This window comes from Rhizobium sp. BK418, from assembly GCF_004341105.1.
GTDB lineage: Bacteria > Pseudomonadota > Alphaproteobacteria > Rhizobiales > Rhizobiaceae > Rhizobium.
The window spans coordinates 55,905-113,575 of record NZ_SLZK01000009.1; the positions used below are offsets into that span (position 1 = coordinate 55,905).

The 57,671-nt window shown below is 55.9% G+C and carries 55 protein-coding genes (2 of these 55 cut by a window edge); 36 read left to right on the forward strand and 19 right to left on the reverse strand.

Annotated elements, in window-relative coordinates:
- Positions 1-498 carry the 5' end (the start) of a phosphomannomutase gene (locus EV281_RS27615; protein ID WP_132657673.1) on the reverse strand. The gene continues 927 nt to the left of window position 1, outside the view, so only the first 498 of its 1,425 coding nucleotides appear in the window; the start codon lies at positions 496-498; its stop codon lies beyond the left edge, outside the window.
- Positions 499-784: 286 nt separating this feature from the next.
- Here EV281_RS27615 and ung point away from each other — a divergent pair, with 286 nt between their 5' ends.
- From ung to EV281_RS27630, 3 genes are all read left to right on the forward strand, one after another.
- A complete protein-coding gene (ung, locus tag EV281_RS27620; protein WP_132657675.1) occupies positions 785-1,477 on the forward strand; it encodes a uracil-DNA glycosylase in 693 nt (230 codons plus the stop codon).
- A gap of 129 nt (positions 1,478-1,606) precedes the next feature.
- On the forward strand, positions 1,607-2,539 hold the full coding sequence (locus EV281_RS27625; protein WP_132657677.1) for a VOC family protein: 933 nt from the start codon (positions 1,607-1,609) through the stop codon (positions 2,537-2,539).
- A 14-nt stretch (positions 2,540-2,553) separates the two neighbouring features.
- Positions 2,554-3,162, forward strand: a complete 609-nt coding sequence (locus EV281_RS27630) for an alpha/beta hydrolase (RefSeq protein ID WP_132657678.1) — start codon at positions 2,554-2,556, stop codon at positions 3,160-3,162.
- A 61-nt stretch (positions 3,163-3,223) separates the two neighbouring features.
- Here the strand turns inward: EV281_RS27630 and EV281_RS27635 are convergent, their stop codons facing one another.
- Complete coding sequence (locus EV281_RS27635) at positions 3,224-5,530, reverse strand: polysaccharide biosynthesis tyrosine autokinase (protein ID WP_245508378.1); 2,307 nt, start codon at positions 5,528-5,530, stop codon at positions 3,224-3,226.
- Between the two features lie 451 nt (positions 5,531-5,981).
- On the opposite strand from EV281_RS27635, the gene EV281_RS27640 reads away from it, so the two are divergent.
- The 17 genes from EV281_RS27640 to EV281_RS27720 all read left to right on the forward strand — a co-directional run bounded on the left by EV281_RS27640 (position 5,982) and on the right by EV281_RS27720 (position 23,968).
- Entirely contained in the window at positions 5,982-6,587 is a 606-nt protein-coding gene (locus EV281_RS27640; protein WP_245508385.1) for an SGNH/GDSL hydrolase family protein, read from the forward strand.
- 33 nt (positions 6,588-6,620) lie between these two features.
- The gene (locus EV281_RS27645; protein WP_245508379.1) at positions 6,621-7,751 is read left to right on the forward strand and encodes an endo-1,4-beta-xylanase; all 1,131 of its coding nucleotides are present in this window, start codon (positions 6,621-6,623) and stop codon (positions 7,749-7,751) included.
- Between the two features lie 32 nt (positions 7,752-7,783).
- The gene (locus tag EV281_RS27650) at positions 7,784-8,935 is read left to right on the forward strand and encodes a glycosyltransferase (protein ID WP_132657681.1); all 1,152 of its coding nucleotides are present in this window, start codon (positions 7,784-7,786) and stop codon (positions 8,933-8,935) included.
- The gene (locus EV281_RS27655; protein ID WP_132657683.1) at positions 8,935-9,402 is read left to right on the forward strand and encodes an acyltransferase; all 468 of its coding nucleotides are present in this window, start codon (positions 8,935-8,937) and stop codon (positions 9,400-9,402) included. The genes EV281_RS27650 and EV281_RS27655 overlap by 1 nt, the downstream gene beginning before the upstream one ends.
- Before the next feature lie 57 nt (positions 9,403-9,459).
- A complete protein-coding gene (locus EV281_RS27660; RefSeq protein ID WP_132657685.1) occupies positions 9,460-10,746 on the forward strand; it encodes a glycosyltransferase in 1,287 nt (428 codons plus the stop codon).
- Between the two features lie 8 nt (positions 10,747-10,754).
- Positions 10,755-12,086: a polysaccharide pyruvyl transferase family protein gene (locus EV281_RS27665; RefSeq protein ID WP_132657687.1), complete on the forward strand. Its 1,332-nt coding sequence runs from the start codon at positions 10,755-10,757 to the stop codon at positions 12,084-12,086.
- A complete protein-coding gene (locus tag EV281_RS27670; RefSeq protein ID WP_132657689.1) occupies positions 12,083-13,630 on the forward strand; it encodes a lipopolysaccharide biosynthesis protein in 1,548 nt (515 codons plus the stop codon). The genes EV281_RS27665 and EV281_RS27670 overlap by 4 nt, the downstream gene beginning before the upstream one ends.
- The gene (locus EV281_RS27675; RefSeq protein WP_165911972.1) at positions 13,620-14,600 is read left to right on the forward strand and encodes a glycosyltransferase family 2 protein; all 981 of its coding nucleotides are present in this window, start codon (positions 13,620-13,622) and stop codon (positions 14,598-14,600) included. Before EV281_RS27670 ends, EV281_RS27675 begins: the two co-directional genes overlap by 11 nt.
- A 15-nt stretch (positions 14,601-14,615) precedes the next feature.
- Positions 14,616-15,521, forward strand: coding sequence for a glycosyltransferase family 2 protein (locus EV281_RS27680; RefSeq protein ID WP_165911973.1), 906 nt, complete (start codon positions 14,616-14,618; stop codon positions 15,519-15,521).
- Positions 15,522-15,531: 10 nt separating this feature from the next.
- Positions 15,532-16,431 carry a glycosyltransferase family 2 protein gene (locus tag EV281_RS27685; RefSeq protein ID WP_132657820.1) on the forward strand — a complete coding sequence of 300 codons (900 nt, stop codon included), beginning with the start codon at positions 15,532-15,534 and terminating at the stop codon, positions 16,429-16,431.
- Positions 16,415-17,431, forward strand: coding sequence for a glycosyltransferase family 2 protein (locus tag EV281_RS27690; protein WP_132657694.1), 1,017 nt, complete (start codon positions 16,415-16,417; stop codon positions 17,429-17,431). The genes EV281_RS27685 and EV281_RS27690 overlap by 17 nt, the downstream gene beginning before the upstream one ends.
- Before the next feature lie 14 nt (positions 17,432-17,445).
- Positions 17,446-18,777 (forward strand): O-antigen ligase family protein, encoded by a 1,332-nt coding sequence (locus EV281_RS27695; protein WP_245508380.1) that lies wholly within the window; start codon positions 17,446-17,448, stop codon positions 18,775-18,777.
- 2 nt (positions 18,778-18,779) lie between these two features.
- Entirely contained in the window at positions 18,780-19,256 is a 477-nt protein-coding gene (locus tag EV281_RS27700) for a glucuronosyltransferase (protein WP_132657696.1), read from the forward strand.
- Positions 19,253-19,723, forward strand: a complete 471-nt coding sequence (locus tag EV281_RS27705) for a glycosyltransferase (protein WP_132657698.1) — start codon at positions 19,253-19,255, stop codon at positions 19,721-19,723. Before EV281_RS27700 ends, EV281_RS27705 begins: the two co-directional genes overlap by 4 nt.
- Before the next feature lie 148 nt (positions 19,724-19,871).
- Positions 19,872-22,124 (forward strand): polysaccharide biosynthesis tyrosine autokinase, encoded by a 2,253-nt coding sequence (locus EV281_RS27710; protein ID WP_132657700.1) that lies wholly within the window; start codon positions 19,872-19,874, stop codon positions 22,122-22,124.
- Between the two features lie 397 nt (positions 22,125-22,521).
- A complete protein-coding gene (locus tag EV281_RS27715) occupies positions 22,522-22,722 on the forward strand; it encodes a hypothetical protein (RefSeq protein ID WP_132657702.1) in 201 nt (66 codons plus the stop codon).
- Positions 22,723-23,179: 457 nt separating this feature from the next.
- Positions 23,180-23,968: a metallophosphoesterase gene (locus EV281_RS27720; protein ID WP_132657704.1), complete on the forward strand. Its 789-nt coding sequence runs from the start codon at positions 23,180-23,182 to the stop codon at positions 23,966-23,968.
- A 20-nt stretch (positions 23,969-23,988) separates the two neighbouring features.
- Here the strand turns inward: EV281_RS27720 and EV281_RS27725 are convergent, their stop codons facing one another.
- Both EV281_RS27725 and EV281_RS27730 read right to left on the reverse strand, forming a co-directional pair.
- Positions 23,989-24,777, reverse strand: coding sequence for a hypothetical protein (locus EV281_RS27725; protein ID WP_132657706.1), 789 nt, complete (start codon positions 24,775-24,777; stop codon positions 23,989-23,991).
- 38 nt (positions 24,778-24,815) lie between these two features.
- The gene (locus EV281_RS27730) at positions 24,816-25,193 is read right to left on the reverse strand and encodes a hypothetical protein (protein WP_132657708.1); all 378 of its coding nucleotides are present in this window, start codon (positions 25,191-25,193) and stop codon (positions 24,816-24,818) included.
- A 94-nt stretch (positions 25,194-25,287) separates the two neighbouring features.
- On the opposite strand from EV281_RS27730, the gene EV281_RS27735 reads away from it, so the two are divergent.
- Entirely contained in the window at positions 25,288-25,512 is a 225-nt protein-coding gene (locus EV281_RS27735; RefSeq protein ID WP_132657710.1) for a hypothetical protein, read from the forward strand.
- 22 nt (positions 25,513-25,534) lie between these two features.
- Here EV281_RS27735 and EV281_RS27740 read toward each other — a convergent pair whose 3' ends face one another.
- Positions 25,535-26,734 carry a polysaccharide biosynthesis/export family protein gene (locus EV281_RS27740; RefSeq protein ID WP_132657712.1) on the reverse strand — a complete coding sequence of 400 codons (1,200 nt, stop codon included), beginning with the start codon at positions 26,732-26,734 and terminating at the stop codon, positions 25,535-25,537.
- 243 nt (positions 26,735-26,977) lie between these two features.
- Positions 26,978-28,420, reverse strand: coding sequence for an O-antigen ligase family protein (locus EV281_RS27745; protein WP_132657714.1), 1,443 nt, complete (start codon positions 28,418-28,420; stop codon positions 26,978-26,980).
- A 259-nt stretch (positions 28,421-28,679) separates the two neighbouring features.
- On the opposite strand from EV281_RS27745, the gene EV281_RS27750 reads away from it, so the two are divergent.
- From EV281_RS27750 to minE, 4 genes are all read left to right on the forward strand, one after another.
- Positions 28,680-29,279 carry a transglutaminase-like cysteine peptidase gene (locus EV281_RS27750; protein ID WP_132657716.1) on the forward strand — a complete coding sequence of 200 codons (600 nt, stop codon included), beginning with the start codon at positions 28,680-28,682 and terminating at the stop codon, positions 29,277-29,279.
- Between the two features lie 509 nt (positions 29,280-29,788).
- Positions 29,789-30,532, forward strand: coding sequence for a septum site-determining protein MinC (gene minC, locus EV281_RS27755; protein WP_132657718.1), 744 nt, complete (start codon positions 29,789-29,791; stop codon positions 30,530-30,532).
- A gap of 29 nt (positions 30,533-30,561) precedes the next feature.
- A complete protein-coding gene (minD, locus tag EV281_RS27760) occupies positions 30,562-31,377 on the forward strand; it encodes a septum site-determining protein MinD (protein WP_132657720.1) in 816 nt (271 codons plus the stop codon).
- Positions 31,374-31,631, forward strand: coding sequence for a cell division topological specificity factor MinE (gene minE, locus EV281_RS27765; RefSeq protein ID WP_132657722.1), 258 nt, complete (start codon positions 31,374-31,376; stop codon positions 31,629-31,631). The genes minD and minE overlap by 4 nt, the downstream gene beginning before the upstream one ends.
- A 126-nt stretch (positions 31,632-31,757) precedes the next feature.
- Here minE and EV281_RS27770 read toward each other — a convergent pair whose 3' ends face one another.
- From EV281_RS27770 to EV281_RS27800, 7 genes are all read right to left on the reverse strand, one after another.
- A complete protein-coding gene (locus EV281_RS27770; protein ID WP_132657724.1) occupies positions 31,758-32,390 on the reverse strand; it encodes a class I SAM-dependent methyltransferase in 633 nt (210 codons plus the stop codon).
- Positions 32,391-32,613: 223 nt separating this feature from the next.
- Complete coding sequence (locus tag EV281_RS27775) at positions 32,614-33,501, reverse strand: MurR/RpiR family transcriptional regulator (RefSeq protein ID WP_132657726.1); 888 nt, start codon at positions 33,499-33,501, stop codon at positions 32,614-32,616.
- A 48-nt stretch (positions 33,502-33,549) separates the two neighbouring features.
- Positions 33,550-34,596, reverse strand: a complete 1,047-nt coding sequence (locus tag EV281_RS27780; RefSeq protein ID WP_132657727.1) for an ATP-binding cassette domain-containing protein — start codon at positions 34,594-34,596, stop codon at positions 33,550-33,552.
- Positions 34,593-35,342, reverse strand: coding sequence for a glycerophosphodiester phosphodiesterase family protein (locus tag EV281_RS27785; protein ID WP_132657729.1), 750 nt, complete (start codon positions 35,340-35,342; stop codon positions 34,593-34,595). Before EV281_RS27785 ends, EV281_RS27780 begins: the two co-directional genes overlap by 4 nt.
- Positions 35,343-35,365: 23 nt before the next feature.
- Positions 35,366-36,175 (reverse strand): carbohydrate ABC transporter permease, encoded by an 810-nt coding sequence (locus tag EV281_RS27790; protein ID WP_132657731.1) that lies wholly within the window; start codon positions 36,173-36,175, stop codon positions 35,366-35,368.
- Entirely contained in the window at positions 36,165-37,034 is an 870-nt protein-coding gene (locus tag EV281_RS27795; protein ID WP_132657824.1) for a sugar ABC transporter permease, read from the reverse strand. Before EV281_RS27795 ends, EV281_RS27790 begins: the two co-directional genes overlap by 11 nt.
- A 61-nt stretch (positions 37,035-37,095) precedes the next feature.
- On the reverse strand, positions 37,096-38,355 hold the full coding sequence (locus EV281_RS27800; protein ID WP_132657733.1) for an ABC transporter substrate-binding protein: 1,260 nt from the start codon (positions 38,353-38,355) through the stop codon (positions 37,096-37,098).
- Positions 38,356-38,706: 351 nt separating this feature from the next.
- On the opposite strand from EV281_RS27800, the gene EV281_RS27805 reads away from it, so the two are divergent.
- The 3 genes from EV281_RS27805 (at position 38,707) to EV281_RS27815 (ending at position 42,926) form a co-directional block, all read left to right on the forward strand.
- A complete protein-coding gene (locus EV281_RS27805) occupies positions 38,707-40,473 on the forward strand; it encodes a type I secretion system permease/ATPase (protein ID WP_132657825.1) in 1,767 nt (588 codons plus the stop codon).
- 10 nt (positions 40,474-40,483) lie between these two features.
- Positions 40,484-41,788 carry an HlyD family type I secretion periplasmic adaptor subunit gene (locus EV281_RS27810; protein WP_132657735.1) on the forward strand — a complete coding sequence of 435 codons (1,305 nt, stop codon included), beginning with the start codon at positions 40,484-40,486 and terminating at the stop codon, positions 41,786-41,788.
- A 175-nt stretch (positions 41,789-41,963) separates the two neighbouring features.
- Complete coding sequence (locus EV281_RS27815; protein ID WP_132657737.1) at positions 41,964-42,926, forward strand: rhizobiocin; 963 nt, start codon at positions 41,964-41,966, stop codon at positions 42,924-42,926.
- Positions 42,927-43,074: 148 nt separating this feature from the next.
- Here the strand turns inward: EV281_RS27815 and EV281_RS27820 are convergent, their stop codons facing one another.
- Both EV281_RS27820 and EV281_RS27825 read right to left on the reverse strand, forming a co-directional pair.
- Positions 43,075-44,445, reverse strand: coding sequence for an IS1182 family transposase (locus EV281_RS27820; RefSeq protein ID WP_132657739.1), 1,371 nt, complete (start codon positions 44,443-44,445; stop codon positions 43,075-43,077).
- 100 nt (positions 44,446-44,545) lie between these two features.
- Positions 44,546-45,586, reverse strand: coding sequence for a substrate-binding domain-containing protein (locus tag EV281_RS27825; protein ID WP_132657741.1), 1,041 nt, complete (start codon positions 45,584-45,586; stop codon positions 44,546-44,548).
- Between the two features lie 290 nt (positions 45,587-45,876).
- Between EV281_RS27825 and EV281_RS27830 the strand changes: the two genes are divergently transcribed.
- The 6 genes from EV281_RS27830 (at position 45,877) to EV281_RS27855 (ending at position 52,021) form a co-directional block, all read left to right on the forward strand.
- The gene (locus EV281_RS27830) at positions 45,877-46,911 is read left to right on the forward strand and encodes a Gfo/Idh/MocA family oxidoreductase (RefSeq protein ID WP_132657743.1); all 1,035 of its coding nucleotides are present in this window, start codon (positions 45,877-45,879) and stop codon (positions 46,909-46,911) included.
- 11 nt (positions 46,912-46,922) lie between these two features.
- Positions 46,923-47,825: a sugar phosphate isomerase/epimerase gene (locus EV281_RS27835; RefSeq protein WP_132657745.1), complete on the forward strand. Its 903-nt coding sequence runs from the start codon at positions 46,923-46,925 to the stop codon at positions 47,823-47,825.
- Between the two features lie 65 nt (positions 47,826-47,890).
- The gene (locus tag EV281_RS27840; RefSeq protein ID WP_132657746.1) at positions 47,891-49,123 is read left to right on the forward strand and encodes a sugar ABC transporter substrate-binding protein; all 1,233 of its coding nucleotides are present in this window, start codon (positions 47,891-47,893) and stop codon (positions 49,121-49,123) included.
- 104 nt (positions 49,124-49,227) lie between these two features.
- On the forward strand, positions 49,228-50,130 hold the full coding sequence (locus EV281_RS27845) for a sugar ABC transporter permease (protein WP_132657748.1): 903 nt from the start codon (positions 49,228-49,230) through the stop codon (positions 50,128-50,130).
- Positions 50,127-50,954, forward strand: coding sequence for a carbohydrate ABC transporter permease (locus EV281_RS27850; protein ID WP_132657750.1), 828 nt, complete (start codon positions 50,127-50,129; stop codon positions 50,952-50,954). Before EV281_RS27845 ends, EV281_RS27850 begins: the two co-directional genes overlap by 4 nt.
- Positions 50,951-52,021: an ABC transporter ATP-binding protein gene (locus EV281_RS27855; protein ID WP_132657751.1), complete on the forward strand. Its 1,071-nt coding sequence runs from the start codon at positions 50,951-50,953 to the stop codon at positions 52,019-52,021. The genes EV281_RS27850 and EV281_RS27855 overlap by 4 nt, the downstream gene beginning before the upstream one ends.
- Before the next feature lie 48 nt (positions 52,022-52,069).
- Here EV281_RS27855 and EV281_RS27860 read toward each other — a convergent pair whose 3' ends face one another.
- From EV281_RS27860 to EV281_RS27870, 3 genes are all read right to left on the reverse strand, one after another.
- Positions 52,070-52,261 carry a hypothetical protein gene (locus EV281_RS27860; protein ID WP_132657753.1) on the reverse strand — a complete coding sequence of 64 codons (192 nt, stop codon included), beginning with the start codon at positions 52,259-52,261 and terminating at the stop codon, positions 52,070-52,072.
- A gap of 106 nt (positions 52,262-52,367) precedes the next feature.
- Positions 52,368-53,978, reverse strand: a complete 1,611-nt coding sequence (locus tag EV281_RS27865) for a DHA2 family efflux MFS transporter permease subunit (RefSeq protein WP_245508381.1) — start codon at positions 53,976-53,978, stop codon at positions 52,368-52,370.
- A complete protein-coding gene (locus EV281_RS27870; RefSeq protein ID WP_245508382.1) occupies positions 53,971-55,242 on the reverse strand; it encodes an HlyD family secretion protein in 1,272 nt (423 codons plus the stop codon). Before EV281_RS27870 ends, EV281_RS27865 begins: the two co-directional genes overlap by 8 nt.
- A 64-nt stretch (positions 55,243-55,306) precedes the next feature.
- Between EV281_RS27870 and EV281_RS27875 the strand changes: the two genes are divergently transcribed.
- Both EV281_RS27875 and EV281_RS27880 read left to right on the forward strand, forming a co-directional pair.
- The gene (locus EV281_RS27875) at positions 55,307-55,753 is read left to right on the forward strand and encodes a DUF2231 domain-containing protein (protein WP_132657755.1); all 447 of its coding nucleotides are present in this window, start codon (positions 55,307-55,309) and stop codon (positions 55,751-55,753) included.
- The gene (locus EV281_RS27880) at positions 55,750-57,096 is read left to right on the forward strand and encodes a sorbosone dehydrogenase family protein (RefSeq protein ID WP_132657757.1); all 1,347 of its coding nucleotides are present in this window, start codon (positions 55,750-55,752) and stop codon (positions 57,094-57,096) included. Before EV281_RS27875 ends, EV281_RS27880 begins: the two co-directional genes overlap by 4 nt.
- Before the next feature lie 71 nt (positions 57,097-57,167).
- On the opposite strand, the gene EV281_RS27885 is transcribed toward EV281_RS27880, so the two are convergent.
- On the reverse strand, positions 57,168-57,671 hold the final stretch of the coding sequence (locus EV281_RS27885; protein ID WP_132657759.1) for an alpha-amylase family protein. Its footprint extends 1,158 nt past the window's final position; only the last 504 of its 1,662 coding nucleotides appear in the window; the start codon falls outside the window, past its right edge — the gene reads right to left on this strand; its stop codon occupies positions 57,168-57,170.

A 57,671-nucleotide genomic window follows, 5' to 3' on the forward strand; every position in this document is an offset into this window, starting at 1 on the left:
GGGCAAGAGGCCCGTATTGCGCTCGAAGAAGAGCTGCAGACAGGGCGCAGAGTGATCCTCGGAGGCGGCCGGCGTGCTGACGACAGCCTCGCCGGAGGCTTCGATTTCGGCGGCGAGCCGGGTAATTGCGGCTTCGTCCGTTTTGTCGATCTCGCCGTCAGGGCGATAGAACTTGATGCCGTTGCGGTCAGCAGGAATATGCGAACCCGTTATCATCAGGCACGCGGCCTTTCTCTCGAGGCCATAAAGTGCAAGTGCTGGAGTCGGAACGGCGCCGCAGTCGAGAACTTCGAATCCGAGGCTTGCCAGCGCACCGGCGCAATTGCCCGCGATCCCCGGGCTGGAGTCGCGGTAGTCACGCCCGATCAGAACGGGATCGCCCGGTTCTGCTCTCTTGCTTTGCAGCAAGTATTTGCCGAAGGCAGTGGCATATAGCGCCGAAGAGCGTCCTTTGAGATCCGCCGACAGACCGCGAAGGCCGCTAGTCCCAAACTTCATGCGAAACACCCTCGCGCTGTGAACGACCGTTTCTACTGTGCTGATTTGCTTGGGTAAACAGCAAAATCAGGACATAGTTAAATCGGCAGGCGACATAACCGAAGTATTGCCATCATTTACGTATCGTTGCCAGAGCTTTTGCTAATATTAATGAATTTCCGATTTATGACAGTTGTTCGCTTTTGCGAGACAGAGGGTATGCGCTGCATCTGTTGTGTATTGCGGGCATAGACATTTTTGTTAGAACGGCTGTCCTACATCAACCGCGTTGATCCGGAGGTGCGTCGTGAGCGAGACGTCAGTCACTCTAGAGGAGAGCTGGAAGGCGGCTCTCGAAGGCGAGTTTGCTAGTCCTTACATGCAGCAACTCAAGACCTTCCTGCTGGAGCAGAAGGAACTCGGCCGGCGGATTTTTCCCAAGGGGAGCGAATATTTCCGCGCCCTCGACCTCACTCCGCTTGCGAAGGTTAAGGTGGTAATCCTCGGACAGGATCCTTACCACGGCGTGGGGCAAGCGCATGGCCTATGTTTCAGCGTGCGGCCGGGCGTGCGTATTCCGCCTTCGCTTGTCAACATCTACAAGGAGATGGAGACGGATCTCGGCATCGCGCCGGCTCGGCACGGCTTCCTGGAACATTGGGCTCAGCAGGGAGTGCTGCTGCTCAACAGCGTACTGACCGTGGAAGAAGCGCAGGCTGCCTCGCATCAGGGCAAGGGCTGGGAGCGCTTCACCGACGCCGTCATTCGCAAGGTGAACGATGAGTGCGAAGCTGCCGTTTTCATGCTCTGGGGCTCTTATGCCCAAAAGAAGGCGGCTTTTGTCGATGCGCGACGACATTTAGTGCTTAAGGCGCCGCATCCATCGCCGCTCTCGGCCCATAACGGCTTTTTCGGATCGCGTCATTTCTCCAAGGCGAACGCCTTCCTGCAATCGCATGGTCGCGTACCGATAGACTGGCAGCTTCCTGTCAATCCTTGAACGCCTTCCTGTTGTCGTTCACAAAATGAAGACAATGCGTGTCGGCTTGCCGGGCTATGAGAAACGGACGGAAGCGCTCATCTATGACCCATCGAAAGCCCGCCTGACGCGGGCAGAAAGGGGTCTCAAATGCTCGATCAAATCAAGGGTCTGCACCACGTCACATCGATGGCGGAGGACGCCCGCACCAACAACCAGTTCTTCACCAACGCGCTGGGCTTGCGCCGCGTCAAGAAGACCGTCAATTTCGACGCTCCTGACGTCTATCACCTCTATTACGGTGATGAGACCGGCACGCCGGGCACGATCATGACCTATTTCCCGTTCCCGAAGATGCCGCAAGGGCGTCCGGGTACCGGTGAGGTCGGCACCACAGTCTACTCGGTTCCGCAGGGCTCGCTTGGGTTCTGGAGCGATCGGCTGACGAAGCTCAACGTCGGCGGTTTGAAAGCTGAGGAAAGCTTCGGCGAGAAGCGCCTGAATTTTGCTGGTCCTGACGGCGACGGTTTCTCGCTCGTCGAGGTCAAGGATGATACCCGCGCTCCCTGGACACATGGCGGCATCAGCGAGGATCAGGCTATCAGAGGGTTCCACTCCGTCGCCATGCGGCTGAGGGATGATGGCGCCACCGCCGAGCTTCTGAAATTCATGGGGTATGAGGTTCAGGAAGAACGAGATGGCGTCAAGCGGTTCATCATGCCCGGCGGTAACGGGGCGCATCTCGTCGACCTCGAGACCATGCCGAATATTGCCCGCGCGCTTCCAGGTGCCGGCTCCGTCCATCATGTCGCTTTCGCAGTCGAAAACCGCGAGAAGCAGCTTGAAGTGCGCAAGGCGCTGATGGACACGGGTTATCAGGTTACCCCGGTCATCGATCGCGATTACTTCTGGGCGATCTATTTCCGCACGCCCGGCGGTGTGTTGTTTGAGATCGCAACCAACGAGCCCGGTTTCGACCGCGACGAGGACACCGCCCATCTCGGCGAAGCGTTGAAGCTGCCGCAGCAGCACGCTCATTTGCGTGCTCTCATCGAACAGCACCTGCAGCCGCTCGAAGCCTAAAGGGAGATAGGACAATGACCGATAGTGGTTATATGCACCGGCTGCATGCCGGTGCACCCGGCAAACCCATCCTTTTCGTGCTTCACGGAACCGGTGGTGACGAGAACCAGTTCTTCGATTTCGGCAGACGGTTGCTCCCGGAAGCGACAATCGTTTCACCGCGCGGAGATGTCTCCGAATATGGCGCAGCCCGCTTCTTCAAGCGCACGGGGGAAGGGGTCTATGACATGGCCGATCTCGAGCGGGCGACTGCGAAGATGGCCGACTATGTCCAGGATCTGACGGCGACACACCGGGCCTCCAAGATCCTCGGTCTCGGCTTCTCGAACGGCGCCAACATTCTGGCGAACGTACTCATCGAAAAGGGTCTGTTCGATGCGGCGGCACTGCTCCATCCGCTCATTCCCTTTCGTCCGCACGCCAATCCCGATCTCAACGGGCGCAGGGTCCTGATCACGGCAGGTCGGCGCGACCCGATCTCGCCGGCCGCGCTGACTGAAGCGCTTTCCGGCTATTTCGAGGCTCAGAAGGCCGATGTGCAGTTGGAATGGCATTCAGGCGGTCACGATATCCGCCCGAACGAAATCGAGGCGATCGGCAAATTCTTTGCGAGGTACGCTTGAGCAAAATTGTGCGGCGAACTTCGCCGCACAATGCATTTCATGTTCCACTAGGGAAGGCGTTTTAGGATTCGTGGTAATAGGCCGAATAACGGCTATAATAGTACTCGCCCGAGCCATACGAATGATAGAGTTTCAATTTGGCCGTATCGACTTTGTTCAGTATCACGCCAAGGCATTTCTGTATCAATTCCGGGTGGCTGCTAAACGTCGATCGAACGACTCGTCTGGACGTATGGCCCCATTCGATGACGGCGAGCGAGGCGTCGAGCATCGGCCCGACGGCCTTGGCATCCACCACGGGGCCAAGCGGGGGCAGGTCAATCACGATATAATCGAAAAAGCCGCTCATCTCTTCCAGGAGGTTTGCCATCAGCGGCGACGACAGCAAGTCAGATGAGTGAGGCATGCGGCGTTTGACGACCGCTGCAACGAAGGCGAGTTTCGTCTTGCTGTCGACGAGGACAGAATCTCTGACCGGTCTTTTATCGAGGAGCGTCTCGATAATCCCGTTTTCGGCGTGCCTGCCTATTGCGCGGGTTGCCCCGGGATTGCGCAGGTCGCCATCCAGCAGAAGAGTCCGAGAGCCCTGCATTGCCAAGAGTTGCGCGAAATTGATCGAAACTGTCGATTTTCCCTCGCCAGGCAAGCTCGAAATGATGCCGATGATTTTGCACCGCTTTCCAGGGTTGGCCATATCGACAGCAAGCTTGGCGCTTCTGAGCGTTTCGGCAAAGGCCGAAAGCGGGTGATTAACCACATACCGCGTCGCCAAACTCACATCGCTCAAGTCACGTGGAGAGCCGGAGGAAGTGGCGGGTGGAGGGGCGAGTTCCGCCTCGGACATGAGTGGAACATGGCCTATGTACTCCATGCCCAGCTCATCTCTGACCTGTTCACCCGTTCGGAAGAACCTGTCGCGGAATTCGCGATAGGCTCCGATACTGCCCCCAAACATTGCTCCGGCGAAAATCGCCAGCGCTAGTATCAAAGGTTTCTTCGGGGTGCTTGGGCGCGTCGGAACCTGCGCCTTCGTAATGATGCGAGATTCGGTGATCGGAAATGACTGCTGTTGGCTCGCCTCCTGAAAACGCGTCAGGAAGGTCTGGTAGAGGTTCTTGTATGTATCTGCATTGCGCTCGAGCTCGCGAAGCTGCACCTGCGTTTCGTTCGCCGCGCTGGAAATGCCGGTCGCATGCGCCACGCTATCTGCCAACGACTTCTCGCGTGTTTGAGCCACTTCCAGTTCACTCTGGTAGCTCTCGGCAATGCGATTCAGCTCTTCGAACATGAGCCGTTTATATTCGGCCATCTCACCGCGCAGTTTTACCGCCTGTATATGGTCCGCTCCAACGCGCGCCTCCAGTTCCGATTCGAACTTGGAAGCTTCGAGGTACTTCTTGCGCAAGTCGTTCGAGATGGAGCTATCAAGCACGTCGTTGACGATCGCATCCGTTTTGCCGGAATCGATGATTGCTTTCACGCGATCATATTTTGCCTGCGCCTTGGCCGTATCGGACTGCGCCGTTATGAGGGCGCTGTTGAGCTCGGACAGTTGTTGATCGCTGAGCAGCAATGAGCTGCCGTTCGTCGACACGGCCACAAGCCCATGCTCAGATCGGAATTTCTGAACAGCCAGATCCGAATCAAGCGCTTTCTGTCGAAGCTCGTCAATTCGCTTCTGCAGCCAGTCGCTGGCTCTTCTGGTTGCATCGTACTTTGAGTTAAGCTTATCCAGAAGATATGCATTCGCAATCGAATCAGCGATGCTGGCTGCGAGTTCCGGTGAAGTCGATGTATAGCTGATCGACAGGGCATAGGATTTACCCGTCCTCTCAACATCCATGTTGTTTGCCACGTTCGTGGCAGCCTTCATGCGTCGCACATCTTGATCAACCACCCCATCGCTGCTGTCGGAAAACCATTTCCGAACATTAAACGCGGACCGTATCATACTTGACAGTGACGGCGGGGCCGACATGAAAACCGGGTTGTCGAGCAGATTGAGCTTGTCAACGACGGCCAGTCCGACCGTGTCGGATTTGAAAAGCTCGACTTCACTCAAGATGGCGCCATCGTCATCAACCTGAACGCCCATATTTGCCAGTTGATTCAGAATTTCGCTGTTACCGCGATCGATCAGCACACTCGTTGTCGCAGTAAACTGCGGGACGGCGGTGAGAAGATAGGCAATGCCCAGCAGCAAGAAGACGAATATCGAAACGGCTACGACCATCCATTGCCGTCTCGCTATCGAGAACAGTTTCTCAAAATCGATAAACTCTTCCTGGTCGTCGCCGACCGACTCGTAGTCGCTGTTCGGAATCGCTTTTTCGGGTGAGAGCAAACCTACCTCCATCTGAGCAACCATGGCGCTATTTCACCGTATCGCCCCTTTGAGGAAAAAATTCGTCGTGCAGCGCAACAGCTACACGACACACTTTGCATTTTCAATATACCACTGGAACCCGCCGATTCCGAAGAATCTCTTAGAGTTGAGCTCTTTTGCTGATCTCAAGCCCAGCGTGCTCTTGTTGAATTTCTTAAAAATTCAAATAGTTGATCGCAGAGACCATCATCTGTGATAGTTTCGAAATATGGCGCTACCAATGGCAAGTTGTTTGTGTGCAGTGCAAAAAAATCAGGCGCTGCCATTGTTTCGTGTTTCTGACGCGTTAACCTATTGACCTGTGAAAATGGCATCCGCAGCCGCTTGGCTGATGAAACAATTCGTAGCTCGTCGGGTCTGGTCGCAGACGAAACCGATGATCGGCAACAAGGTGGCGAGTCGGATGCGCGGCGTATTATTAGGTGTCGCAATTATGTTCGGTGCTCATGACGTGATGGCGTCCGCGTCGGAACTGAAGATCGTGAGCTTCGGCACGTCGTTGACGGATGTCGGCGGCTGGCAGCCCTCCTTGCAGAGGCAGCTGTCGTCCTGTCTCGGGCGCGAGGTCAAGGTGACAAAAGTCGCGATGAGCGGTGCCACCTCATATTGGGCGAAAACGCATCTGGATAGGGTCGTAGCGGAGAGGCCGGACATCGTTTTGGTCGAGTTTTACGCGAACGATGCCACCCTCCACCGTTTTGTCTCTGTGGCCGCCAGCCGAACCAACATGGCCTACATTCTCGATGAATTGCGCAAGAGACTTCCCGACGCTCGGATCATCGTTATGGCAATGAATCCCTTTTCCGGGATTCGCGGAGCCATCCGGCCATTCGTTGATGATTATATCGAGGCACACAAGCAGGAGGCGCAAAATAGACACCTGGAGTTTGTAGATTTTCGGGGTCTCTGGATGCAGCTTGCGCCGGCGGAACGTGAGCGGGCAATACCGGATGGCGCGCATCCAAAGCCCGAGGCGGCATCGCAGATCATCGTTCCCGAACTCGTCAATCGCATTTCAGGGTCAGCGTGCAAACAATAGCCGTCATTGTCCGGACTATCACCTGCCGGAGACGTGAACTCCTTCATTCAACGGCAATTTGAAGCAGAATTGCAGTCATTGGAGATCTTGCAAATGCATAGACGTGAGTTTCTGAAAGCTGCTGCTGGCGCAGCTACAGGCCTGATGAGCTATGGATATCTCAGTGAGGCATCCGCGCAAATTGAAGATTCTCTGAGAAGCCTGGCGGACAGGAAAGGCTTTCGATTCGGCAGTGCCATCGACTACCAGAACCTAAAGGACGAATGGCTAAGGAATCTCTACAGGACACATTGCAACTCATTGACTGCCCGTAATGCGATGAAATGGGTGGGTACTGAACGGTCACCCGGCAAATTTGCCTTCGGTGAAGCAGATGCGATCGTTGCATTCGCCGAAGCTGAAGGCATGAAAAGCTACGGCCATACGCTCGTGTGGAAAAACGTCCCGACCTGGGTGTCTCGGATTAAAGATGCGGAGGAGGCCCGCAACGTCATGCTGCGTCATGTCCGCACGGTCGTCGATCATTTCAAGGGTAGGGTCGATGCCTGGGACGTCGTCAATGAACCGATGGAGTACGATGTCGCGGAGATGCGATCCTGGGCAATTCAAAATTTGCTGGGAGACGACTATGTGACGGAAAGCTTTCTAGCCGCCCACGAGGCTGACCCGGACGCGACTCTTGTTCTCAATGAAGCTCATTTGGAAAAGGCGGGCTCGAATTTCGAACAACGACGAATTTTGCTCCTGAAACTGATAGAGGCCCAGCTCGCAAAGGGTGCGCCGATCCACGCGGTTGGACTTCAGGGGCACTTTCGCCCAGGCCTCGACAAGCTTGATGAGGCCGGCGTTTCACGGTTCTGTGGAGAGCTGAAGGGTATGGGCCTTTCCGTATTTATCACGGAACTCGATGCTTCGTGCCGCTTCACCTACGCAGACAAGAAATTTACTGAGGCCGATTACGGCAAAATCTTCGGGTCTTTCGTTACGACTGTCGCAGAAAGCGCCAATTTAAAGGGCGTAACGGTCTGGGGGCTGGCCGAAAAATACGGAGAGCTGGAGCCGAAGCCCGTCGGCGCTTGCCGCAAATACATTAATCTCTACGACGACAATAACGAGCCAAGAAGTACAGTCGAAGGTCTCACGGCTGCCCTTAACAGCCTATAAGTCCGCCGAACATCAAGATCCGGAAGTTTATCGTGAAAAATGTCGCCATCTACGTCGAAACTTTTTTACCCCCAAGTCAGTCGTTCATTATCAATCAAGCGCAATCTTTCCGGAATTACAAAGCGACAATCCTCGCAGGAACCCGGGTTAATTCCGCCCATACTCAACAAGAGAAGATAGAGGTCGAAAACATAAGAAGTTCGCCTCGCATGCGTGCGGGGGAACTACTTTTGAAGATTCCCCGGATCGGCATTCCGGCACTCTTTCCGGTCACTAAAAAAGCACACCTCATACATGCCCATTTCGGTAAGAACGGTTACGTGATCGGACCGCTTGCACAGTCTGCCAAACTGCCACTCATCACGACTTTTCATGGCTTCGACGCGACATATAGCGGCGACCCAAAAGGTCCGGGCGGCTTCAATCAGGTGCGTTTCTTCTCGCACGGTCGCAAACAGATGGCAGGTTGGAACGGCTGGAGTATCGCGGTATCCGATTTCATTCGCGAACGGCTGCTGGAAATCGGTTTTCCGGAACAACGGATACTGCGCCACTACATCGGTTTGGACCTCACGATGTTCAAAGGGTCGTCGGCGAAGCGGCGCAAGGGGTTGGTCGTTTCTGTCGCCCGCTTCATCGAGTACAAGGGGCATCGCTACATGATCGAGGCATTGTCTCATGCTGCAGCGCAAGGTAATCCGATCGAGTTTGTCATGGTCGGAGATGGCCCTTTAAGGGGAGAAATCGAGGCTTTGGCGCGCAAAAGCTTGCCAAAGGTAACGATTTATGAAAACCTTTCGCAGGTGCACATAAAAAACCTGCTTGCCGAAGCCGAGCTCTATCTACATGGGAGTGTGACTTTGGAAAATGGTCATGCAGAGGCTTTCGGTCTCGCAAATTTGGAAGCTCAGGCTGTGGGGACGCCGGTCGTCGCTTTTCGTTCAGGCGGAGTCGGTGAGGCTGTCGAAGATGGGGCAACAGGTTTTCTGGTTGCCGAACGAGACACCGCTGGCATGTCAAATGCGATAGGGCGTCTCTTGAACGATACGGATATGTGGGCTGCTTTCAGCGCCCGGGCGGCAGCGATGGTCTCGGAGAAATTCGATATCCTCCATCAGACCCGGCTGCTCGAAGACTATTACGACGCGGTTCTGGGTGAGTTTGCGGCAGCGAGGCGCGCGTGATGGCTAAGAATGGAAACCAGCCCAAATGGGGTCTCTACTCATTTCGTCGATGGCGCAATGCGATCGTCAAACTGAAGTGGCTCTACTACACGAAATTCTGGGGCATGGACATCCATCCAACCGCCAGCTTTTCCTTAAGTGTGCGTTTCGACAAGACGAATCCCAAGGGCATGCATATTGGAGAAGAGACTTATGTTGCATTCGAAGCCGCAATACTGACCCACGATCTTACACGTGGTCTTTTTCTTGACACACGGATCGGCAAAAGGTGCTTCATCGGTGCGAGAAGCATTATTTTGCCGGGAGTTGAGATCGGTGACGAATGTGTCATCGGCTCCGGCGCTGTTGTAACGAAGAGTGTGCCTTCGCGCTCGCTTGTGGTCGGCAATCCTGCCAAAATTATTAGAAGCGATATCAAGATTATTTCACGTTACGGACGCATGGCTGTCGACGAACCCGCGGAATGATTTCGTCCAAAAACTTCTGGCAATTGGCGTCGGAGACGAAGCAGGGTGAGCGTAAACATGAATTATTCTCAGAGAATTAATGTGGAAGAGGCGACGAGGGAATTTGAACCTTTTCCCGTTGTTTATTTCTCGTTGTCATTTCCTGAACTCAGCCAGACATTCGTATTTAATGAAATCCGCAGCATTGCCGAACTCGGCGGTGATATCAGGGTGCTCTCTTGCAAGGCACCTTCGGGTAATCGCTCGAATCTTCCGAAAGTCTATGGTTACGAAGATCGAGTTGATACGATCTTCAATGGAGCGGAGAGTTCCGGTCGGGCGCGACGGTTGATGGCGGCGGTGAGAGCTGCGTCAAAGCTGCTGATCAGGAATCCTGCATTGCTTCCGAATATTCTGTCGGCAGCACGTAGTGGCGATTCCGTGGTGCCGTTTTCCACGAAGCTTGCCATTGCAGACAGACTGCAGTCTCAGCCCGACAGCATCGTTCATTGCCATTTCGGGCCTGCCGGCAAAGTTATTGCCGACCTGAAAAAACATGGTCTGGTGAGGTCGCCCATAACGACCGTGTTTCATGGTTATGACATCACGCAATATCTCGTCGAATCGACCGACGCGTATGACACGTTGTTCGCTGAGGCAGACCTGCTGATTCCGATCAGCGATTTCTGGCATCGCCGCCTTGTGGAGCTCGGGGCGCCCTCCGACAAGATTCGCACCATCCGTCTTGGTGTCGATTCCAATGCCTTCAAATACAAGCAGCGCGCTGCAGCCCCTGGCGAAGCGACGCGGTTCATCACGATCGGTCGAATGACGGAGAAAAAGGGCCACCGTTACACGGTTGAGGCGTTCAAAGCTTTGGCAGCGCGTCGGCCTGACCTGAACATTTGCCTCGACGTCATTGGAGACGGTCCGGATCTTCAAGAGATTCAAGCAATCTCCCAATCCAACGCCAGGATCACCTTGCATGGAGCGCTTGCGCATCAGGATGTCAGGGCAATGCTGGACCAATCGCATATCTTTGTTTTGCCCAGTGTGGTCGCGGCCAATGGGGATATGGAAGGTATTCCTGTTTCGATCATGGAGGCAATGGCCATGGGATTGCCCGTGATCAGCACGCACCATAGCGGCATCCCGGAACTTGTAGCGGACGGCTCTTCAGGCATCCTCGTCGGCGAGCGCGATGTTGGTGCTCTGTCAGCGGCAATGGAAAAGCTTGGATCGCAGCCGGAACTTCTATTGGCAATGGGTAAGGCAGGCCGCGCGATCATAGAGCGCGAATATAATGAGCGGACACAAGCTCGCGTTCTGATGAACGAGCTTTCAAAGATCTCATCAAAACAATAGGTCGATTGATGCATGTGGTTATAGAAAATACCGTATGTCTGAATGCAGGCGACGCTGCCATCCTGATCGCGATTATGAAAATAATACGCGAAACCTTTGGAGATGATGTTCAGTTTTCGGTGTTTGACAGCGATCCCGAGATCGCGCGCCGGTACTATTCGGGTATCGATTTCTATCCCTTGACGACATCTCTTCTGGCAACGAAGCCGGTACTGACCTTTCTCGGCCAGCAGTGGAGCATCAGGCTTCGCCGCAATATCGACCGGATCAAGCGTCGTGAGTTTCGACGTATGCTTTCTGTTATGTCCAGTGGGCGCAAAGCGGGTGGAAGCCTTCTGTTGGATCCACAAGTCGCTCGCAACATCGAGATTTATTCGAAAGCCGATATGGTGATTTCGACAGGCGGCACATATCTTGTTGAGCGCTATGGCCTCGATGAGCGCATCGAGGAGTTTGAAAAGGACTTAGCCCTCAAGAAGCCGCTTGTGTTGTTCACACAATCGCTCGGTCCGTTTAACCAGCCGAAGAACAGGATTGCCGTCAAAAAGATTCTGGACCAGGCACACCTGGTCCTTCTCCGGGACGCTCGGTCGCAGCAATATTTGCGCGACATCGATATCACGCACGACCGGCTAGAGGTTGTCGCCGACAGTGTTTTTGCGCTCGCGGATATTGAGCGCCTCTCCGCGCCATCGCGTGCGCGGGCCGGTGAGAGGTTGCGAGTGGCGGTCTCTGTTCGGGACTGGGCACATTTTGAAGGGCGAAGCCCGGCAGAGGGTATGGAGCGTTATCTTGACGCGGTAGCCGGGGCTGTGACCGCGCTGGTGCGTGAAGATAATGCCGAAATCGTATTTCTTTCGACGTGCCAGGGCATCCCTGAGTATCGATACGATGACTCCGCCGTCGGCCAGCGCATTTTCGAACGGCTGGATGATGAAACGCGCAAATCCGTCAGCGTTGACCACGCTTTCCACGAGCCTGAGGATTTGCTCGCTCAACTGCAGGGCTTCGATTTCGTTATCTCAACCCGAATGCATATGGCGATCCTGTCGCTTTGCGCTGGGGTTCCCGTTCTGCCGATCGCCTACGAATTTAAGACCACCGAGCTTTATAACTCGCTCTCGCAGGGCGAGTGGGTGACGGATATATCCCACATTGACCGGGAATCTTTCGCGGCCCTTGCACGTCGCTTCAGCAATAGTCTGACAGATTTTTACGCCAAGGTAGCACCCTACATTATCGAGCAATCCCGTTCTGCCCGGTCGGCCGGCGGTCTGATTGCCGCTAGTATCAGTGCATTGCCAAACCCGACTGAAAATAAAAGGTCAGCGATGCGATGAGCGAGCCATTGCCGAAATCAGAAACGGGTTCAGTAGGAGGCAAGACGCTATTGGCATCCATATGGTTGCTGACGGGCGTCTTCTATAGTCGCGTCGCCAACCTTGCGATGATCATCATTCTCGCGCGTATTCTTGTGCCGGCGGACTTTGGCCTTGTGGCGCTTGGCACGACATTGCTGACGATCCTTACCACAGTCACCGACCTTTCCCTCGCCAATGCGCTTATTCACCATAAGGATGCGAACAAGGAGGATTTTGATACTGCTTTCACGCTAAGTGCCATCCGCGGTCTGGCGCTGTCGGCTGTCATGATCGGCAGCGGTTTTGTGATGGCGCACATCTATAATGATTCGCGCCTCATTGGTGTCTGCCTTGGTCTGTCGTCGCGACCTCTGTTGAACGGTTTGAAGAGCCCGCATTTCATCCGATACTCCAAGGATCTCGACTTCAAAACGGTCGCTTTTTCAGAGGCGATGGAATACACGGCGCAATTGGTGGTTTCGGTTGCCCTGGCCTTGGCGACCAACAGCTATTGGGCAATTGTCGCCGGCGCCGTCGCAGCCTCCTGCTCGGGAATTGTCGTTTCGTATATCTACGCACCCTATCGTCCGAGCATCTCATTTGGATCATGGCGAAAGATCCTGGATTTCTCGATTTGGCTGACGTTCAATCAGTTCGTATCCGTTATCGGCAGCCGGTTTGATAATTTTCTCGCCGGTGGCCTGCTCGGGATATCTGCTTTTGGTGCCTACAACGTCGGCAACAACATTTCCGCAATGATCACGCAATCTGCTGCGCAGCCGCTGGAACGTGTCCTATTTCCAAGCTTTGCGAAAATGACTCATGACAATGCGCGGCTAAAACAGGCTTATCAGAAAAGTCAGGCGTCGTTTTTTGCGATAGGAATGCCGCTTGGCGTAGGCCTCGCTCTCGTCGCAGAGCCGTTTGTCTATCTGATGCTTGGGCCGAACTGGTCCATAGCCGCGAAAGTTATCCAGTTCATTGCGCCAGTTTTGGGCATTCAGATTGTATTCGGCCCGGCAAATGCACTTGCATATGCCGTCGGCGCTACCCGAAATCTCTTCAATCGCGGCATCGTTCTCCTTGTTCTGCGCGTCCCGATTGTTTTTATCGGCCTATATTTCTTTGGAATGACGGGGCTGCTCATAGCGCGTGTCGTCTCAGGCGGCGTGTTGGTGTCCGTCGTCAATTTCTATCTCGTGCGCTCGTTGACCGGGTTGAGAATTTGGGACCAGCTTTTCGTTACCTGGCGCAGCTGGGTCAGCGGCGTTGCAATGGTGTTAAGCGTTCTGGTGACAGGGGCAGCGCTCCCGCCGGTCGATAGCAGCCACACTGCCACGCTGGCGCTGTTCGTCATGTCAGTTGTGGGTGCGGCGGTCTATTGTTCTTCACATGCGCTTTTGTGGGTTCTCGCGGGACGGCCAAGTTTGGCCGTCGAGGCGGAGATCGCAGGCGTCATTAAGAAATTTCTCGGGAGGCGGTCTTTGGTCATGTCAAATAACAGGAGCGGAAATGTCGGCTGATGCTCTTCCTGAAGTTGATATCATTATTCTATCCTGGGATAGAATAGATGATACTATCGAGGCGATACAGAGTGCGCTTGAGCAAGTTGATGTCTCAGTCCACGTCCAGATTGTTGATCAGGGCTCCCAGGCCGATGGCCTGAAAAAACTTACGGCATTCTGTGCGCAGTACCCCAATGTGAAGCTGGTAACGAACGAACGTAACAATGGGGTGCCTGGCGGTCGCAATCAGGCGTCGAGGCTCGGATCTGCGCCGTACATCATTGCCTTGGACAATGATGCGGTCTTTATGGACGATAAGCAGGCCGCGAGAGCCGTGGAGTTGATGGAGCGTGACCAAGGCGTCGCCGCCATGGCTTTCAAAATCGTCACATATGATGAAGGCGTTGACGACAGAAGCAGTTGGCCCTTTCCCCATCCCATTCAAACTTGGTCAGATCGCTCTTTCGAAACGGCCCGTTTTGTTGGCGCTGGCCATATTCTGCGTCGGTCGACTTTCGAGAAGGCTGGGGAATACGATGACGTGTTGTTCTTCTTGCATGAGGAGGTTGACCTTGCCTATCGCCTTATGAACCAGGGGCAGAGGATCATTTATCAGCCGGCCATTTGTATCAGGCATAAAGTATCCGCCGAACGGAGAGTTTCCTGGTCTGATGGCAGAATATACTATCATGTCAGAAACGTCGTTTATTTGGCGTTCAAGTATAATTTCAAAGTATCTGGCGCATTCCTCAACGTTTTTCTCGCGGTCTTGGTCGGCGTGAAACGGGGGTTCTATCTCGGCACATTCAAAGGCCTGGGGGCAGGGTTGCTTCTTTCGGCGAAAGGCTTGCGCCAACGCTGGAGCGATTCACGGGTGCGTCTGACTGATGCCACCAAGCTGGCAATCCGTCTATCCGTGCCCGGCGGCGAGCTACCACAGTCTCGCCGTGCACTCATGCGCCTGAAAAGCGTACTGACCAACAAATAAGAGGTGGGTTGGCACGTGACAGAGCAAGCGCTTATCTCAGTGGTCATTCCGACCTACAATCGTGCTGCCAGGACTTTGGCGGCAGTAAAATCGGTCCTGTCCCAAACTTATAAGAATATCGAGATAGTCGTCGTCGACGACGCGTCTGCTGATAATACTCTGGAAGTCCTGAAACAGGTCGAAGATCCGCGGTTGCGCGTGATAGCACTTGGTCAAAATCGCGGGGGAGGGGTCGCGCGCAATACTGGTATCGACAATGCAAAAGGTGAGTTTGTTGCTTTTTTGGATTCAGATGACGAGTGGTCCAAGAGCAAGCTTGAAATTCAGCTAAGCGCATTGTTGACCAGTTCGGACGATAGAACGATCTCGTTTACGAACCTCATCATAGACGACGGCCGGACGCAAACCCTGCTCAACAACATGCCGCTTCAGCCCGATCAGAAAATAGGTGATTACATATTTCTGAATTGGTCTCAGGCGCATGTTCAGACCAGCTCCTGGTTGATGCCGACAGGTATTGCGAGAGCTGTACGCTTTCGGGACGATCTCAGGATCCATCAAGACTGGGATTTCCTGATCAGAGCTCAGCGGCGCGGATATCGTTTCCTGCACGTGCCTCAACATTTGACGATCTGGCGCGTGGATGATCGTCCTGACAGAGTTAGCCTGTCGCCTGAACGCCTCGACAGGTCACTTGCGTGGCTAGACACCGTGCGGGGAGACATCGGAAATAATGCTTATCGCGCATTTCTGGCACGACAGGCGCCTGCTTTTGCGCGTTTGGGCGCTTATAGGTCGATCAAATGGATAACGATCGCTGCCATATCCGGAGCAGTCTCTCCGCGTACCGCATTGCGCTTGTTTAACCAGGTTCGAGGCGCCATCGCGAAGGCTTCGACCAAGCCCGTCATTAGCAAATGAGAGGCTGATGATGAAAATCTCGGTGCTTATCAACAACTATAATTATGGACGCTATCTGCGTGCGTGCATCGATAGCGTTCTCGCGCAGGATTACGCTGAACTCGAAATCGTCGTGGTTGATGATGGGTCGACGGATGACTCGCGTGACATCATCTCGTCATACGGCTCGCAAATTGTGCCGGTATTCAAAGAGAATGGCGGCCAGGCCTCAAGCTTCAACGCAGGCTTTGCCGTTGCGAGTGGTGAAATCATTTTTTTGCTCGATTCCGATGATGCATTTCTCCCCGGAAAGCTCCGTCAGATTGCTCGGTTGTATGATCGTGATTCTCTGGACTGGTGTTTCGATCGGGTGACGACAACAGAGGCTGAGGGGCCGTCAGAGAAGCTGGAGGTCCAGATGTACGATCAGCGTGACGCGATCCGTCGAGGGCATTATCCGTCAATCCCGGTGCCGACATCCGGCTTGAGCTTTCGGCGTAGCCTTATTGAACAGATCTTGCCGATGAAGACGGCCAAGGATGTTGTGCTGAGCGATAATTATCTGAAATTTGCGGCGGTCTATCTTGGCCGGGGTGCCATCGTCTCGACGCCGCTCACCTTTCAAAGAATTCACCAGGCAAATCGGTACACTGGCACATCCAGAGCGAGCAGCCTGCGTCCTAAGATCATGATTGCCACGGGTCTGGAGTTGGCCCGTCGTTACAGCGGGCTTCATGCGCTCGGCAAAGGCTTGATAGCCGGAGGTATCGCCGAGGCCGGCACGCCATTCACGCAGCTCCGAATGGAGGCCGAGCGTGCCTTGGCAGATAGTCCGTTTGGGCAGACCGCAGTATCGCAGATCGTCATCGCTGCGGCCCGCAAACGTCTGATCAGAAAACTGAAAGGCTACCGCAATGACAACCGGACATGAGATGGACGCCGTGCAGTCAGCTGACAATAAGATCTGGCGCATAACCGTTGCTGTACTGACCTATCGGCGGCCGGAAGGTATCAAAAAGCTCCTGGATTCGCTGATAAACCAGACGAGACATCCCGCTCGACCCTATCATATGACAGTTTTGGTCGTTGACAACGACGCGACCGAAAGCAGCCGCGGTATCGTAGAAGGTTTCGATACGAAAGGGGCCTTCGATCTCGTTTATTCAGTCGAGCCCCGTCAAGGTATTCCTGTTGCACGCAATCACGCTCTGGATAAGGCGCCGCAACCGGCGCCGGATACGGGCGAGTTGGTGGATCCCGACTATTTTTGTTTTCTCGATGATGACGAATGGGCAACCGAGGGCTGGATGGATGCGATGCTTGACACATGCATCAAGCAGCAAGCCGATTGTGTCTACGGCTACGTGGTGCCGGTCTATCCGCAGAACCCGCCGGAATACTGGGTCAAGGCGCGCGTATTTGAAAGCGCCCGGAACCAGGAAGGTGCACGCATCGACTATGCGGCGTCCAACAATGTGATGTTCGACTACAAACTGGTAAAATCTTGGAAGCTTCGCTTTGAAGAAAAAATGCTGAATACCGGTGGAACAGATTACCTTTTCTTCAATCAGGCAGTCAAACTGGGGATGAAAATCGTTTGGACCGAGCGCGCAATGGTCTATGATATCATCCCACTGAAGCGGATGACGTGGAAGTGGGTGCTGCAGCGACAGTACCGCCTCGGCAATACTTTTGCGGTGAGCGAAGTTCTACACGGAAATCGCAAGCAGCGGCTTTACCGGCTGATATACGGCATAATGCGGACGGGCTTGGGTGTGGCCATGTTGCCGACACTGGCGGTGTCACCTTATCTCGGAATGCGAGCGCTCACGCATCTGTTGCGGGGTGCCGGGGTCGTAACCGGTCTATTTGGTCATTTCTATCAAGAATATCAGCCGCCGAAAGAAATGCCATCTACAGCTACGAAGTAGGCCATATCAGCGCCATGAGCATCAGCAGCCCCTATCAGCACAGTCTAAGGATCTCGCCGCAAAAGAGGCTAGGAAGGTCGAGGCTCGCCATTCGGAAAGAGGTCTTTATCCACGGCCTTTTGTCGATAATGTTTTATATCGCACTCTGGCGCGGAACGGGGATGTGGTATGGTTTGCCGGCGAACTTTGATGACGGCTCGGACCTTAGTGTTTTGCCGCAGCAGTTCATTCTTTACAGCCTGATCCCGCTGACAGCTATTTACGCTTTTCTTGAGCCGAACCGGTTTGTTGCTTATTTCCGGCGTACTCCCCCGTTGCTGATGATAATCGCTGTTCTATGCATTGCATCAGCAGCTCAGTCTGTCCAGCTGTCGGCCTCTTTGAGGGGACTGGTGGCCATAGTCGTCATCACCCTGCCACCTCTGTTGTTTCGTTTACGATACGGCAGCGTAGAAACCCTCCGATTGGCCAGAAATTTTTGCATCGTCGCGATATTCGCCAACGTCCTTTACACCTTTGCGTTTCCCCAGTTTGCGGTCATGCAGGGAAATGACTACGACGGGATGGTCAAAGGACTTTTTTATCACAAGAACGGCTTGGGCCAGTTCTGCGCTATCGCCTTCATAATCATATTGGACATGAAATCGCCGCTTAGGCGGCTGAGTTACGAGATGCTCATTCGTAACTTAGCTCTTCTGCTGACGCTCCTACTCGTTGTTTTGGCGCGATCCTCGACGGCAGTTGTGATGATTGGCGTGGGTACATCGATGCTCTTTGGTTTGAGAGTGATCAGCGCGGTTGGAAACATCACGGTAAAATCTCTTTTCGTCCTTCTTTTTTGTATTTTGCTGGGCTTGCTGGGATCTCTGGCCTACCTCGGCGTCGCCGAAGCTATTGCAAGTGCCTTTGGTAAGGACCTGACATTCTCCGGCCGTTCGAATATCTGGGATCAGCTTTTGCCGCTTGTCTACGAGCGACCTCTTCTGGGTTATGGATTTTCGACGTTTAAGCAGCCGGATATAATAAAGGAATATGTCCATGTTACTTTTGAGGCGAAGTCCACCCATAATTCTTATCTGGAACTTGCTTTGAGTATTGGTGTTCCTGCAACGGTATTGTGGACACTTTATGTATTATCTCGCATATATTTAAAGACAATCATGACGCAAAGTTCGACCCAAATGAGAGAGGCGCAGTCGAGAGAGGCAGTAATCCTGCTGCTGATCGCTATTGGCGGGCTTACAGAGGCTGCGATGATGCTGTCCCCTTCTCTCGTGTGGCCGATTATGGTTGCAGCTCTGCCGCTAACCTGCTCTCCCATCATTCTGAAAACGAAAAGGCGATAACGATGAGCGCAAGCGCATACGAGCCAAAACAAAATCGGAAAATTCTGGCAGTGTCATCGGGAGGCGGCCATTGGGATGAGTTGATCGCTCTGCGTGGGGCATTTGACGAGGCCAACGTTGTATTCGCGACCACCATTCCCGAGCTTTTGCAAAAATATTCAATCACGGACGGATATTGCCTTCCTGATTGCAACAGGAATGATCTGTGGATGTCTGTCCGTTGCTTCTTCGCGGCGTTCAGTCTCGTTTTCCGGTCCAGGGCAGATGTCGTCATCTCGACAGGTGCGGCTCCCGGTCTCTTCTGCTTGCTCGCCGCTCGGATCATGGGCAAGAAAACCATCTGGATAGATAGCATTGCCAACGCCGAAGAACTGTCTATGTCCGGAAAGCTGGCCGGTTTTGTCGCAACGACATGGCTTACCCAATGGCAACATCTGGCTCGCCCATCCGGACCTCATTTTGCGGGAGCAGTCCTTTGATCTTGATTACGGTCGGCACGCAATTACCGTTCGATCGCCTTGTTAAGGCCTTGGATGAAATGGCCCAGAACATTTCTACGCCGATGTTCGCTCAGATCGGGAAGGGTGAATACAAGCCACGCAATTTCGAGTGGGTAGAAACGATCGCACCCCTGGAGATGGACGGCGTATTTGCCAGGACTTCATTGATTGTGTCCCATGCGGGAACAGGGACGGTTCTTGCAGCCAAGAGGTTCAAGAAGCCGATTATCTTGTTTCCCCGGCGTGCCGCGTTTGGTGAGCACAGAAATGACCACCAACTGGCAACCGCTGGTCAACTTGACGGGAGGCCGGGAATACGGGTCGCCTATACAGAAGCTGAACTGGGTGAGCTAATTGCTCGCCCTCCAGCAGAAGAAACCGAATTGAACGTGGCCGCCGCGCCGGATGCAAAACTTGTAGACTATCTTCGATCCGTTATTGGCTAGTGCCCTGGCGCGCGAGGCCGTTCAAATAACGGAGAAGGAATAGGAAAGCCATTGGTTGCTCAAGAGATTTGTCGTACGTCGTGCGGGCCGCTGCCTTGAAATGAGCCTACGCCAAGTTTGTCACTGACATTGCTGTACAGGAGGCTGGATGCTTTCGCCGAATTCACCGACCGTATTGGCGGTATCTCAAACCGATGATCAATCCGAAAAGATTGATTTTGAGAAGCTTTTCGCGATAGCGCGCCGCCAATGGCGTGTCGTTGGGATCTGTGTCGCTTTTTTTGCCGTGTTGGCGGTTATCTATCTCCTGACGACCGCGCGATATTTTACCGCATCGACCAGCGTTCTGATCGACCGCGGCAACTCAGAGTTGATAAATCAACTTTCTTCGCTGGGCGCACCAATAGATGACGAAACCGCGTTGCTGAGTGAAATTCAGCTGTTTCAATCTGATACGATCGCATTGGCAGTCGTTGATAATCTCAAGCTCGCTGACGATCCGGTATTCATGGCGTCAGATTTTTCTCTCACACAGTTTTTGAAGTCAGCCTTGAATTTCAATTCTTGGTTCGCCAGCGCGGACTTGGTGACGGCCGCTGACGATCGGCGGCAAGATGCGGCCAGCATGTTGAATGCCAATATGGACGTCGAGCGCGTTGGCAAGTCTTACGCACTGTCGATTAGCTACACATCGCGCTCGCCAGATCAGGCGGCAGCTATAGCGAATGCTTTGGCCGACGCATACTTGGTAGACAAGCTAAATTCAAAGTTTGAGGCGACAAGCCGCGCAAGCGGTTGGCTGCAAGAGCGTATTGATGAACTCAAGCAAAAAGCGCTCGAATCTGACCTGGCAGTGCAAAAATTCCGGGCTGACCACGGTCTTGTTGCAACCGACGGAAATTTGCTGACAGACCAGCAACTTTCTGAGCTCAGCAGCAATCTCATTAAAGCCCAGGCTGACACTGCGCGCGCTCAGGCGAAGTTTGATCGTATCCGTAAAATTATCGATGCCGGTCAGATGGATGCGATCGTGACCGACGTACTCGACAATTCTCCGTCTAACGACATTCGCAAGAAGTATCTTGAAGACTCAAAGCTCGCGGCAGAAATTTCTGCACGCCTTGGGCCGGACCATGAGCAGGTGCTGCGGCTCAAGGCCGAGATGGACGAATATAAACGGCAGATGTTCGACGAGCTTAATCGCATCGCCGAAAGCTATAGAAGTGATTTGGATGTCGCGCAGACGAGGCAGAAATCACTTGAGGACAGTGTCGCAAAGGCAACTCAGGTTAGTGCTGCCGCTGGGGAAACTCAGGTTGAATTGCGCGAACTCGAGCGCAAGGCGGACTCGTATCGAAACCTGTACCAGAGCTTCCTGACCCGTTTCCAAGAGGCGGTGCAGCAACAGTCATTCCCTATAACCGATGCCAGAGTGATTACCCGCGCGCAAACTCCAGACAAACCAAGCGCACCTAAAAAACCATTGGTTTTAGCGGTCGCAATTTTTCTCGGGCTTGCCGCGGGAAGCGCGATTGGCGCGTTTCGCGAATTTCGTGACCGCTTCTTCCGCACAGGCGACCAAGTACGAGAGATCCTGGGGCTTGAATATCTGGGGCATATTCCAAAGGTGGCTGCCGAAGAATTCAAGATTTCTTCGGAGCAATCCGCTCAACAAGTGCGAAAGATCAGCGGCCTCCATGAGTATGTCGTTGAGCATCCCTTGTCGGCTTTTGCCGAGACACTTCGTAATGCAAAGGTGGCCGCGGATATCGAGAACCCCATGCGCCAGACAAAGATCATCGGTGTGGTCTCTTGCTTGCCGTCTGAAGGAAAATCGACGCTTGCCATCAACTTCGCGCAGCTCCTGTCAAACCAAGGGGCGCGTACACTCCTCATAGATGGTGACCTCAGAAATCCGGGTGCGACGAGGGCCTTGGGTCAGCATGCAGCTGATGGATTGCTGGAAGCTTTGCTGCAGGACAGACCCCTCGACCAGCTCATTTTGACTGACCCGGTAACTAATCTTTCGTTTCTGCCGGCTGTAGTCAAATATCGGGTGCCGCACTCCTCCGATGTGCTGGCCTCGGCGGCAATGGCCAATCTCCTGAGCGAGGCCACAAAGAGATACGATTATATCGTTCTTGATCTGCCTCCGCTTGGGCCTGTTGTCGACGCTCGTGCAATCAGCCATCTGCTCGACACGGTGCTGCTCGTAGTGGAATGGGGCAACACCTCGCGGCGGATCGTGCAGTCGATAATGACTGAGCAGCCGGAAATAAGAAAACGATGCGCAGGCGTTATTCTTAACAAGGTTGATCTGGACAAGATCAAGCTTTACAGATCGCACGGCTCAAGCGAGTACTATTACAGCCGTTATTCCAATTACTATCAAGAGAACTGAAGTTCTCATCGGCTTGAGGGCTCTTTGTGATCGCCGCATGGCTTGTATGGCATTGGCCCTCTTGGCCGAAGCCGCCTAAGGATATGCGTATGGACGGGCCGTATGCAATCTCAAGCGGTTACCGTTGCAACCTGTGTGGGACACTCTATCGCAATCGTTTCGATGAGTTGCCTTCGCCATCGTATAGTGGCATGGCGGAGAGCCGCCGGCAAACAGGCCTTTTTTCCGTCTCGTCTCGATCCATGGAGATCATCGACCACAGTGATGCGGCATCGGGGAGGCCCCGATGTTGCAAAACAAAACAGCCTTCATCGATTTGGTTTGATTTGATTAAGTTTTTAACGTAGGCTTGTTCCACTCTAGAACGTGAATCCCTTGCTGGATGGAGCGGTGGCCTATGGATGGTCAGAGATTCAATTTCTTTCGTGCATTTCTTTTGGCTGCTTTGATGCTGCCGCTGATGATTATGGCTGCCGGTTACAGTCTTATCTGCGGTATTTTTGAGCGGCGCTTGGGCGTCGATTTGTGGGCGGGTCTTGGGCTACCCGCCAGCGATCAGGATGATCGCGAAATAATTGATTCAATTACACGGATCTAGCCGCTTTTCGGCTATAGCGGGACGCGGCCGGAAGACCGCCCGCTAGTTCTCACTGACCTGTCCTCTCAATGAGCCGCTGTTGAGCAACTTGTGCTTCTGCTCGATGAGCCGGCACGCATAGCGATGGCACAGTTGTCTAAAATCAGATCAACAATATCAGGAAAACAGTGGCTTTATCCAGCCAAACGCCCGGTGCATTTTTCTTTCTTTAATCGGAATAGTGTGAAGTGCACATTATTATTATGTCCGGTGTCGAAATGGACGTGATGATATCGCGAGCGAAGATCGTCTATAATGTCCGCCGATTGGTGATAGTTGAAAATGCCGAATGGAATCTCGGCCTCTGGCGTAGCTGACAGAAGCCCCAAGACAATAAGTTGCATTTCGCCTCCGAAACGCACGGTAGTTGGACGGCGGCGCGCGCCGTCGGTTTTTCCCCTGCAGCGGCAGGAGGCAAATGGTGTTGCTTCGTAACATCCGTAAATTTGTCGCGCAGTTTTCAAAAGATTCGCCTGCTAGTCTCGCCCCCTCACGCACGCGGCTTGTAATGGATCCGGCCGAATGGCCTGTTATCTATGCGATCGGAGACGTTCACGGCTGCTACGAAGAGCTCGTGGGTGCCGAACAGCGTATTTCCGAGGATTTGCGTGATGGCCGCGCTTTAGTCGTGTTGCTGGGGGATTACGTAGATCGAGGCGCGCGTTCCTGCGACGTCCTGGAACATCTGTGCCAGCCTTCGCCGCCCAACATCAACAGGATTGCGCTTTGCGGCAACCATGATGACTTTTTTTTAAGATTCTTAAACAATGAGCTTTCTACGGAGGCATGGTTGCGCTTCGCTGGATACCAGACACTGACCTCTTACGGTGTCGACCCTGCGCACATACTCCGTGTCGGTGATACGATGGCATTGCGAGAGGCAGTGGATCAGGCGGTTCCGGCCAGTCATCGAATCTTGCTGGGAAAGCTGCCCTCGATGTTGCAGATCGGAAATCTCGTTTTTGTTCACGCAGGGATCCGTAGCGGATTACCTCTGGAGCATCAAAGCGATGAGGATTTGATGTGGATCAGGGAGCCTTTCCTGACACGAGGACCTGAGCTTCCGATCATTGTGGTCCATGGACATAGCCCGCAAGTCCGGCCCCACCTCGGGAATGGTCGAATTGGAATTGATACGGGCTGCTATGCCACAGGCCGACTGACTGTGGTCAGAATCGGAAATCGTGCCGCTAAGATCCTTTCTTAACCGCACTTGCTACGGTGCGCTCAAGGCAACTTGGAGATATCAAGGCCGCTTCTGGCGAAGAGTTTCTTGCGAGATTCTGACAAGGATATCGAGGCGCGCTTGATATAGGGTATCAAAGCCGGACGAACATTCGGGATCTGCTGCACAATCTGGGCAGGGTCCCCCATTTGGAAGAGAAGGTCGAGATCCTGCTCGACCCAAGGGCTTGAAGATCTCAGTGTCGCTTCACTGAATCTGTTCCAAAAATAGAGGCGCGCGAGAAGCTCCATCTGATCAGCAGGCGCCAGCTTCACGGACTGCGCCATCAACTGCGCGGTAGCCTGAGGATCTTCCGCAACAACGGCTCGGACGACGGCGAGGCGAAGCCACAAGTTGCTGTTGGTGGGCATGCAGCTCAGCGCATGCTGCAGGAATTTCTCGGCCACGGTAACGGCTGACAGCCAAGCTTCGTAGTCATTGGCCTCATTTGCGTTGTCTATCTGCTTCAGCACGACGGTTGTGGCAGCCATGATGATATCGGAGCGGCAATAGGCCCCCGCGACAACTTCAGCGGGCATGCTGCCGACCCGGGAGAGACTTTTGGGGCTGACGACACCGTCTTGTTCTATCTGCTTGGCCACGACAAACATATCAGCAAACGCAATCGAGCGATGGAGTTCGCTAACAGCGAGCACCAGAAATGCAGCGATAACGACAATGAAGCAGCAAGACAAAAAGGGGGCGCGACGTACCCCCAAAGGGATTGTCGCCAGCCGTGTCGTTCTTTTCAAACCCCTACGACTGCCGCGAATTTCTCCACTGGTCAGCACAATTCGTCCACTAGGTCAGATTTTTATGTATGTGTGTGTCAGGTACCGCTCGGGCTAACGGACTGGGTGTTCTGGGTCGAAAAATTACCACCGCCACTTGCCGAAGTCCGCAGCAGATTTGCGGTAGAATTCTGGGAGCCATCGGTCGACCCATCGCCTTCACCGCCGCCAAGAATGTCGCCGGCGGGGCCATTGGCAATGTCGGCCGCGGCGGCAGCCGCAGAACCTGGCGAACCCAACGCAGCGGTTGCGGTCTGACCGTTAAGCGCCTGTACGAAGGCTGTCTGGAGACCACCAAGCGTCGTATCGGCAAGCAATGCGTCTGCAATCGCCTTGGTGATCGCATCCGCCAGCTCCGGATGCTGAGGGCGGCATATATTGGCAGCCCGTCCAAGGCCAGCGCCGATCGCAGCCATCTGCGCAGGCGTCCCTGCCTTCGCAAGGTTAATCATCTTCGCAGTCAGATCTGTTTCTGTTGCGGTATACGACCGCACCTGGTCAGACAAGCCAATGGCTGAGCCATTTGCAAACAGAAATGCTTCGGGAGATGCATTGAATGCGCTGACCATTACGGGCGACGCCATTCCCGGTCCGTTAAGGCAATTTCCCGCGAAGGAAGTCGATGAAAAAGCAAGGCTTGCAACGACCATGGTTACGGCGCCGACAGCCGTTGTAAGATATTTATCTGCCATTCTGCGTAACCTTTTATATTCCAAACCGCATCGGCAGAACTAACATTCTGTTCTGCCGTCTGGTCTTAGTTCAAATCTCGTATCGCGTTCCGGGTATCGAGCGCATCATTAGAAACACCGGATACCGTAGAGCTTATCGAGTTCAGGATATCGAGGAACTTGACCAGCTCGACCGAGGATGCGTTCGAGATATAAATGACGTCCTTATCCTGCATCCGGAATTGCTGGATCGCAAACATCGTCGCCGGATCACGGAGGTTGGCCCGGAAGATTACCGGAACTTCCGCTCCAGGGAACCGCGACACGTCGATGTTCAGCTTCTGCAAGATTTTCCTGTCGACCTGACGGTAGAGGACGACTTCCCGTGGATCCGCCCGGTTATCCAGGACGCCGCCGGCCTTGGCAATGCCCTCGCCAAGTGTCAGGTTCGAATCTTCGAATTCGATACGGTTCTGCTGCCCTGTCGCACCCAGCGCGATATAAGTGCGGCGTTCGTGCTCAACGGAAACAGTGTCGCCCGGCGCGACATAGATATTTTCCGAGGGATTGCGCAACAGGGTCTCGTAAGCAACGGTCGCCGTCCTTCCCCGCCTCTGCAACGTCACATTCGTTTCGATGTTGGGTGTTGTCAGACCGCCTGCTGTCGAGATCACATCCAGGATGCGATCGCCCGCCGGAGTGAGCTGCACCTTTTGTGGATTATTGACATCACCAACGACGGCAACCTCTGCAGACTTTGTCGTTGTCGTTGTCAGGACCACCTGCGGTTCGATTGCGCGACTGGCAAGCCTGTCTTCGATATCCCGTTCGACCTCTTCTTTCAGTCTTCCAGCGGCTGGCACGCGTCCAGCGTAAGGGACGCTGATCGTACCATTCTTGTCGATAGTCTGTGCAGGGAGCGTAATGAAGTTGCCTGGGCGGCTGCCAGCGTCAGACGGGATAAAAAGACCGCCAGCCTGAGCTTCGAAAACAGAAATCTGAACGACGTCGCCGGCGCCGAGTGGGATATCAGGCGCACCGCCCCTGCCGCCGCCGAAGCCGCCCAGCGAATTGGACTTAACCTCGTTAAAGAAGGGAAGAATTGCCTTATTCAGATCAATCAGGACATAGTCGATGCCAACCTTCCGGTTCTTCGTCGTGACCTTCACTGTGGCATCTTTATCGAAATCGGTATGATCAGGGCCGGATCGAGGCAACGAGGTGCAGCTCGACAGCGCGATTAGCGTCGCAGCGACGATAGAGGTGCGTCGAAAGTTGATGCTCATCTTATCCCTGTTAAGTTTTTCGTCTCGCAGGTTGGCGCTTATGCAAAGCATAAAACGGCGGGAATATCTGCCAGAACGAGGTCCATGATAGCCAATAAATCGTTAATGTGGCAACGGCGCCACATCAGGGCAGTGGAATTATGGTTAATTTCTGACGATCCATACCGGATTGCTAATTAACCAATTTGAATAGATTGGAGAAGTCTTCGATATATTATCCGCCGTTTCGTAATATATTTTTCATCAATATATTAATCCCGGTTCAATTTTATCATTATTATACTTGTGCAGCGCAGCATTTTTGTTGGTAACCGGCGCGAGTGTGTGCTTGTAACATACGCACACAATACCGGAAAGGAAGGCGGCGTAGAAAACCGAAAAGCCCGGAATCTGGATGGAAAAGTCGACAAGCGCATGACCCCAGACGAGAATAGTCGTCGCCAGGCCCAGCACTGCATAGTGCCGGCTGCGCTTTCTGTTGCGATAGCCGCGCCAGAAAGTCAGTAGGAGGGCCGCGAGGACAAGTGATGCGAGAATTGGAAATATGACGCCAAGCGTCAAAAAACCTTCGAGATAAGTGTTGTGTGCCCGATCAAAGATATTGAAGATACCGCAGCGGGAATCCCGATAACCGGAAAATACAGTTCGAAACGTGCCAAAGCCGGTGCCAAAAAGCCAGTTGTCGGATGTAGCTTTGATCACATCCGGCCAGATGCAGAAACGAGCGTCATCAAACCCTTGAATGTTCGCTCGTAGCATTGTTTTCGATGTAAAAAGAAGAAAGAATCCCGTGCCTAAGCAGGCAGCGACAATCATGGCAGCTATACGAGACAATATCGAATCCAGTCGCGCGAATGAATGAGGAAATATCCAAAGCCACTGACCTGCTAGGAAGGGAGTGTAGATCAGTATTGCAAGCGCAGTCAGAAAAATCCCGGCGCGTGATTGCGTAAGCAGCAAAGCCGCAAAGGTGGCGCATGATATAACGCAATAGTAGAGACGCGGTAGCGTCGCGCCTTTCTGCAACTCACGCGATGCATTGTCGGCTTTGAAAAGGAAAGAATCAAATAGAAGCGTGAGCTGCATCAGCAAACCCAAGCCAAAAAAAGTGGCATTGGTATTCCTGTTCACGAAGGTGGCTGTCAGGCTTTCTCGATAGGCGGTTTTCGCCTCGCCGAGAAGTGTGCCGGGAAGGAACAGGAACTGATAGAGACCATATATCGCAAGGATCCCCGCCGCCGAGGCCAGGAGCCTGATCATTATTTGATCATCCTGCGAGCGGTCCGCGACAATGAGTCCGGTTAAAAACGTCACGGCGGGCAGAGCAAATTGCAGCAACGTTGCAAGCGTGTCCGCGGGTTCAACGGAGATTGTCTTCGCTGCCGCCGCCATTGCCCGTGCCCCGGCCCATAGGGGGTCGTCGGAGAGCGCAAAGGGAACCTCGACAGTCTGAAAGATGATCCAAAGAACCGTGAGCGAAAAGACGGCGAGTGCGGCACCGAATATCCATTGTCCGCGCTCTGGTGGACCGTAGATAACGACGGCAATTCCACCCAGTATACACATAAGGATTAGGATCAGCGCCTGAGGCAAAATATCAACCAAGCCGAATGGTAACACTGAAAATACAATCAGGCCGTAGTAAATATAAAGCAGTAAACGAGGAGAAATTCTGAGCGACAGCATGTGTAATAGGAAATGTGGTAGACAAGTCACTGTGACTGCACCAACAGAAAGTAATTTTCAAGAAGTTTTTACTGAATGCACGCAGTAAAGCGAATGCTAATGGATAAAAGGGCAATCGTTAAAATTGTAACTATCGATTTAAGCCGATGAATAATCTTGTTCTGTAGGTTGGCCCATATCTCAGGCAAGGCAAATTCGAATGAGATGTCAGTTGGTTGCATCCAGACTAGGGATTTGTCGTACACCGTATAGAGGCAATATGTCGGCTCATAAATTTCTGGCTGCACTCGTCCTGGTTTCCTTCGCTGGTACTCAGAATTTGCATGCCGGTGCGCTGTCTGGCCTGACACGTGATCTGAACGAAACTCCGTCGGTCAAATATATCCAGGTAAGAAAAAGGACTATGGCGCCCTTCGCGCATGTTATGTTCTGTGCGCGTCAGCCGCAGGAGTGTGAGGCAAAAGGCGGTGCGGCCGTTGTGGCACTCAGCACCTATGCCGATAAGCAGCTGCGCGCCGTCAACGCCTCGGTCAACCGCTCGATCGTTCCGCGCAACGACGCAAGCGGGAAGGTCTCTGACGATGTGTGGGAAGTGAACGTCAAAAGCGGCGACTGCGAGGACTTCGCTCTGACCAAACGTGACCATCTTATCGCGATGGGTTGGTCGTCGAAGGCTCTCAGAATCGCGGTAGCAAGAACGCCCTATGGCGAAGGCCACGCGGTTTTGGTGGTGAAGACCAACGTTGGTGATCTGGTGCTCGATAATCGCACCAATGCTATAAAGACCTGGGATAAAACCGATCTGAATTGGGTTATGATCCAATCTGCGGATGATCCGCGGGTGTGGTACGAATTGTAGAAGGCTTCACCTGCCGGCGGATGTTGGCGGGATAGAACCAGCTAGCGCAATGCGCGATGCCGCGTTCGAAGCAGACGCGATCGAACATGTGCAGCGCGGAACGAGCTATCGACCCCGCCTGGAAACCAGCAGGTAAGTAGTTCTCCCCTGACCGATCCACAGGCGCAGCTAGATTGATTCCGTCAGTGCGAAGCGATGACCCGGTCCCCGCGGCGACGCATTGCGGTAGGGGAATGGCGTTTGCGGACAGGCCCAATTGGATTGGCTAATGGCCAAACGTAAGCTCGACCTTCTGGTTCCTACGCCTGTTTTTCCAGAGATGCGGCGACTTTTAGCGCGCGGATGGCTCAGCTTCGATGAGGAGCTGATCTGGTTAGGGCCAGCGGTTAGCACGATCCCTTGGCGGATTTCATCCGGAGGTTTTCTTGATGGCGGCACCCTGTTGTTAACGATTTGTTAACCATGAAGCAGCTAAAGCTTTTAAATCGAAATTAACCAAGTTTACTAACGTGTTAACCGACGCACGCTCCATTCGCATCAAGGGCCGATCGTTTCTTGCGGTCGTGCTGACGCCCGACCTGCCGTTCGACAATTGGCTCGCGCGGCTCGACGATCTCGCTGCCCGCTCTGCAGGCTTCTTTCTCGGGAGGCCGGTGGTCCTGGATGTAAGCGAGCTGTCGCTGGATCGTGCTGCGCTGAGGGCGATGGTTCAGGCCCTTGGCGAGCGCGGCGTCAGGGTCATGGGCATCGAAGGAGCGCGGCCCTCTCAGCTCGACGCCAGCATGCCGCCGGGCATGGTCGGCGGGCGTCCTGCCGGTGACGTGGATGTGCCGACTGCGGATGCTCAAGCCGAAGGGCAGCCGCCGCGCAAGGCAAGGCCGTCGGAGGTGCGGGAGGTCGCTGCGCCCATCGTTCGCGCCGTCGCGCCGTCGTTGGTATTGCACGAACCGGTGCGATCCGGCCAGTCGATCGTCTTCCCTGAGGGAGACGTGACGGTCGTTGGTTCGATCGCTTCGGGAGCGGAGGTGATCGCCGGGGGCTCCATCCATATCTACGGCGCGCTTCGCGGAAGGGCGCTCGCCGGATCGGTCGGCAATGCGGCGGCGCGAATTTTCTGCCGCAAGCTCGAAGCCGAGCTTTTGGCAATCGACGGAATCTACAAGACGGCAGAGGATTTGCCAGCAGAATTGCGCGGTCAGGCTGCGCAACTATGGCTTGAGAACGATGCGATCATGGCGTCGCGGCTGATTTAACAGGTAGACGGTTCAAACAGGAGAGGGATATGGGAAAGGTCATTGTTGTAACCTCAGGAAAAGGTGGCGTTGGCAAGACAACCTCGACTGCAGCGCTGGGGGCTGCGCTGGCGCAAAGGAACGAGAAAGTCGTCGTCGTCGATTTTGACGTCGGCCTTCGCAATCTTGATCTCGTGATGGGAGCGGAGCGCAGGGTCGTCTATGACATGATCAACGTCATCCAGGGTGATGCGAAGCTGACCCAAGCGCTGATCCGTGATAAGCGGCTTGAGACGTTGTTCCTGTTGCCGGCATCCCAGACCCGCGACAAGGACTGCCTCACTGCAGAAGGTGTCGAGCAGGTCATCAACGAACTGAAGAAACATTTCGACTGGGTGATATGCGATAGTCCTGCCGGTATCGAGCGCGGTGCGACACTGGCGATGCGGCATGCCGATATCGCAGTCGTCGTCACCAATCCGGAAGTTTCCTCGGTGCGCGATTCCGACCGCATCATCGGCCTTCTGGATGCCAAGACGGAAAAGGCGGAGCGCGGCGAGCGCATCGAAAAGCACCTGCTTCTCACCCGCTACGATGTCACCCGCGCTGAACGCGGCGACATGCTGAAGGTGGATGACGTACTGGAAATCCTGTCGATCCCGCTGCTCGGCATCATTCCCGAAAGCATGGATGTGCTGCGCGCTTCCAATCTCGGCGCTCCGGTCACGCTTGCCGATCAGAATAGCGCCCCGGCCAAGGCTTATTTCGAAGCGGTTCGCCGTCTCAATGGCGAGGTTCTTCCGGTATCGATCCCCGGCGAGAAGCGCGGCCTGTTCGGCAAGATCTTCGGACGGAGGGCAGCATGAGCGTGTTCGATTTCTTTCAGAAGAGAAAAACCGCGCCGGTTGCACGGGAGCGACTGCAGGTGCTGCTGGCGCACGAACGCGCGTCTCCCGGCTCGGATCTCGTGTCTGTACTGAGGGAGGAGATCCTGGCTGTTATCGCCAAACACGTCGAAATCGAAGGCGACCGCCTTCAGATAAGGATTGACCGGGGCGAGAACGTTTCGATCCTCGAAATCGACGTGGAGATCCCCGTCAGGGCTGCCCGGGCGGCATAATTTACGACCGTCAGCCGAAGGACTGCAAAAGTCTTTTGGCTGATTGTCATTGCATCGCTTCTGGAGACAGCGTCAGAGCAATTCGACCGGACAGACCGCAGGCCGGCCGAATTGCGCTGGTGAATGCTAATGGGGCCTTTGGGCGACTGCGATCATTGACTTTGCGAGCGGCGAGATTCGCCCGACATACTCAAAATCGACAGTCTCGAATCCCGTATCCAGCAGGAGCGTCCCAAGGGTTTTCGGCGACCAGAACTTGATGTGGCCATGATCCTTGAGCGGCATATGATGGTCGTCCATCTTGCCGGTTAGTGCCAGTGCCAGATTCTTCCAGTAGCCATGAAATGGCGTCGATACGACGGCCAGACCTCCCGGTTTCACCAGATCAAACATAGTCGACGAGAAAGTCTTCGGATCGTAGACGTGCTCCACCACCTCGAGGCTGATAACAGCGTCGAATGTTCCATACTGGTTGGCAAGATCGTCGTAGGCTGATCCAATTTCCAGCGGAAGATCCGGATAAGCCATATTGGCCTTTGCAATGCCGTCCTGAGAAGGATCAACGCCGGCTACTTCATAGCCTTTGTCAGAAAGCAGGGCTGCGGCCCCACCGGTACCGCAACCAAGATCGAAAACCGTTGTCTGATCGGCGGCTTCGAAATTGTCTTCAAGTACATCGACAATTGTCGGCAGAAGATAGTTATGGGCGGTAGCGGGTTTAGAATGAACATAGGTACTGGCGCTTAGATCGACAGACATATTCCCTCCTTGACCGTGGTCACGGTCAACTACCGTAGGAAGTAGTTGGACGGGAGTTTGATCACAGTGTGTTGTTAATGTGATTATAAGAGCTTGATCGGGATTTCCGATCTTCAGAGAGAGCCGATTGTAGATCTGTCTGGGTTTCGATGATCAGAGGCGTGCAGCGACAGCGTCTTTCGATTTCCTTTAGGTTGTCGGCGCTCGTGTCTGCCTTCGGCCGCTAGAGAATCACCGGCGATAGACCACAGTCCCCGCGGAACGCCTTGAAACTGCTAAGCGCGCGCAGCGAACGGCCGTCATCGATGGCGGCGAGGTCGAGAATGACGGCATTGGCGATGGTCATGGGAACGACTAGCGACTGCGATTCGCCGGCTTCGCCACGGGAAACTGATATCTGCCGATCGGGCGCGGGATCGATGCGGGCACTGAGGAGATCCGTCAGCGCCAGTGTTTTGGCGCCTCTTTCTGCGGCGATCCTTCTAATCTGATGAATGAGCGGCGAGGCTTTGCGAAAGGCGAGCAGCCAGACGACGTCGCCCGGCTTCAACGTCGCCAGCACTTCAGCGATCAGGTGCATCTGGCTTGCCAGATCGATAGACGGATATCCAGAGCGATTGAGCCGCAGCGCGATCAGTGAGGAGAGGGCGGCGGAATGGCCGCGTCCGAAGACTAGTACCCGGCGACAGTCGCGCAGCATTTCCGCAAAGCCTCTGATATCGGCATCGGCAACCGCGTTACGCACCTGCTGGAGAGCTGCAATCTCGCTGTCGAGCACGGAGGAGAGGACACCGCCTTCTTCCGCCCGGACGAGACGGGCTGCCATGCGAGCGGCAGGATTTTCGAAATCGCCGCCGCCTTCAATGAGGTTGGCTTGCAGGAAGGTTCTGAATTCAGGATAGCCCTTGAAGCCAAGACGGCGCGCTAGCCGCACGGCTGACGCCGGATGCACGCCGGCGCGAAAGGAGACGGTCTTGCCGTTTTCCATCGCCGCGCGGATGGGGTCCTGCATCATTACGTCGAGAAGGCGCGTGTCGGCCTCGGTAAGCCTCGTCGAGTTGCGGCTGATGAGATCACCGAGAAGTTGCGGAATTTCGTTCGATCTTTCCATTGCGTCACTTTCGTGGGCAGCTTTCCGGGCCCGGGCGGCAAGCGGCGTCTAGATTCGACGATCTTCAGCTGAAAGATCGACGCGGCTCCCGCTCTGGCTATTGAAAAAGACGGCCCGGTCAAGGTCGCACAATATCCAGAAGTTGTCGGCGTGGCGCGGCACGTCCTTGCGCGGACTGGTCAGCGTGATGCGCCCGGCCGGGCTGTCACAATGTAGGATGATATCGGAACCCGTCATTTCCGACAGCATAAGCCTGCCGGGAAGGGCGGGTTGCTCAGGCTTCTCGACACGGATCGTCATGGATTCGGGGCGCAGCCCGGCTACCAGACCCGAACGGCCCTGCCAGCCGGGAAGATGTTCGACAGGAAGGAAGTTCATCGGCGGCACGCCGAGGAAGCCCGCGACAAAGCGGTTCTGCGGCTGATCGTAGATCGCTTCAGGTGTATCGAACTGCAAGAGATCGCCGTCCTTCATCACGGCAATTCGATCAGCCAGCGAGAGGGCCTCGGTCTGGTCATGGGTGACATAAACGATGGTTGCACCGAGTTGGTGATGTAGTTCCTTGATTTCGGTGCGCATGGCGACGCGTAACGCGTTGTCGAGGTTCGACAGCGGCTCGTCCATCAAGAAGATGGAGCTGTTGCGCGCCATGGCACGGCCCATCGCTACGCGCTGACGCTGGCCGCCGGAAAGTGCACCCGGTTTGCGATCGAGATACGCTTCGAGCTGCAGCGTCCTCGCGACGCTTTCGGCGCGCGCATTGCGTTCGGCTTTCGGCATGCCGCGCAACTCCAGGCCGAAGGCGATGTTCTCGCGCACCGTCATGTGCGGATAGAGCGCGTAATTCTGGAAAATCATGGCGATGTCGCGATCCTGGGGCGCAAGATCATTTGCCCGCCGACCGCCGATTTCGATAAGGCCCTCCTCACAGCGTTCAAGCCCGGCAATCAGCCGCAACAGCGTGGACTTTCCGCAGCCGGACGGACCGACAATGACGACGAATTCGCCTGATTTGATGTCCATGGAGACGCCGTGCAGAATCTCTGGCCCGTCGGGATAGGATTTTCTGATGTCCCGCAGGGAGATGCCGCTCATTGCTCGGCCTCCACACGGAGGCGATTGCGAATGGCGATTGCAAGGCTCGGCCGGTCTGTTGTGAAGATTTTCACGCCAAGCGCCAGAACCTTTTCGATCTGCCGAGCTGAATGGGCCGCCCAGCAGCCGAAGTCGAGGCCGGCAGCATTGACCTCAGCCATCAACGCAGAATCGGCAGTATCCACATGGATGCCGATTTCCGGGATATCGTGGGCCTTCGCGACTTCGATGATGGCTGCGGTTCCAAGCTGCCGCAGTACCGGCGGGCTGACAAGCCAGAGTTTGGGCCGGCTGGTGGCCTTCGAAAGCGCATCCTGCGATTCCACTAGAAAGGAAGAGAAGGTCGTCCTTTCCAGCATGTCGTGGCGGGCAAGGGTTTCGATGACGCGCGGCACAAAATTTTCGTAGGGCCGGCCATCGACGCCCGGCTTGATCTCGCAGCGAAAATCAACCGCGCTGTCGATATAGATCGCACAGAGTTCGTCAAGCGAGATTGGATGTCCGCCGGCGCCGTAGTTGATGATGGCGGCGCGAACTTCAGCCTCGCTCATGGCTGCGATTGCACCACTACGGTCCGTCGTGCTGTCAAGCGTCGCGTCGTGATGAACCATGATCGCGCCATCGGCTGTCGGATGAACGTCGAACTCCACCTCCTCCAGCGACATCTTTGCCGTGGCTGCAAAACCTTGGGGCGTGCTGTCACCGAATTCCAGAGTACCGCCGCGGTGCGAAGCAATGCGTGTCATTCTGTGCTTGTCCTTCTTCATGGTTATTTAACGGCGCCGAGCGTGATACCGCGCACTAGATGGCGCTCGACGAGCAGAAAACCGAGGAGCACGGGCAGGATGCTGAGGGTGGAGGCGGCCATCACGAGAGGCCAGTCGACCAGGCCCTCGCCGGGATTGATGCGATAGAGGCGGGCGAGGCCGATCTGCAGTGTGTAGAGATCATCCTTGCCGACGGCGACCAGCGGCCAAATATAGTTGTTCCACTCTGAGATGAAGATGTAGAGGCTCATCGAGAAGATGGCCGGCCGCGCTATCGGCACGATCACCCGCCAGAGCACCTGCAAGGGTGTGGCGCCGTCCATGTAGGCTGCCTCGTCCAGCGCCTTCGGTATGCCCTTGATATACTGACGCAGAAAGAAGGCTGCAAAGCCATTCGATATCGCCGGCAGGATGAGGCCGGCATAGGTATCAAGCAGCCCCGCCTTGGCGAGCGTCAGATAATTTGGAATGAGGCTGATATGGCTGGGGATCATCAGCGTGGCGACCGTCGCACCGAAGAGAAGATTTCCGTCCCGGAACCGGTAGCGCGCGAAGGCGAAGGCCGCTGTGGTCGCGACCGTGATGCCGAGCAGCGTCACCAGCCCCGACACGATGATGCTGTTGAGGAGATAACGGGCGAAATTATACTCGGCGACAGCGCGAACATAGTTATCCAGGGTGAACTCGTATCTGCCTGTATAATAGGACTGCGCGGTCTCGAACGACATCCAGATGGAATAAAGCACAGGCGAAAGGAAGATCAGCCCGGCAGACAGCGCAAGACCTGTGACGACAGCGTTCTTACGCTTCATAATGGACCCTCCGGCCTATGACGAAGGATTTGATCAGCGCCAGCATAATCAGAAAGATGAAAAGCAGGACGGCGAGCGCCGAACCTCTGCCGATGTCGAAGAGCGTAAACCCTATGCGATAGAGCAGATTAACGAGCATGTCGGTAGCACCCGCCGGGCCGCCATGGGTCATGATGTTGACGATGGTGAAGACCTGGAAGGCCTCTATGACGGAAATAACCAGGAGGAAGTAGGTGGTCGGCATGACGAGCGGCACGGTCACCCGCCGGAACACGTGGAAACGCTGGCCGCCATCGACGGCGGCGGCGTCATAGAGTTCCTGCGGCACAGCCTGCAGGCCGGCGATATAGATGATGATATCGTAGCCGAGCTGTTTCCACGTATTGACGAAGATCAGCACCCACAAAGCAAGTTGCGGATCCTGCAGCCACTGCACCTTGCCGAGACCGAGCGAGGTCAGAGCAGCATTCACCATGCCGTAGTCGGTAGCGAAGATCCATGAAAAGACGACAGCGATCGAAACGGTCGATGTGACGGAGGGAAGAAACAATGCCCCGCGCAAGAGCCGCGAGGGCAACGTCTCACGGACGAGGTAGCTCGCGACCGCCAACGCCAGAGACAATCTGATCGGTACGGAGATCAGCGCGAAGATAGCGGTGATCTGTAACGAATTCCAGAAGTCGCGAGAGTTCAGCAACAGGCGGTAATTATCGAAGCCGACGAAAGGCATGGTCGGCGACAGGAAGTCCCAGTGCCGAAAGCTGAGGTTCACACTGGTAATAACGGGAATATAGGTAAAGACCGTGATGAAGAGGATCAGCGGTGCGACCAGGAGATAGGGTGTGAGTTTTCGCAGCATGGGGACCGAGACAGTTGAGACGACGGGCCTCATGGTCCACCGTCTTGCTGAAGGGAGAGGCTTAGTTGCTGGAACGCTTGGCTTCTTCGCGGGTCTGTGCGGCGAAGTCCTTCATCGTCTCGGCAACGTCGCGCTGGCCGAGCGCCATGGCTTCCCACATCTTGTATTCGGTCGTACGCATCCAGGTGACGACCGGCGGACGGGCACGGCCATGGGCGAAATCGAGCTGCTTGATGGCGACATCGATGCCCTGCTTCTTGGCGAGCGCTTCGGCGGCGGCGGGCTGGGCCGCACTCTTCTTGTTGATCGGCAGGTAGCCTGTCGCGGCGAACCAGATGGCGTTTGCCTCCGGCGAAGCGGCATAGCTGATGAATTTGTAGGCTGCGTCCTGGACGTTCTTCGAAGAAGTCGAGAGGATACCGATACCAGCGCCGCCGATCGGAACGGAGCAGACCTTGTTGCAGGGCATCGGGCGGACTTCGAGCTTGTCACCGAGCGCCTTCTTGGCGCCGCCATAATCACCCGTCGAGTTCAGGGAAATGCCGACCTTGCCGGCATAGAAGGCGTCGCGGCCGACATCTTCATCGGTGACGCCGTCGGGAGAGGCAACCTTGTGGTCATGAACGAGCGAGGCCATCCACTGATACGCTTCGATCGTATTTGGCGAGTCGAGCAGGATGTCGTTGGTCTTGGAGTCGATGAGCTCGCTATCGTTGGACATGACGAGACCCCAGCGGGCGAACTGACCGGGAGCAGCAATGCCGGTGATGCCTTCCGAGCCGAGTTTTTCGGTAATTGCCTTCGAAACGGCAAGAATGTCTGCGAAAGTTTTGAGGGACGGTTCCGTCGTGAAGCCGGCGCGCGCCAGGATGTCCTTGTTGTAGTAGAGGACCGGCGTGGACGAGTTGAACGGCACTATGTAGTTCTTGCCGTTATAGACGCCGACTTCACGGGCATAGTCGTAAAGGTCGTCCTTCAGCGGGTCGGCATTGAAATAGGGTGTGAGGTCGATCAGGGCGCCGCGATCGGCAAAGAGGCCGTAGCGGGTGACTTCCATGATGACGGCATCGGGGGCGCGATTGGCGGGAATGGCCGCTTGCAGCTTTGCGACGATATCGTTGTAATCGCCAACAAATTCGCCTTCGATGTGAATGCCGGGATTGGCCGCTTCGAAATTGGCGATGATCTTGCTGAGCGCCTCGCCGGACGACTTGCTGAAGCTGTGCCAGAACTTCACCGTCGTATCGGCATGTGCCGAACCAACCATGGACATCAGAGCGACGACGCTGGCCGCAATCGTATTCTGCAATTTAACTGACATAATACTTCTCCCTTGCAAAAGAAATTGCATCACGTGTTGGCGACGATTAGCGGGCAGACGAGACAGTTTCTTGAAGGCTGTGTGAAGTTTTGGTGACTGGGCGGGTGTATGGATGGTTCAACGCTGCGTCGGAATAACTACGTCAATATTCTCGATATAAAATGCACGCAGAGGGTGGCATATTTACAAAAAGACAACCGAACGGTCTTTAATAAAATTCGCCATAGGTTGCATATTTTGCAAAACTTCTTTCAAAAAGCTCAGTAATGATTGTTTTAAGATAACAGAGGCACCAAAAATGGAGCGCCGAGACTTCACGCACTGATTGATATATTCAGCAAAATATGCTTGATGGAATTCAGTTTTAGTAAACAAATCGATAGCGGCGTGTCTCTATCTCGAACATGGTATGCATTTCTTGCGGTCGCGGTTGCTAGTGGATTTATCAATCTGCTGCATTTGACCGGCTCTTTATTTATGCTCGAAGTCTATGATCGCATTTTGCCGAGCAAGAGCATCCCATCTCTGATTGCCTTATGTATGCTTGTCCTGTTGCTCTACGGCTTTCAGATGGGGTTCGATGTCGTCCGTGGTCAGATGCTGACGCGGGTAGCCGATATTCTGGACCAACAACTGGAAGGCCGCATGTACAGGGCGCTGCTCAAAGTGCCTTTTTCCGGTGAGGTCAAGGGTGATGGTCTGCAGGCTCTTTCCGACCTCGACCAGATTCGCGGGTTTCTTTCTGGTAACGGTCCCAACGCCCTGTTTGATTTCCCGTGGCTGCCATTTTACCTGCTCATTTGCTTCCTGCTTCATCCCTGGATCGGGGTCAGTGTCCTGATCGGTGCCGTCATTCTGGTTATTTTGGCGGTGCTGACGAATTGGTCCACCGCAGCGCTGAACGAGAAGGCGGCGAGTGCGCGCGGCCAGCGTAACATTTTTGCAGGTAGCAGTGTCCGCAACGCCGAAGCCATTCAAGCCATGGGCATGTCAGGCACGATGATGGCGGTATGGCGGGAGCTGCACGGCCAGTACAAGCGCGAGAGCCGAAGGGCGGCCGATATTGTCGGTGCCTACGGCGCTGCGTCGCGTGTGGCCCGCATGATCATCCAATCGGGCGTCATGGCCGTGGGGGCTGTGCTCGTAGTGAGTGGCGACGCTACCGCGGGCAGCATCATTGCCGGATCGATTCTTTCGGCAAAAGCGCTTGCGCCGGTGGAGCAGGCGATCGGCAATTGGCGCAGCTTCACATCCGCCCGGCAGGGTTGGAAACGCCTTCAAAAGTTTTTCGAAATTGCCCCGGAAACAGAAAGAGCGCTGTCTTTACCCCGACCGGCCTTCACATTCTCGGTTGAAAATTTGACCGGAACTCCGCCCAACGGGTCTACAGTCACGCTGGCTGACGTTTCATTCGAGCTTCAGGCAGGAAGCGCACTCGGCGTCATCGGACCGAGTGCATCCGGCAAGTCAACGCTTGCGCGTCTGATCGTCGGTGCCTGGCCGATACGCTACGGCAAGGTGCGGTTTGACGGAGCGAATCTCGATCAATGGGACATGGATGAGCTTGGTCAGTATCTAGGCTACCTGCCGCAAACGGTCGAATTAATGGCTGGCACGGTTGCGCAGAATATCGCTCGTTTCCAGCCTGATGCGACGCCCGCCTCGATCATCGATGCCGCAAAAGCTGCAAATGTTCACGATCTTATCTTGAACCTGCCAGAGGGCTACAAGACCAAGGTTGGAGCCAATGGCGACGCACTCTCAGCCGGGCAGAGACAGCGTATTGCCTTGGCGCGAGCGCTTTATGGGGACCCTTTCCTCGTCATATTGGATGAACCCAATTCAAACCTGGACGCGGAAGGTGAAAACGCTCTCAACGGCGCGATCGCCAACGTGAGGGCGCGAGGCGGCATTGTGATCGTCATCGCACATCGGCCGAGCGCGCTTGCGAATGTGGATCTGGTTGCGGTTATTGCAGCTGGCAAGCTGCAGCGGTTCGGCACGAAGGAAGAGATTTTCGGGCAGGTACTGCGTCAGAATATCCGGCCGGTCACATCGGATCAACAGCCGCGAGTGATCGAAGATGCTGGGTCATCATCCGCTGCGAATGACGTGTGATGAGGCCGCCATGCGTTTGCGAAATCTAGCAAAATTACCGCTTGCCAAGCACATCGCCGCCGTCGTCCTGTTGGCATTCGGCCTGGTCGTCGGCGTTTTCGGATGGGCGATGACGACCGAGCTGTCGAGCGCGGTCATTGCCTCCGGGCGCGTCATCGTCGAGGGAAACACAAAAAAAATACAACATCTAGCTGGCGGGATTGTCAGCGAAATCGACGTCAAGGAGGGCGATCGGGTGGATGCCGATCAAGTGCTCGTCCGCCTGAATGGAACGGTAGTACAGGCCAATCTTTCAATTGCGGAAAATACGCTTGCGCAACTCTATGCACGCCGCGCAAGACTTCAGGCCGAAGCATCCCGCGCATCCGAGTTGACGGTTCCCGAAAAACTGTCCGAGCTCACAACGTCCAAATCGGCTGCAACGCTCGTTGCAAGCGAACAGAATCTATTCATCAGCCGTAAGAATGCCCTTGAAGGCATGAAGAGGCAGATGGTCACGCGAAAGCAACAGTTAACCGATGAAGTCAATGGTCTGACGGTTCAGATCGATGCGATCCGGGATCAGGTCAGCCTTGTTGATCAGGACCTTGAGAAGGTTAATACGCTCTATCAAAAGGGCCTGACGACACAGCAGCGGCTGAACGATTATAAGCGCCGCAAGTCTGAGCTTGAAGGGCAGATGGGTCAGGGTATCGCGGCCCGTGCGCAGACTGAAGGCAGAATCGGCGAGCTTGACCTCCAGCTCCTGCAACTCGACGAAGACAGGCAGTCGGAAGTGTCCAAGGATCTGACCTCGGTTGAGGCCAGTATCGCCGAATATGAAGAGCGGCTGGCCGCGACTCAGGATCAGCTCGCCCGCCTAGAGATCCGGGCCCCGATTGCAGGCCGCATCTATCAGCTCGGCGTTCACAACGTTAACGCAGTGGTGCAGCCGGGCGAAGTCTTGATGCTCATCGTCCCCGAGCATGACGAACTGCAAGTTGAAGCAACCATCGTGCCCAAGGATATTGACCAGATTTACAAGGGGCAGCCGGTCGATATCCGGTTTACAGCGTTCAACCAGACGACGACGCCTGATATTGCAGGGAAAGTTTCCGTCATCTCGCCTGACCTTCAGACGGACCCGCGTACAGGGGCAGCGTTTTATACGCTGCGAATAACGCCTGATATGACCACTCTGAAGAATCTGTCCGAGGGCTCCCTCTATCCAGGCATGCCCGCCGAAATATTCATCAAGACCGCAGACCGCACGGTCATATCGTATTTCACCAAACCTTTCAGAGATAGGCTGCGACTGGCATTCAGAGAAGAGTGATCTCGTCGGTCTATTGTACCAAAAAGGGCCTGATCAAATCTCTCTTTCATCGCTGTTGCATACTTGCCAAAATCTTATGCTTAATTATTAGTAAACTTAGACGTTTGTCGCTGGTGAAATTAGTGTATCGGGCGTCGCAACGAAAGCTTTGTTAGAAAAGCAACGGAGAACATTCATGGCAGGTTTGACAGTCACGTTCGGGAACGGTGGTGCCTCTACCGTTTTCGACCTTCAAAGCATCGACGCGCAGAATAATAGTGCTCTTGATAACAGCACGCAGAAGCAGGAAGTATCCGATCAAAACGGCTCGACCCTTCAATCGGGCTCTGTCAACGTCGGGGTTGCACCCGTCAGCGGTTCCGGTACGGGTGGCAATGTCGCCGTCAACTTCGACGCGGCTACGAATTCCTTCAACTTCGACGTGGTCGGGAAGTGGAATTCGGTCAAGAACGTTTTGGCCCAATCCGACAGTGCAGAAAACGTCTATTTCAAGGACTTCGTTCAGGCTGACGTCCATCTCGGCGGCACCACTGCTTCGACGGTCGAAATTCTCAACGTCAAGCGTGCAAACGTTACGACCGGCTCGGGCAATGACACCGTAACGATCTCGCTTCTGTCAAATGACAAGAACTGGGTAAACGCAGCTACGGTCGACACGGGTGCCGGCAACGACACGATTACGATCAAGGCCGGCCAGAGCCTCAATGCAATTGGCGGAATCAGCGGCGCAACTGCCGTTAACGGTGGCAACGGCGTTACGGACGGCAGCAATTCGTCCGTCATCATCAATGCAGGTGCCGGCGATGACACGATCGATCTTCATGGCGTCAACCTGAAGTCCTCGACGGTCATTGGCGGCACTGGCGTCGATCATATGATCGCAAGTGGTGGTGCAGATACCTTCGTCTTCAAGCTTGGCGATATGGCTGCCTCACTCGTGACTGACGTCATCGAAGGCTTCAATGCTGCCGTCGACAAGGTCAAAGTCGAAGGTACGACTGCTGACGACTGGAGCGTCGCGCATTTTGCCGGGGACACCATCATCTCTTACACGGGATCGACCCCAGGTCACGACGGTGAATCGATTATCCTGAAGGGTAATATCGCCTCGGACATTCATAACTGGTTCACCGTATAATTGTCTGAGCTAGATCAGGACATGCCGCCGGAAGGCGGCATGTCTCAGACTGCTGACAAACCCGTCGATATTTTCGGCGGGTTTTGTTTTTGCGGATTGGATTTCAGGGTTTGCGTTGTTTGGGCGAAGCTGAAGAGGGTTTGTCGGCTCACGCCGTGGCCGGTTTGGGCCCTTTGGTCAGCGCCATGGCGATCTTCTTGATGTTCTGGGCGGCGGCGGCCAGCAAGCACTGACAGGCGAGGCGGGTGAGGCCTCGGAAGCGGGCGTAGCGATGGCCGTGAAGCTGCTTGGCGTCGGCAAAGGAGCGCTCGACCGTCTCCTTGCGCCGCTTGTAGATCGCCTTGCCCCAAGGGGTGAGGCGGTTGGCGTCGGTGCGTTCGCGGGCCTCTTGCCAGACATGGCGGGTGATGGTGCGGATGGTCTTAGCGTTGCTCGTGCAGGAGGCCAGCAACGGACAGTCGCGGCAGATGGCTGGATCGGATGCGTAATGTTTGTAACCGTTGCGGTCGGTGGTGGCATAGGCGAGCAGCTGTCCCTCGGGGCAGCGATAGCCATCCATCTCCGGCTCGAAGACGAACTTCGACTTGCGCATCATGCCGGCTTTTGGCGGGGTCGGATTGCGGTAGCCGGTGACGCCGAGGATGCCGCGGTCTTCAAGCCCTTTGGCGATGCCGGATGTCGCATAGCCGGCATCCAGACCGACAGCCCCGACGCCGAAGCCGAAGCGGCTGCGCTGACGGTCGAGCCGATCGAGATAGACGATCGAGTCATGCACATTGGCCGGCGTGACATGGGTATCGGTGATGATCGCAAGCTTGCCGTCGACCGTGCGGTGGTCGAGATAGAAGAAGCCCTTCGGCTTGCCGTCGCGCACCATATAGCCGCTGTCGGGATCGGTGCGCGAGACCTTGGTTTGCCTGACCGCCGGCTCGCGGTCCTTTTCCGTCAGCGGCTTCTGGCCGTGCAGCGCCCGTTCCGCCTCGATCGCTCGGTCGAGTTCGGCCCAGTAGTCGGAGCGCGACTTCTCGATCAGGGCAAGATCGTACTTGCCCTTGTTGGCATTGGCTTTCAGATGCGTCGAGTCGGTATAGAGCACCTGACCGTCGATCAGGCCATGGCCGATCGCCTGTTCGACGATATGGTCGAAGATGTCCTGGGCGACGGCAGCGTCGGTAAAGCGCCGCCGGCGGTTCTGCGACAAGGTCGAGGCATCGAACACCCCATCCGTCAGCTTCAGCCGCAGAAACCAGCGATAGGCGACGTTCACCTCGATCTCGCGCACCAGCTGGCGCTCCGAGCGCAGGCCGAACAAATAACCGATGAACAAGGCCTTGAACATCAGCGTCGGATCGAGCGCCGGCCGGCCGTTGTCGGCACAGTAAAGCCCCGCCACACGCTCATGGATGAAGGAGAAGTCGATCACCGCGTCGATCTTGCGAAGCAGATGATCCTTCGGCACCAGGCTGTCGAGCGTCACCATCTCGAGCGCCGTCTGTTCAGGAGCGGGTTTCTTCAACATATCCCAATGAATCACAAACCCCTCGACGAGGCCAGGGGTTTGTCAGCAGTCTGGGACATGCCGCCGGAAGGCGGCATGTCTATTTGATGGTGAGTATGGGTTAGCCTCTCAGACTGAAAGCATCGCTCTCGCCGGGGGCAAGCTCTAGTGGCCAAATCCGGTTGCGTACGCCGTTACGGTAGATCTCCGAATAAGCAGGCATGCTTGCAAGCAAGGTTTCGGCGAGTTCGGCCCCGAGGTCGCGTAGAGACATGCGGAAGCAGGTGAGCGTCGGCTGCAGGAATTTTGCACGCGGTTCTTCTCGGAAGCCGATGACGGCAAGGTCGCGGCCTGGCACGATACCGGCTTCGACCAGGCGGCGGTAGAGGCCGATCGCCATGAGTTCGTAGATCAGGATGATGGCGGTCGGCCTGTCGTCGATCGACAGCAGTTCATCGCCGGCTTGATAGCCACCCTGTTCGCTGGATTTCACGCGGATCACCAGCTCCGGATCATATTTGATCCCGTGCTTTTCCAGAGCCTTTCGATAGGCATCCACGAAGACATAGCCGAGATTGATTTCGCTCGACGGCGCCGCGATCGCGATGCGGCGATGCCCTTTGGCGACGAGGCGGTCGACGGCGCAGGTCGCGACGCCTTCGAAGTCCAGATCGATCCAGGTGTAGTTGTTGCCGCCGGAAGAGCTGCGGCCGAGTGTCACGAAGGGGATCTTGGCCTTGACGAGCAGATCGATGCGCTTGTCGATCCGTTGTGTGGCGGAGATGATCATTGCATCGACGACGCGTCGTGCCACCATGCGCTTGAGGTATTCGTAGGGGTCTTCGTCGCTTGGGCAGGGGAGCATGACGAGATCGAGATTGTGGCGGGAGAGCACGCTCTGCAGCCCACCCGTCACGCCGAGAAAGAAGTTGTCACTGTTTTCGACTGTTTCCTTGCTGGTTTCGATCATCAGGCCGATAACATTGGTCGTCCCTTGCCGAAGACTGCGACCGGATTGGTTGGCGACGTAGCCGAATTCTTCGGCGGCCGCTAGCACGCGCTTGCGCGTCTCTTCGTTGACATCCGCCTTACCATTCAGCGCGCGCGAGACCGTCCCGATCGATATATCGAGATGTTTTGCGAGCTGACGAATACCTTTCATCTGAGGCGATCTTTCTTCAGGAATGCGGATCATCCCATCTTATTGCCATGGGAAAACGTTTACGGAAAGCATCTGGCGTGAAGCGGAGATGCCATTTTACGCGAGATTCAAAAATTTTTGTTGCTGCATCGCCGAAGGTTTCGGCCTAACCGCCCGTCGTCATTGCGATTTTTCGCAACAGCTGACTAAAACAGCCAGCCATTGACAGCAGTAAACGTTTCCGCTTAGGATCGTAAACGTTTACGGAAGGCGTTTCGGGAGGAAACTGAGACGCACCCTTGGAGGAAATCGTGAAATTGAATGCCGTTCTGTGCGGGTGCGGAGCTATGTCTAAAGGTTGGCTGCGTGCTATCAAGGAAACGCCTGATCTTGCCGAGACGATCGAGATCGTCGGCCTGGTCGACGTCAATCCGGCAGCTGCCGAAACGCTCGCCGAGGAATTCGGTTTGAGCGCGGCTCGGGTCGGCACTGATCTCGCCACCGTCATCGCTGAAACCAAAGCAGACATCGTTTTCGACGTCGTTATTCCGACCGCTCGTTTCAATATCGTCTCGACGGCCATGAAGGCCGGCTGCCATGTGCTCTCTGAAAAACCGATGGCGACTTCGCTTGCAGAAGGGGCGGCGCTAATCGATCTCGCCGCCGAAACTGGCAAAATCCATGCGATCATTCAGAACCGCCGCTTCATCTCCGGCGTCCGACGCCTGCGCCGTTTCGTCGAAAGCGGGGCGATCGGTGAACTGACCGGCATACATTGTGATTTCTTCATTGCTCCCCATTTTGGCGGCTTCCGCGAAGAGATGGACAATGTCCTGCTTCTCGACATGGCGATCCATACTTTCGACGCTGCCCGCTATGTGGCTGGCAAAAAGCCGCTCGCCGTCTACTGCGTCGAGCGTAACCCCAAGGGCTCTTGGTATCGGCATGGCGCCTCGGCCAATGCCACTTTCGAATTCTCGGACGATGTCGTCTTCACCTATCGCGGCTCCTGGTGTGCCGAAGGTGAGCGCACGAGTTGGGAAAGCCAGTGGCGTATCGTCGGCTCGAAGGGAATGCTGACCTGGGACGGCGCCGATGGCTTCAAAGCAGCGGTTTCCGGCAATGAGCCGGGCCTGCTTCGTGGTTTTTCACCCGTTGAGGTTCCCGCGCCTGAGCGCGAAGAGGACACGCATGGGCATGCCAGCGTGATCGCGAGTTTCATTGAAGCGATACGTACCGGCACGCGGCCGGAGACGGTCAGCTCCGACAATATCAGAAGCCTCGCCATGGTCTTCGGCGCGATCGAAAGCGCCAGGACCGGGCGTCGCGTTGAAATTTCAGCATAAGGATAGATGATGTGAGCAATCCCGCCAAAGCCATTCGTATCGGAACCATGGTCAGCGCCTCGAAGGGCGGCGCTGACAAACGCATCGCCCAGATCGCCGATATGGGTTTCGAGAGTTTCGAGCCCTTCTTCTGGCAGACGACCAACGGCCAGGATCTTGCCGAACTCGGCAAGCGCAGCGTGGACGCGATCGGCGACCGGGACATCACCATTTCAACGCTCGGCATGTTCGGCAATCCGCTCGAGGAGACCGAGATGGACCTGCAGACATTGCAAGGCTGGAAGGATTGCATCGACAACGCGCATCACTTTGGCGCCACCTGCGTCGCAGGCTTCACCGGCCGCATCCGCAACAAGCCGCTGACTGACAGCCTGCCGCGTTACAAACAGATCTGGAGCGAGCTCGCCAAGCGCGCCGCCGACAAGGGCATCAAAATCGCCTTCGAAAATTGCGCCATGGATGGCAACTGGGCGACCGGCGACTGGAACATTGCTCACAATCCCGATGCCTGGGAGCTGATCTTCAACGAGACGCCCGACGACAATATCGGCCTGGAATGGGAGCCGTGCCATCAGATGGTCTATCTGATCGAGCCGCTGCCGCAGATCCGCAAATGGGCGAGTAAGATATTCCACGTCCACGGCAAGGATGCGACCATCCGTTGGGATGTCATCAAGGAACATGGCATTTTCGGCAAAGAGAAGTTCGTCTTCATGCGCACGCCGGGTTTCGGCGACAGCAACTGGACCGACATCATCTCCGAACTCCGGCTTGCGGGTTGGTCCGGTTCCATCGACATCGAAGGCTGGCATGACCCGGTCTATCGTGACGCCCTCGAAATGACCGGGCAGGTCTACGCGCTGAACCACCTCAAACATGCTCGGGGCGGCGATTTCGTCGTCGATCCGGTATGAGCGAATATGGTCGGCGTGGAGGAAATCGCCGGCCATTTAATGGATAACCACAAAGGAGGAGAACTATGGCTATCCGCAAATCGGTAATTCTGGGCGCGCTGGCGCTCGCAGGCGTCTCGCTCTTCGGCTTGTCGGCCAAGGCGGAAGACGTCAAGCTGACGCTCTGGTCGCTGGACAAGGACACCCAGCCGGCTCCGAACCTGGTCAAGGAATTCAACGACCAGCACAATGGCATCACCATCGAATATCGCCTGATCCAGTTCGATGACGTCGTTACCGAAGCGATGCGCGCCTATGCCACCGGCCAGGCGCCCGATATCATCGCTGTCGACAATCCCGAACATGCGCTGTTTTCATCGCGCGGCGCCTTTCTTGATCTCACCGATATGATCAAGAACTCGAAGGTCATCAAACCCGAAAACTACTTCCCCGGACCGTTGAAATCGGTCGAATGGGACGGCAAGTATTTCGGCGTGCCGAAGGCGACGAACACAATCGCGCTCTACTACAACAAGGACATGTTCAAGGCGAAGGGGCTCGATCCGAACAAGCCGCCGCAGACCTGGGACGAACTCGTCGAGGATGCCCGCAAGCTCACCGATCCGGCCAAGAACGTCTATGGCCTTGCCTTTTCGGCCAAGGCCAATGAGGAAGGCACCTTCCAGTTCCTGCCCTGGGCGCAAATGGGCGGCGGCAGCTACGAGCACATCAATGCCGACGGTGCGGTCAAGGCGCTCGAAATCTGGAAGACGATCATGGACGAGAAACTCGCCTCGCCCGATACGCTGACGCGTGGTCAGTGGGATTCGACTGGTACCTTCAATTCCGGCAACGCCGCCATGGCAATTTCCGGCCCTTGGGAGCTGGACCGCATGGTGCAGGAAGCCAAGTTCGACTGGGGCGTCACGCTGCTGCCGGTTCCGAAGGAGGGTGCAGAGCGCTCTTCGGCAATGGGCGACTTCAACTGGGCGATCTTCTCGACCAGCAAGCACCCGGCCGAAGCCTTCAAGGCGCTCGAATATTTCGCCTCGCAGGACGACAAGATGTTCAAGAACTTCGGCCAGCTTCCGGCCCGCTCCGACATCTCGATCCCGGAAACCGGCCAACCGCTGAAGGATGCTGCGCTGAAGGTCTTCCTCGAGCAGCTGAAATACGCCAAACCGCGCGGCCCGCATCCGCAGTGGCCGAAGATCTCCAAGGCTATCCAAGACGCCATTCAGGCCGCGCTGACCGGCCAAATGAGCCCGAAGGATGCGCTTGATCAGGCTGCCGACAAGATCAAGGCAGTTCTTGGCTGATCTTCCGCGTCACCGGATGGCCTGATGGCCATCTCCCTTTTCCTCCCGGCAGGGGCTGCTCAGGCATCGGCCAAGGCAGCCCCGTTCGGAGCATTGGAGGACCCATGAGAAGGACCTTTTCCAGCATCAGGGATGGCCGCGGTTTCGATATCGTGCTTGTCGCCTTTCCGCTCGGTTTTTTGTTCCTGATGGCAGGCCTGCCGCTCATCTACAATGTGGTGATGAGCTTTCAGGAGGTTGACATGTTCAGCCTCGGCACCTTCTCGCGCCCCTGGGTGGGCTTCAAGAATTACGTGGATCTTTTCGCGCAGCCGGAGACGCTGCCGATCCTTTACAATACGGCGATATTCGTCGTCGGCTCCATTGCCGGACAGTTCCTGATCGGTTTCGGCCTGGCTCTGTTCTTCTGGGTCAATTTCCCCGGTGCTTCCTGGCTGCGTGGTCTCTTCCTCGTCTCCTGGGTCATGCCCGGCCTCGTCGTCGGCGCGATCTGGAACTGGATCCTCTCGGGCGATTTCGGGGTGCTGAACTTCATCCTGAAGGAAAGCGGCATCATCTCCGGCAATATCTTCTGGCGCTCGGATCCGCACTATTCGCTCTACGCCGTCATCATCGCCAATATCTGGCTCGGCACCTCTTTCAACATGATCCTGCTGTCCGTTGGCCTCTCCGGCATTCCCGGCGATCTCTATGAGGCAGCCGAACTTGATGGTGCCACGGCCTGGCAGCGGTTCTGGACGATAACCCTGCCGATGATGCGCTCCACCATTGGCGCCATCATCGCGCTCGGCCTGATCTTCACGCTGCAGCAGTTCGACCTCTTTGCCGCCATCACGTCCGGCGGGCCGAACAACTCCTCCAACGTCACGCAATACTGGGCCTGGGATTTGTCTTTCCGCCAATATGACTTCGCCAAGGGCGCGACCATTTCCGTCATCATGATCGTCTTCGTGATGGTCGCCTCTGTGGTTTACGTGCGCTCGACCCGCCACGAGGTGCGCGGATGAGCGAGACTGCACGCAATCGCCTGATGCTCGTGATCGCCATCATCATGGCGGCGATCTACCTGTTCCCGCTCTACTGGATGTATATTACCGCGCTGAAAAGCGGCTCGGAGATGTTTGCCACTCCGCCGAGCTTTTGGCCCGCCTCTCCGCAGTGGGGTACTTATGCCTACGTCTGGGAAAGCCGGGACATGGGGCGTTATCTTTGGAATTCGCTGGTGATCGCGATCGGCGCGGTGGTCATCATCACTGCACTCGGCGTCGGCTGTGCCTATGTGCTGGCGCGCTACCGCAATATCTGGGTGGATATCGGCCTCTTTCTCATCCTCATGCTGCAGGTTCTGCCTGCCTCGCTGATGATTACGCCGATCTTCGTCGGATTCTCGCAGATCGGGATGCTGAACTATCCGCGGCTCGCCGTCATCATCGCCATTGCCGCAAAGAGCATGCCTTTCTTCGTGGTGCTGGTTCGCGCCACCTTCATGGCGGTCCCGATGGAACTGGAAGAGGCGGCCCTTGTCGACGGCAACTCGCGTGTCGGCGCCTTCTTTAACATCGTGCTGCCGCTTGCCCGTAACGGCATTCTGGTCAGTGCTATTCTCATCTTCATGCAGGCGTTTGGCGAGTTCGTCTATTCCAAGTCGATGATTCAGGCGGCCGAGCTTCAGCCGGCAAGCGTCGGGCTCAATTCCTTCATGGGTCCGAACACCAACGAGTGGAACAACATCATGGCCTACGCGACGATGTATGTGACGCCGATCCTCGCCATCTTCGTTCTTTTGCAGCGCCGCATCGTATCCGGCCTCACCTCAGGAGCCCTCAAATGACCGCTCAGATCGAGCTTGCCGGCGTCAACAAATATTACGGCGCTTTCCACGCGCTAAAGAATATCGATCTTTCCATCGCCAAAGGCACGTTCGTTGCGCTGGTCGGCCCTTCCGGTTGCGGAAAGTCTACCCTGCTGCGTTCACTGGCCGGCCTGGAAACGATTTCCGACGGCAGCCTGAAAATTGCCGGCGAATTGATGAATGGCGTTCCGCCGCGCAAGCGCGACGTTGCCATGGTGTTTCAGTCCTACGCGCTCTACCCGCATATGACAGTCGAGGAAAATCTCACCTACAGCCTGCGCATGCGTGGTGTCGCTAAGGCCGAAGCGAAGAAGGCTGCCGAAGAGGTCGCGGCCACCACCGGTCTCTCGCATCTCCTGAAGCGCTATCCGCGTGAACTATCGGGAGGCCAACGCCAGCGTGTCGCCATGAGCCGTGCCATCATCCGCCATCCGAAAGCCTTCCTGTTCGATGAGCCATTGTCGAATCTCGATGCGGCGTTGCGTGTCCATATGCGCAAGGAAATCCGGGCCCTGCACGATCGCCTGCATGCGACCTCTGTCTATGTCACGCATGACCAGATCGAGGCCATGACGATGGCCGATCACGTCGTCGTCATGCGCGAAGGCATCATTGAGCAGCAGGGCCGGCCGCTCGACCTTTACGACAAGCCCGCCAATAAGTTCGTCGCCGGCTTCATTGGCTCGCCCGCGATGAACTTCATTCCCGCGATTGCAGATGAGGATGGCAAGAGCCTGACGCTCGATCTCGGCGCGGTCAGGCAGCGGATTGCCATCGACCATCAGGTTCAGCCCGGCCGCAAGGTTACCGCAGGTATCAGGCCGGAGCATATCGATATCACCACTCAGGGGCAGGGGAGCTTTGATGTACCGGTTGCAGTGGTCGAATCCACGGGTTCCTCGACCTTCATCACCGCCGCGACGACGCCGGAACTGACGATTGTCGAAACGGGTAGAGGAACGGCTCAACCGGGCCAGACAATCGGCGTAACGGTAGATCCGGCGCAGGTGCATCTTTTCGATGAGACGAGCGGTGTAAGAATTTAAATCCGACTCCTGCCAGACCAATCCTGGCAGGGTCTACTTGCGATCGTTTTATCGTGCAAGCGAAGGCGGCGCGGCTTGCTGCGCTGCCAGTTCGGTCTCATGCGGCTGTTCGCTTGAGTTTGCCCACACCGCCACTGCAAGACCCGCAACGAGGAAATAGGGGAGTTTGCTTGAGAGCTTGAGTTTGCCCGATGCGCTATTGCCGCGCGTGCACTCAAAGCCAGACATTTCTGGGGTCATCAGTACCTGTCTCGTGTGAATATCACATTTCAATCATAGTATATGCGGCGATTCGAATGAACCCCCAGATTGGGGGATGGTAAAACGCGCGGAGCGAGAGGTCGGATTAATGTCCAGCCGGGCCACCTGACCCTTCGTCAAGATTGATCTTGCGCAGGATGAAGGCCAGCGGCAGGACCGCGAGCGACAGCCACATGAGCGTGTGGAAAACGTCGATATAGGCAAGATAACTCGCCTGGATCTGCACCTGCTGTCCTATCCAGCCCATAGCCTGCGATTGCACGTCCACCGTTCCTGCCCCCTTGTCGGCAAAATACTGCGTCGCTCCCTGCAGCGCATAATTGTAGGCAGGGTCGGAGGGAATGACATGTTCAATCAATCGGTTCTGATGCCACTGTTCGCGATGGGCAAGCACGTTTGAGGCAATCGCAACGCCGATCGAACCACCCGTATTGCGCGCCGCATTGATGAGGGCCGACGCCTGGTCCGTCTGGTCGGGCCTCAGGCCATCGTAGGAGGCTGCGGTCATCGGGATGAAGATCAGCGGCAGGCCGAGGCCGAGATAGATGCGCGACCAGACGAAGAAGCCGAAGTTCAAGTCGCCATTGAGGCGCGTCATGTCGTACATGGCGGCAGCAATGATCGCTGTGCCGATGGCGATCAGGTATTTCGGCTGGAACTTATTGGAGATCCGTCCGGCCACGAACATCATGAACATCGTGACGAGGCCGCCAGGCGACAGCGCAAGGCCGGCCCAGGTCGCCGTGTAGCCGAAATTCTGTTGCAGAACCAATGGAATGAATTGGGTCGTGGCGATTAGGATCGCGCCCGTCGCCAGCATGACGATGAAACAGGAGCCGAATTGCCGGCTTGCCAGCAGGCGGACGTCGACGATAGGATTGGCCGCGTTCATCAGCCAGGGAATCGCGAGAAGAAAAGCTGCAACGCAGATCGCCGTCGCGGCTATGATGAAGTTCGAGCCGAACCAGTCTTCCGTCTGGCCACGATCAAGAACCAATTCGAGCGCCCCGAGAAAGGTGGCAACCATCAGGAAGCCGACAATATCGAAACGCACGCCTTGCCGGCGCATCCTCGCCCGCTCCTGACGCAGTGAATCCGGCTCGTTCACCAGGACGTAGACGAGGATGAAAGCGAAGAGGCCGACCGGTCCGTTGATCAGGAAGCACCAGTGCCAGGAGAAATTGTCAGAGAGGTAGCCGCCGAGCGTCGGGCCGACTACGGGGGCGACGACAACGGCGACGCCGAACAGGGCAAAAGCCTGGCTGCGCTTCGATGGCGGAAAGGAATCGGCGAGGATCGACTGGGAGATCGGTACCATCCCGCCGCCTGCAAAGCCCTGTATCATGCGGAAAATCAGCAGGGATTCGAGGTTCCAGGCAAGGCCGCAGCAGATGGAGGCAATGGTGAAGGTGGCAAGGCACAAAAGGTAGAAGCGCCGTCTACCGTAACGCTTGGCAATGAAGCTGCTGGCGACGAGAATGATGGCATTGGAGACGAGATAGGTCGTGACGACCCATGAAGCCTCGTCGGCGCTGACGGCAAGACCGCCGGAGATATAGCGCAACGCCACATTGGCAATCGTCGTATCCAAAACTTCCATGAAGGTTGCAAGTGAGACGACCAGGGCAATCAGCCACGGATTGGCGACGCGCGCACCTGATGCCGGCATGCCATCGGCTGTCGTGGCATCACTCATCTCGGTTCCTCGGCCGCACGGTTACCGTCGGAACCACAGACATGCCGGGACCGATCGCCACATCCTTCGGCCAACTGTCGATAACGATCTTGACCGGCACGCGTTGGGTTACCTTCACAAAATTGCCGGTCGCGTTTTCCGCGGGAAGAAGCGAGAAGGCCGTGCCCGAACCGGGCTGGACAGAATCCACACGGCCGCGAAGGACGTGATCCGGATATGCGTCGATCGTCACATCGACGGGCTGACCCGGCCGCATATCCGTCAACTGGGTTTCCTTGAAATTGGCCGTCACCCAGATCTCATCTGGCACGAACATCGAGACGGCCTGCCCCGCCTGAACATACTGGCCTTTCGAGCCGCTGAGCTTCACGACACGGCCGGGCTGTGCGGCCGTGATCGTCGTATAGCTGAGATTCTGCTCTGCAGTTTCGACCTGGGCTTCCGCCTGATGCAGGCTGGCGACAGCACTTGCCCTCTGCGCTTCGGCAGCCGCCTTGTTCTTGATGGCTGAGGTAACGCTTGCCTGGGCCTGAGCGGTGCTCGCCTCGTTCTGCCGCAAGGTAGACATTGCCTGCTGGGCTGCCTGCTCGGAGCCCGCACCGCTTTTGACCAGTTGCTGCTGCCTGTTGTTCTCGTCCTTGGCATATTGAAGGGCGGCCTCTGCCGATGCCAGCTGCGCCTTGGCCTCGTCGATTGCCGCCGCTGCAGCGGCGATCTGAGCTTCGGCGCTCGAAATGGCAGCCTTTGCGACGTCTATCTGGCTACGCGCCTGATCGAGCGCGATCTGGTAGTCGCGCGGGTCGATCTTGGCGATCACCGTTCCGGCATCGACATGCTGGTTATCGGAGACGGGAATCTCCGACACGTAACCCGAGATCTTGGCCGCGACGGAGAAGCTGCGCGCATCGACGAACGCATCATCCGTCGTTTCATAGGGATGGAAATAGATAAGCCAGACCAGGTAGCCGGCGGCAGCAAGGGCAATCAGCGCAAGAACAATGAGAAGAGCGGCGATCGGATGACGCCTGATGACAGAGGGTCGCTTTTCCTTCTCCTGGTCCTTCTCGGCAGTGTTTTCTGCCTCTTTGACCGGGGCTTCGTCTGTTGCGGGAGCGGAAGGTTGCTGTTGCCTGGCGGCGGCGCGCTGGTTTTGGGGCACGGCAAAAACTTTCATCTTGAAACCGGAGACCAACGCCGGATCATCGGCTTCGGTTCCGGTCAAAATGCCGCAAGCCCCGGGGACGGCCGCTTTTTCAATTCGCATACCCGGAACAATTTCCAGTGGTAGTGGTTAGGCAAGCGCCCGGCAAAGCTTTACGGATTACACCATGACCTACACGACCACGCGCTCTTACGTTGCAATCGTAGCGCCACCTCTGCGTTCGGTTCCGCTCCATTTTTCCGCCGCCTGCCTTGTTGGCGCGCTTCTGACCGACATTGCCTACTGGCGGACAGCCGAAATGATGTGGACGAACTTTTCCTCCTGGCTTCTCACCTTCGGATTGCTGCTCGGCGCTCTGGCGGCGATTGCCGTCCTCATCGACATCTTCAGCGGGCGACTTCTCCTGGGCGGTTTGGGCTGGCTCTATATCATCGGCAACATCGCCGCCTTTGTAGCGTCGCTCTTCAACGCCTTCATACACAGCCGCGACGCATGGACCTCGGTCGTGCCGACGGGGCTGACCCTCTCGATCGTTGCAGCCGTACTGATCGTGATCAATGCTTGCTTCGGCTGGGCCATTTTGCGCCAGCGCACAGGAGGTCTCGAACAATGAGCCGCTCCCTTGCTTTATTCCGTTGCAATGCGTTGGCGCTGATCCTGCTCTGCAGCAGCGGCGCGCTTCTCGCTGGCTGCAGCGACAATGAGCCCGACCCGGCGAGCGAAATCGGCCCCAATCCCAAACTGCCGGAACAGGCCCAATATCTCGTACCGCCGATGCACGTCGCCTCGGTGATCGGATGGAAGGAGGGCGAAACGCCGAAAGTCGCCGATGGGTTGCAGATCAAGGCGCTGGCGACGGGGCTGAAACATCCGCGCTCGGTCTATGTCCTGCCAAACGGCGATGTGCTGGCGGTCGAATCCATTGCGCCGCCTGCCGCGTCGATCAAGCGGCCCAAGGATCTGATCATGGGCTGGATAGAATCCATGGCGACCTCGGGCGGTGGCTCCAGCAACGAGGGAAGCAACCGCATTACCCTGCTGCGCGATGCCGATGGCGATGGGATCGCCGAAGTCAAGGAGACCTTCCTCGACCATCTCAATTCGCCCTTCGGCGTGGCACTTGTCGGCAATGAACTCTATGTCGCCGATACCGATGCCATCAGGCACTATCCCTATCAGGAGGGCGAGACGAAGATAACCGAGCCCGGCACCGTGCTGACCGAACTCCCCGGCGGGCCGATCGACCATCATTGGACGAAGAGCCTCGTCGCCAGCGAAGACGGCAACAAGCTCTATGCCGGCGTCGGCTCAAACAGCAACATCACGGAAAACGGCATTGAGGCGGAAAAGAACCGGGCCGCTATCCTAGAAGTCGACCGGCAGACCGGCAGCTTCAGGATTTTTGCCAACGGCCTGCGTAATCCCAATGGCCTCAGTTGGGAGCCACAGACACATGCGCTCTGGACGGTCGTCAATGAACGCGACGAACTTGGTCCGAATCTCGTTCCTGACTATATGACCTCAGTCAAAGATAGCGGCTTTTATGGTTGGCCATATAGCTATTTCGGTCAGAATATCGATCCACGCGTCATGCCGCAGAGGCCAGATCTCGTGGCGAAGGCCATCGTCCCCGATTACTCCCTGAGTTCGCATGTGGCGCCGCTTGGCATGGTCTTCTACACCGCCGACAATCTGCCAGCGCAATATAAGGGCGGCGCGTTCGTCGGCGAACATGGCAGCTGGAACCGCTATGAATTCAATGGCTACAAGGTCGTTTTCGTACCATTCCAGAATGGCAAGCCGAGCGGGAAACCGCAGGACATCGTCACAGGCTTTCTACAAGGGGACGACCAGACGCATGGCAGGCCGGTCGGTCTGGCAGTCGACAAGGCCGGCGGCCTGTTGATCGCCGACGATGTCGGCAACACGGTTTGGCGCGTGACCGCCGCGAAGTAGGCCGCGCGTGCCGACCGTTCCTCTTGACGCCGGCCTTGCCGTGTGGAGGTGGGCGATCTGCCTGCCAGCCCTCAGATCTCGGTTCGCCGCAGCAGATAATCCAGTCCCCCGATCCTGAACCACCTATAGGCATAGGGCTCCAGGAGCAGGCAATGTTTGCCGCGATCGTCGGCTTCGCTGTTGTCGCCATCGGCGATGTCGATCAACAAGTGCCCTTGTTCGCCGACATCAGGATCGATTTCAACTTCCACGGGCTTCGAATGGAGATTGTGGACGATCAGCACGGCATTGTTTCGCCAATCGTACCGGATGGCGAGCACGCCCGGGTCGCCGGCATCGAGGCAGGTAAAGTCACCCCAGCCGATCTCCGGCGCCTCCTTGCGCATGCGGATCAGGCGCTCTGTCCAGTTCAGCATTGACTGCGGATCGCGCCGTTGCGCCGCAACGTTCACGTGCTGGTATCCGTAAGGGCCTTTCGTAATGACCGGCAGGACAGGTTTATCGTGTTTGGTGAAGCCCGCATTGGGCTCTCTTGACCATTGCATCGGCGTGCGGGCGCAATTGCGCTCAGGCAG

Coding starts and splice junctions, on each gene's coding strand:
- EV281_RS27660 (WP_132657685.1), top strand. CDS start 9,460: ATGAATTATTCTCAGAGAATTAATGTGGAAGAGGCGACGAGGGAATTT.
- EV281_RS27735 (WP_132657710.1), top strand. CDS start 25,288: ATGGCTGAGCCATTTGCAAACAGAAATGCTTCGGGAGATGCATTGAAT.
- EV281_RS27715 (WP_132657702.1), top strand. CDS start 22,522: ATGGATGGTCAGAGATTCAATTTCTTTCGTGCATTTCTTTTGGCTGCT.
- EV281_RS27790 (WP_132657731.1), bottom strand. CDS start 36,175: ATGAAGCGTAAGAACGCTGTCGTCACAGGTCTTGCGCTGTCTGCCGGG.
- EV281_RS27875 (WP_132657755.1), top strand. CDS start 55,307: ATGACCTACACGACCACGCGCTCTTACGTTGCAATCGTAGCGCCACCT.
- EV281_RS27810 (WP_132657735.1), top strand. CDS start 40,484: ATGCGTTTGCGAAATCTAGCAAAATTACCGCTTGCCAAGCACATCGCC.
- EV281_RS27825 (WP_132657741.1), bottom strand. CDS start 45,586: ATGAAAGGTATTCGTCAGCTCGCAAAACATCTCGATATATCGATCGGG.
- EV281_RS27770 (WP_132657724.1), bottom strand. CDS start 32,390: ATGTCTGTCGATCTAAGCGCCAGTACCTATGTTCATTCTAAACCCGCT.
- EV281_RS27720 (WP_132657704.1), top strand. CDS start 23,180: ATGGTGTTGCTTCGTAACATCCGTAAATTTGTCGCGCAGTTTTCAAAA.
- EV281_RS27695 (WP_245508380.1), top strand. CDS start 17,446: ATGAGCATCAGCAGCCCCTATCAGCACAGTCTAAGGATCTCGCCGCAA.
- EV281_RS27865 (WP_245508381.1), bottom strand. CDS start 53,978: ATGAGTGATGCCACGACAGCCGATGGCATGCCGGCATCAGGTGCGCGC.
- EV281_RS27700 (WP_132657696.1), top strand. CDS start 18,780: ATGAGCGCAAGCGCATACGAGCCAAAACAAAATCGGAAAATTCTGGCA.
- EV281_RS27655 (WP_132657683.1), top strand. CDS start 8,935: ATGGCTAAGAATGGAAACCAGCCCAAATGGGGTCTCTACTCATTTCGT.
- EV281_RS27640 (WP_245508385.1), top strand. CDS start 5,982: ATGTTCGGTGCTCATGACGTGATGGCGTCCGCGTCGGAACTGAAGATC.
- minE (WP_132657722.1), top strand. CDS start 31,374: ATGAGCGTGTTCGATTTCTTTCAGAAGAGAAAAACCGCGCCGGTTGCA.
- EV281_RS27780 (WP_132657727.1), bottom strand. CDS start 34,596: ATGAGCGGCATCTCCCTGCGGGACATCAGAAAATCCTATCCCGACGGG.
- EV281_RS27710 (WP_132657700.1), top strand. CDS start 19,872: ATGCTTTCGCCGAATTCACCGACCGTATTGGCGGTATCTCAAACCGAT.
- EV281_RS27795 (WP_132657824.1), bottom strand. CDS start 37,034: ATGCTGCGAAAACTCACACCCTATCTCCTGGTCGCACCGCTGATCCTC.
- EV281_RS27800 (WP_132657733.1), bottom strand. CDS start 38,355: ATGTCAGTTAAATTGCAGAATACGATTGCGGCCAGCGTCGTCGCTCTG.
- EV281_RS27745 (WP_132657714.1), bottom strand. CDS start 28,420: ATGCTGTCGCTCAGAATTTCTCCTCGTTTACTGCTTTATATTTACTAC.
- EV281_RS27750 (WP_132657716.1), top strand. CDS start 28,680: ATGTCGGCTCATAAATTTCTGGCTGCACTCGTCCTGGTTTCCTTCGCT.
- EV281_RS27665 (WP_132657687.1), top strand. CDS start 10,755: ATGCATGTGGTTATAGAAAATACCGTATGTCTGAATGCAGGCGACGCT.
- EV281_RS27815 (WP_132657737.1), top strand. CDS start 41,964: ATGGCAGGTTTGACAGTCACGTTCGGGAACGGTGGTGCCTCTACCGTT.
- EV281_RS27625 (WP_132657677.1), top strand. CDS start 1,607: ATGCTCGATCAAATCAAGGGTCTGCACCACGTCACATCGATGGCGGAG.
- EV281_RS27690 (WP_132657694.1), top strand. CDS start 16,415: ATGACAACCGGACATGAGATGGACGCCGTGCAGTCAGCTGACAATAAG.
- minD (WP_132657720.1), top strand. CDS start 30,562: ATGGGAAAGGTCATTGTTGTAACCTCAGGAAAAGGTGGCGTTGGCAAG.
- EV281_RS27805 (WP_132657825.1), top strand. CDS start 38,707: ATGGAATTCAGTTTTAGTAAACAAATCGATAGCGGCGTGTCTCTATCT.
- EV281_RS27775 (WP_132657726.1), bottom strand. CDS start 33,501: ATGGAAAGATCGAACGAAATTCCGCAACTTCTCGGTGATCTCATCAGC.
- EV281_RS27850 (WP_132657750.1), top strand. CDS start 50,127: ATGAGCGAGACTGCACGCAATCGCCTGATGCTCGTGATCGCCATCATC.
- EV281_RS27740 (WP_132657712.1), bottom strand. CDS start 26,734: ATGAGCATCAACTTTCGACGCACCTCTATCGTCGCTGCGACGCTAATC.
- EV281_RS27880 (WP_132657757.1), top strand. CDS start 55,750: ATGAGCCGCTCCCTTGCTTTATTCCGTTGCAATGCGTTGGCGCTGATC.
- EV281_RS27785 (WP_132657729.1), bottom strand. CDS start 35,342: ATGACACGCATTGCTTCGCACCGCGGCGGTACTCTGGAATTCGGTGAC.
- EV281_RS27870 (WP_245508382.1), bottom strand. CDS start 55,242: ATGCGAATTGAAAAAGCGGCCGTCCCCGGGGCTTGCGGCATTTTGACC.
- EV281_RS27845 (WP_132657748.1), top strand. CDS start 49,228: ATGAGAAGGACCTTTTCCAGCATCAGGGATGGCCGCGGTTTCGATATC.
- EV281_RS27630 (WP_132657678.1), top strand. CDS start 2,554: ATGACCGATAGTGGTTATATGCACCGGCTGCATGCCGGTGCACCCGGC.
- EV281_RS27670 (WP_132657689.1), top strand. CDS start 12,083: ATGAGCGAGCCATTGCCGAAATCAGAAACGGGTTCAGTAGGAGGCAAG.
- EV281_RS27675 (WP_165911972.1), top strand. CDS start 13,620: ATGTCGGCTGATGCTCTTCCTGAAGTTGATATCATTATTCTATCCTGG.
- EV281_RS27685 (WP_132657820.1), top strand. CDS start 15,532: ATGAAAATCTCGGTGCTTATCAACAACTATAATTATGGACGCTATCTG.
- EV281_RS27635 (WP_245508378.1), bottom strand. CDS start 5,530: ATGGTTGCTCAGATGGAGGTAGGTTTGCTCTCACCCGAAAAAGCGATT.
- EV281_RS27840 (WP_132657746.1), top strand. CDS start 47,891: ATGGCTATCCGCAAATCGGTAATTCTGGGCGCGCTGGCGCTCGCAGGC.
- EV281_RS27820 (WP_132657739.1), bottom strand. CDS start 44,445: ATGTTGAAGAAACCCGCTCCTGAACAGACGGCGCTCGAGATGGTGACG.
- EV281_RS27860 (WP_132657753.1), bottom strand. CDS start 52,261: ATGACCCCAGAAATGTCTGGCTTTGAGTGCACGCGCGGCAATAGCGCA.
- EV281_RS27855 (WP_132657751.1), top strand. CDS start 50,951: ATGACCGCTCAGATCGAGCTTGCCGGCGTCAACAAATATTACGGCGCT.
- EV281_RS27730 (WP_132657708.1), bottom strand. CDS start 25,193: ATGGCTGCGATCGGCGCTGGCCTTGGACGGGCTGCCAATATATGCCGC.